Here is a 55,536-nt window from a genome sequence, read left to right as displayed (position 1 = left end):
CCAGGAGGACCTTGACGACCTCGTCCTCGCCCTTGAACACCGCGCCGGCGAGGGGGGTCTGCCCCCGGTCGTTGGGGCGGTCGGCGTCGCCGCCGCGCTGCAACAGGGCCTCCACCGTCGCGGGGTGGCCGTAGTAGGCGGCCAGCATCACGAGGGAGTCGCCCTTGTCGTTCGTCAGGTTGGCGGGCACGCCCGCGTCCACGTAGGCGGCGACGGTGTCGGTGTCACCGTGCCGCGCCAGGTCGAACACCTTGGCCGCAAGGTGGAGCACCTCGGGGTCGTGCGCGTGCTCGACCGCCTCGGGTCCCTGCGGCTCGGAATTCACGTCGCTCATGGTCGCCGGCCTCCTGCTGTGGTGGGTGGGTACGCACGTGGTGCGGCTGCACCGCCACTCTAGAATTCCCCGGCCCGTCGCGTGGCGGACGCGGGGGCCCGGATTCGGCCGGGCCCACCGCGGGACCGGCCGCACCGCGCCCCCGCGGGCGGGCGGTCAGAACGCCGCGCGGATCTCCCCCACGCGGTCGGCGCCCCCGTGCAGCGGCACGTCCGCGATGCGCGCGAGGACCGGGTCGTCGACGCCCAGGTCGCGCAGGACACGGGCCAGGATGGGCCCGAGCGTGCGGGTCGCACCATCGTCGATCTTGAAGGCCAGGGCCCGGCCGTCGGGCAGGGCCAGCGCCTGCACCGCCTCGGCACCCATCTTGCAGAGGGTGCCGGGCAGGGCCTGCATCAGCCAGGTGTCGGGGCGGCGGGTGCCGGCGACGTACTCCGGGTGGGCCCGCATCGCGTCGGCCACCCGCCGCTCCGGCGTGCCCGGCTGTGCGAGGACGAAGTGGCGGAAGGCCCGCGCCAGCCCCGTCAGCGAGAGCGACATCAGCGGGGCGCCGCAGCCGTCGGTGCCGATGTGCGCCACCTCCTCGCCGCCCGCGGTGCGGACCGCGTCGAGGATCAGCTGCTGGAGCGGGTGGTCCTGCTCCAGGTACGTCTCCATCGGCCAGTCGTTGAGCGCGCACGCGGCGAGCATCGCGGTGTGCTTGCCGGAGCAGTTCATGGTGAGCCGGTCGCGGCGGTGCCCGGAGGCGAGGTAGTGCTCGGCCTCCTGCGGGTCCAGCGGCAGGTCCGGCGGCGTCTGGAGCTGGTCGGCGGTCAGGCCGTGCTCGGCGAGCATGGTCCGGATCAGGTCGAGGTGGAAGCGCTCACCGGAGTGGCTGGCGGCGGCCAGCGCCAGCCGCTCACCGGAGAGGTCCAGGCCGGCCCGCAGGATCGCGGCCGCCTGCATCGGCTTGTTGGTGGAGCGGGGGAAGACCGGGGCGGTGATGTCGCCGAGGGCCTGCTCGACGCTCCCGTCGGCGCCCAGCACCACCAGCGAGCCCCGGTGCCGCCCCTCGACGAAGCCGGACCGGACGACCTCGGCGAGCACCGGCGACGGCACCGAGGGCGCCGACGGCGCGGCCGCCGCGGACGGCGACTGCCCGGGTATGGGGGTGGGCGAGGACGGGTTCTTCGACGCGGTCACGGCCGGCCTTCCGGGGGACGGGACCCGTGCCCCGGAGGTGGCTCGTGGCCGCTTCAGGACAGCAGGTCGTCTACTTGCGCTTCGCCTTCACGGTACCTGCGGGCCATTTCCGCACTGCAATCGTCGGTGGTGCGCTGCAAGGACTGCCGGCGCTGCGAGATCTGCCGCTCGTAGCGGATCAGCCGCCCCATCGCGTCGTGCAGCTCCTCGTCCGTACGGGCCGTGAGGTCCGAGAGCTCCACCTCGCCCAGCATCTCGTCGGCCAGCCGGCGGTACTCCTCGCTGTGCGGGGGGCCGAGCGTCACGTGCCGGGCCGAGGAGCGATGGCGCGACGGCAGGTCGGCGAGGATCTCGGGCAGGCGGTCCAGCAGCGGCGAGTGCGGTCCGTTGCGGCGGGCGATCTCGGCTCGGAGGATGTCGATCCGCCCCTGGAGGAGGCGCCGCAGATAGCTGAGGTCGGCCTCCTCCTGCTGGCAGTCGCGGCGCACCACCCGCAGCTCGGGCAGGGTCAGACCGGACAGTTCGGGGGCGCCGCCGGGGCGGAAGCGGTCGCGCTGCTGCGGGGGGCGGGCGGTCGATGCCTGGCCTGCCTGGAGCATGGGGTCGTCCTTGGTACGGGCGGGCTCGGGGGGAGCCGGTGCCGGGGTGGTGGTCAGGGCGTGCGGGGCCTCCGGGGCGGCGGGTCTCGTCAGGCCGGACGGCGGGGTGGGGCGGGCCGGCGGCGGGCTGCCTGCCGGAGCCGTCCGGGCGGGTGGCACGGGGCCGGGTGTCTGTCCGGCGCCGAGTGTCGTCATGAATCGTTCCGTCCCCTCGTCCGGTGCCGCATCCAGGGCATGTTGTCCGTGAAACGCACCGCGTGCACGCATCGTGCCACTCTGTGCGGTCCGTGTGCAGGGCCATGGCACTCGAACGGCCCTTGTGGGGGTACCGGCTCCGGGGCGGCGCGGCGGCCCGGCATGATGGCGGGTATGCGAGCTGTGGTGCAGAGGGTGAACGGCGCACGCGTCGACGTGGCGGGCGAGACGGTCGGGGAGATCGTCGGGGAGGGGCTGTGCGCGCTGGTGGGCGTCACGCACGAGGACACCCCGGAGAAGGCCGCCCAGCTCGCCAGGAAGCTGTGGTCGCTGCGGATCCTCCAGGGCGAGAAGTCCTGCTCGGACAACGGGGCCCCGCTCCTGGTGATCAGCCAGTTCACTCTCTACGGTGACGCGCGCAAGGGCCGCCGTCCCACCTGGAACGCCGCCGCACCGGGCCCGGTCGCCGAACCGCTGGTCGACGAGGTGGTCGCGCAGCTGCGGGCGCTGGGCGCACAGGTGGAGACCGGGCGGTTCGGCGCGGACATGAAGGTGTCACTGACCAACGACGGGCCGTTCACGGTGCTGGTCGAGGTCTGAGGGGTCGGCGCGGCGCTCTGACGGGCCGATGCGTATTACGGGCTGACGCGTCCCTAGGGGGGAGGGGAACACTTCCCCTAGGGGACGGGAGCGCCCCCTGCGGGGCCCCAACGCGGCGCGGCCGAGGGGTATTCCGGCGCGGGGCCCGGGCGGCGCTCCCGGGCGCCCCGCGACGTCGCGCCCCGCCAGGCACCCCTACGGCTCGACCACGACCTCCTGGGCCGCCGCCGTGCTGCCCGCGATCAGCGGGGCGTCGGTCGGGACGTTGCGCTTGACCAGGGCCAGGGCGATCGGGCCGAGTTCGTGGTGGCGGGCGGAGGTGGTGATGAAGCCCAGCTGGCGGCCCTCCTCGCCGTCGGCGGCCAGGCGGACCGGCGTGCCGTGCGGGGGGAGGTGCACATCGCTGCCGTCGAGGTGCAGGAAGACCAGGCGGCGCGGCGGTTTGCCGAGGTTCTGGACCCGGGCGACGGTCTCCTGGCCGCGGTAGCAGCCCTTCTGGAGGTGGACCGCGACGCCGATCCAGCCGACCTCGTGCGGGATGGTGCGGTGGTCGGTCTCCAGCCCCAGCCGCGGACGGTGGGCCTCCACGCGCAGCGCCTCCAGGGCGAGGATGCCGATCGCCGGCCCGTGCGCCGCGGCGAACGACTCCAGCTCGGCGCGGGGCAGGAAGAGGTCGCGGCCGTGCGGGGCCTCCCGGACGACGGTGCCCTCGGGGGCCTCCGCGATGGAGCCGGCCGGGAGATGGACGATCGCGAAGTCCGCGGTGCGGTCGGCGACCTCGACCCGGTAGAAGAACTTCATGCTCTCCAGGTAGGCGATCAGCGCCTCCTGCGTGCCGGGCTCGGTGTGCAGCCACGTCGTCACGCCGTCGTCGACGAGCTGGACCGCGTGCTCGACGTGGCCGTGCGCGGAGAGGATCAGCGCCTCGGTGGCCTGGCCGGGCGGGAGTTCGCTGACGTGCTGGGTCAGCAGCAGATGGAGCCAGCTCAGCCGCTCGGGGCCGCTGACGGTGACCACACCGCGGTGCGAGAGGTCCACGAAGCCGGAGCCGTCGGCGAGCGCGCGTTGCTCCCGGAAGAGGTCGCCGTAGTGCGCGGCGACGCCTTCGTCGGGGGCCTCGGCGGGGACGGCGCCGGGCAGCGACAGCAGGGGGCTGGCGGATGAATGTCGCAGCATGGGGCCAGCCTACGACCAGCGGGGGCGGTGCTACCCGTTCCCCTCGGAGTCCTCGCCGCCCTGCCCGGCCCGCGCGGTGCAGGACGTGCACCGGCCGAAGATCGCGAAGTGCTTCAGGTCGGTGTCAAAGCCGAACTGCTCGCGGAGGGCGGCCGTGAACGGCGCGGCGACCGACAGGTCCGCCTCGATGACGTCGGTGCAGTCCCGGCACACCAGGTGGAGGTGGTGGTGGCGGTCGGCGAGGTGGTAGGTCGGCGCGCCGTGGCCGAGGTGGGCGTGGCTGACCAGCTCCAGCTCTTCGAGCAGCTCAAGGGTGCGGTAGACGGTGGAGATGTTGACCCCGCCGGCGGTCTTGCGCACCTCGTTGAGGATGTCGTCCGGGGTGGCGTGCTCCAGCCTGTCGACCGCCTCCAGCACCAGTTGTCGCTGCGGGGTCAGGCGGTACCCGCGCCTGCGGAGGTCGCTCTGCCAGTCGGTGGTCACCACACGGCCAGTGTAGGAGGGCGGTCAGCCGGTGTGCACTCCTCGGAGGCTCAGCCGGTGTGCACGCCCCGGAGGTAGCGGGCGAGGTCGGCGATGGCGGTGGGGTTGCGGGGGCTCTCGACGAGTTCGGCGTAGTCCATGACGTAGATGCGGTGGTGCTTGACGGCGGAGACGCCGGCGAGCGGGGCGTAGGACTCCAGGAACGCCTTCTTCTGCGCGGCGGTGGTGTCGCCGTAGTCGTTGATGACGATGACGTCGGGGTCGCGGGCGACGACGGTCTCCCAGCCGACGGTGGTCCAGGAGTCCTTGAGGTCCTTGGTGACGTTGTCGCCGCCGGCCTTGGTGATGATGTCGTGCGGGGCGGCGTACCGGCCGGCGGTCAACGGCTTGTCGTTGCCGCTGTCGTAGAGGAAGACGGTGGGGCGGTGGGCCGGGACGCGGGCCGCGGCGTCGGCGACCTGCTTGCGGTACGTGCGGATGAGGGCCTGGGCGCGGTCCTCGACGTGGAAGAGCTTCCCGAGGTTGGTCAGGTCGGTGTAGAGCGCCTCCAGGGGCGGCATGACGCCGCGGGCGGTGGCGCCGGTGCCGTTGTGGCAGGACTCGGTCAGGACGTAGGAGTCGACGCCGAGCTTCTTGAGGGAGGCCGGGGTGAGGCCGTCGCCCTCGCCGAAGCCGTAGTTCCAGCCGGCGAAGACCAGGTCGGCCCTGGCGTCCAGGGCGATCTCCTTGGTGACGGCCTTCTTGGACAGCCAGCGGACCTTGCCGTAGGCGGCCTTCCAGGGGACCTTGGCCAGATCGCCCTTGTCGTCGGGCATGACGTAGCCGGCCATCCGGTCCTCAAGGCCCAGCGCGAACATGATCTCGGCCATGTTGACGTCATTGGTGACCACGCGGCGCGGGGTGTGCGCATAGGTGGTCTTGATGCCGCAGTTGGTGAGGGTGACGGGGCGGTCCTCCGCGGCGTCAGCAGGGGCCTGCGAAGCACTCGTTGAAGGGGCCACCTGGGCGCCGCAGCCGGTGAGCGCGAGGGCCAGGGCGGCGAGCGCGGCGGCGGGGCGGGTGCGGCGTCGGGCGGGGTGCGGGGCGTGGGTCACGGTGGTTCCTCGGGCTCCTTCAGGAGGCGGGCAGGCGGTCGAACAGCAGCTGGACGGCGCCGGTTTCGGGATGGCGCACGCGGTGCGCGCGGACGCCGAAGACCTCGGCCAGCAGCTCGGGGGTGAGGACGTCGTGCGGCGGCCCGGAGGCGACGATCCGACCGGCGGACAGGACGTGGAGTTCGTCGCAGTGCACCGCGGCCAGGTTGAGGTCGTGCAGCGCGGCCAGGACGGTCAGGCGGCTGTCCCGGACCAGCGCCAGGACCTCCAACTGCTGGGCGATGTCGAGGTGGTTGGTGGGTTCGTCGAGGATCAGGACGCGGGGTTCCTGGGCGAGCGCGCGGGCGATCAGGACGCGTTGCCGCTCGCCGCCGGAGAGGCTGAGGAAACCGCGTTCGGCGAGGTGGGCGGCGCCGACCCGGGCCAGTGCGCGGGCGCAGACCGCGCGGTCCGCGGCGTCGGCCCGGCCCGAGCCGCGCTGGTGCGGCAGCCGCCCCATGGCGACGACCTCGGCGGCGGTGAAGTCGAAGTCGGTGCCGGCCTGTTGGGGGAGCGCGGCCAGCAGCCGGGCGCTCTCGCGGGCGGTCAGCGCGTGCAGATCGGTGTCGTCCAGGCGGACGGTGCCGGCGGCCGGGCGCAGCGCGCGGTAGACGCAGCGCAACAGGGTTGATTTACCACTGCCGTTGGGGCCGACGAGTCCGACGAGGCGGCCGCTGCCCGCGCTGAGGGTGACGTCGTGGACCAGGCGCTTCCCGGCGACCGCCACGGACAGTCCGGTGATGTCCAGGCGCATCAGGCACCGCCCCCGAAGGTGTAGCGGCTGCGCCGCATCAGCAGGACGAAGCAGGGGACGCCGAGGACGGCGGTGACCACGCCGACGGGCAGTTCGACGGGCGCCAGCAGCACCCGGGAGAGCAGGTCGACCCAGACCAGCAGGACCGCGCCGAGCAGCGGGGCGAGCGCCAGCACCCGGCGGTGGTCGGCGCCGACCAGCATCCGGGTGGCGTGCGGCACCATCAGTCCGACGAAGCCGATCGCGCCGCTGACCGCGACCACCGCGCCGGTGGCCCCGGCGGCCACCACGAACAGTTCGCGGCGCAGCCGCTCGGGGTCCACGCCCAGCGCGGCGGCGGTCTCGTCCCCCATGGCCAGCGCGTTGAGCCGGCCGGCGGAGAGCCGGAGGTGGACGAGGGCGGCGGCAACGGCCGCCGCGGCGATCGGGACCGAGGCCCAGCCGGCGCCGCTGAGGCTGCCGAGCAGCCACATCATCGCCGAGCGGGCCGCCTCGCCGCGGTCGGCGGTGAACACCATCAGGGTGGTGACCGCGGAGAAGCCGTAGTACATGGCCGTCCCGGTCAGCACCAGCCGCATCGGGGTCAGGCCGTGGGCGGTCCGGGCGGCCGCGTAGACCAGCACCATGGCCAGCAGCGCGGAGACGAACGCCGCGGCGGACAGCGCCCAGACGCCGAGCGCGGCGAGCGCGCCGAAGAGCAGCACGGCGTTGGCGCCGACCGCCGCGCCGGAGGAGATGCCGAGCACGAAGGGGTCGGCGAGGGCGTTGCGGACCAGGGCCTGGACGGCGACGCCGATGGCGGAGAGCCCGGCGCCGACGACGGCGGCGAGCACCGCGCGGGGGAACCGCAGCTCCCAGACGATGGTGTAGGCGGCGACCTCGTCGGGCCGGATGGTGCCGCCGGTCAGGCCGGCGCCGAGGTAGCGCAGCACCTGCGGCCAGCCGATCCCGGCGGCGCCCAGGCCGGTCCCGCACAGCAGCGAGACGAGCAGGGCGGCGCCGAGGGCGGCGGCCAGAGGGAGGGTGCGGGCGGGGCGTGCCAAGGGGGCTTTCGCCTTCGGCTCGGGCCGCGTGCGAAGGAGAAGGCGCGGCGGCCCGGTGCCCCGGCCGGCGCCGGGAGGCCACGAGGGCGATGGCGGCATCCCCTCGCAGACCACGGCGAGTTGGTGAGGATCCGGCGCCACCGCGGGTGATCGGGCTTGCGGAACGGGCCCCTCGGGCGGGGCGTCCGCTTAACCGTTGCGGGTCAGCGCCGGACTCTCACCGGACTTCCCCCGCGGGGCGCGACGTGTGTACTTGTGGGGCGGGCCGGGCGGCCCTGGGGCGGCTCAGCCCTCGTACGGGGTGCCGTCCGGGCGGAAGAAGGAGACGCCGTCGGGCATGTCGTCGGGCAGGCTCTCGGCCCACTCCTTGAGGTCGGCGACCTTCTTCAGCTGCGCGGACATGTAGGGGCGCAGCGGGACCTCGGGGGTGGCCTTCTCGCCGACCCACATCAGGTCGCCCTTGACGTAGCCGTAGAGCCGCTTGCCGCCGCTGTACGGGCCGGAGGCGGCGGTCCGCGCGATGGCGTCGGTGGCCAGGTCGATCTGCGGCTTCTGGTCGGCCAGTTCGCCGTACCAGATCTCCACCACGCCCTGGTCGCGGGTCATCACGATCTCGACCTTGCGGTCCGCGTCGATCCGCCAGAAGCCGGTCTCCGTCTCCAGCGGGCGGACCTGCTTGCCCTCGCTGTCGAGCACCCAGGTGTGCGAGGTGTACTCAAGGAAGTCGCGGCCGTCGTGGCTGAAGACGACTTCCTGGCCGAAGTTGCACTTCTCGGCGCCGGGGAAGTCGAAGACGCCCGCGCCCTCCCAGCGGCCGAGGAGGAAGGCGAGCGGCACCAGCGACGGGTTCAGGTCGGACGGGATCTCGATCATGAGCTCAGGCGATCTGTAGTGGGTCGGCAGGGCACGGAGCGCGCCTACCAGGGGCGGTGGTGGACCGGGGGCGTCAGCGCTGGCCCTGGTACAGCTTCTTCCAGGTCAGCCCGGCGAAGGCGATCACGCCGACGGCGACCAGAACCAGCAAGGTGGTGAAGAATGCCTCAAGCACGAGCGCGCTCCTTGGGCGGAGTGAGGTGTTACGGACCGCCTGCGAGTCTAGTCGGCGCCGTCGGCGGCGGCGCTGTGAGGTCCGCCGCGGCCGGTGCGGGCTCCCGGCCGGACTCCCGCCGGGCGTGCACGGCCGGCCGCCCCGGCCCCGCCTAGGCTGGGGCCATGGCGAAGAAGCTGGTGATCAAGGTGACGGCGGGCGCTGACGCGCCCGAGCGGTGCTCGCAGGCGTTCACGGTGGCGGCGGTGGCGGTGGCCAGCGGCGTCGAGGTGTCGCTGTGGCTGACCGGTGAGTCGGTGTGGTTCGCGCTGCCGGGGCGGGCCGCGGAGTTCGAGCTGCCGCACGCGGCGCCGCTGCCGGAGCTGATCGAGGGGATCCGCGCGGGCGGCGGGGCGATCACGGTGTGCACGCAGTGCGCGGCCCGGCGCGGCATCGAGCAGAAGGACCTCATCGAGGGCGCGGGCATCGCCGGCTCCCAGCTCTTCGTGAGCGAGATCATGCCGGACGGCGTGCAGGCGCTCGTCTACTGAGCCCGCGCGGCCAGAGGCGAACGAGCGGGCGGCCGGGCCCGGGGCGCTTCTGACGGATCTACGTTGCGACGCCGCGGAGATCCGTCAGAGGCGCCCTAACTCCGGCGGCGGTCGTCGTCGTCCCGGTCGTCCAGCTCGCGCCACCAGCGGTCGGACTCCGGGTCGCCGGACTCGTCCCACCAGCGCTCGCCCGGCTCCCGGCGGTTGCCGACGACGGCCGCGACGGGCGGGATGACCATGGCGACGACGCACATCGCCACCGCGGCCGGCACCGACCACAGCCGCACCACGCTCCACGCCAGCACGAACAGCACCAGACACACGCCCATGAGGACGAAGTAGCGGCGGTGACGGCGCTGCGGCGGGGTGAGCCGGTGGTGCGCATGCGCGTACATACGTCCACGGTAAGTCCGCCGGAGGCCGGAAAGAAGCCCGGAGGGCCGCACCCCCAGCCAAGGCGTCCAAACCCCTGGGGTGCGGCCCTCCGGGCCGAACGGGCCCGTGGCGCGGGCCCGTCCCGCGCGTACCGTCAGACGGCGATGGCGACCTCCGCCAGCCCGCCCTGCTGGGCGACGACGGTGCGGTCCGCGGTGCCGCCGGGGACGAGGGCGCGCACGGTCCAGGTGCCCTCGGCCGCGTAGAAGCGGAACTGTCCGGTCGCGGAGGTGGGGACCTCGGCGGTGAACTCGCCGGTGCTGTCCAGCAGGCGGACGTAGCCGGTGACGGGCTGGCCGTCGCGGGTCACGCTGCCCTGGATCGTGGTCTCACCGGGCTTGATGGTCGAGGCGTCCGGGCCGCCGGCCTGTGCTCCACACATAGGGGTACTTCCTTGGGGTAGGGAGGGGGCTCTGGGGATTACTTGGCGGCGCCGAGCTCGATCGGCACGCCGACCAGCGAGCCGTACTCGGTCCAGGAGCCGTCGTAGTTCCTCACGGTGGACTGGCCGAGCAGCTCGTGCAGGACGAACCAGGTCAGCGCGGAGCGCTCGCCGATGCGGCAGTAGGCGATGGTGTCCTTCGCCAGGTCCACGGACTCCTGCTCGTAGAGGGCCTTGAGCTCCTCGTCCGACTTGAAGGTGCCGTCGTCGTTGGCGTTCTTCGACCACGGGATGTTGCGGGCGGTGGGCACGTGGCCGGGGCGCTGGGACTGCTCCTGCGGGAGGTGCGCCGGGGCCAGCAGCTTGCCGCTGAACTCGTCGGGGGAGCGGACGTCGACCAGGTTCTTGGTGCCGATCGCGGCGACGACGTCGTCACGGAAGGCGCGGATCGAGACGTCCTGGGCCTGGGCCCGGTACGCGGTGGCCGGGCGGGCGGGGACCTCGGAGCCGTCGACCAGGTCGCGGGAGTCCAGCTCCCACTTCTTGCGGCCGCCGTCGAGCAGCTTGACGCTGTCGTGCCCGTAGAGCTTGAAGTACCAGTAGGCGTAGGACGCGAACCAGTTGTTGTTGCCGCCGTAGAGGACGACGGTGTCGTCGTTGCCGATGCCCTTCGCCGAGAGCAGCTTCTCGAAGCCCTCCTGGTCGACGAAGTCACGGCGGACCGGGTCCTGGAGGTCCTGCTTCCAGTCGATCCGGACGGCGTTCTTGATGTGGTTCTTGTCGTAGGCCGAGGTGTCCTCGTCGACCTCGACGAGCACGACCTTCGGGTCGTCCAGGTGGGCCTCGACCCAGTCGGCGTCTACCAGAACGTCGCTACGGCTCATGTTCTTCTCTCCTCCGGGGCAGTTGCGGGGGCGGGGTTGAGGGATGCACGGGTACCCCGGATGGCGCGGCGCGGTCAGGGCGTGCGGCGCGGTGCGGGGAAAACGTGAGGGAACGGCCTTCAGGGGCGGCCGCGGGCCGGGAGGACGGGAGCGAACGGCCCGTCAGGCAGGGCGACAGAGCATGGCGGCGACACGGCACAGGTCGACTGCCCGCCGCTTCGTCAGTACCGCCTGTCCCCGTGGACGGAGACCGCTCCATGCGCTCTGCATGGCTCCGATCGTAGGGACGCGGAGTGCGGCATGTCACCGGTGTGTCGAATGGCGAGACGTGATTGTCCGCAATACGGGACGGAGGGCCCCGTCGCACGGGCGTGCGGGGCCCTCCGGAGCGTCGTCGCAGGTGGGGGGTCTGGCGTACGGACTGGGATGTCTCAGGGTGTGGACGGTGGCGGTCCGGTGGGGCGGCCGGCCATCCGCCGGCGGTCAGCCGGTGATCTTGACGTCGGTGCCGGAGGCGGTGACCGAGATGCCCTGCGCGTTCGCGGTGACCTTGCCCAGCTTCAGGTTGCCCGGCAGCTGGTCCAGCTTCCATCCGTGGTCGGTCTGCGCTCGCACCTTGCTCTCGCAGCCGGGGAGCGCCCGGCACATCTCGGGAATGCCGTCGGCCCGCACCTGGACGGTGTCGCCGTGGACGATCTCGATGGTGCCGGTGACGTCGAACGAGCTGAGCAGCGGGACGTTGGGGGAGATCTTGACCTGGGCGCGGCCGTCCTTCTCGCCGCCGTAGGAGATCTTGACGCCGCCGCCGGCCGCGTTGGTCAGGTCCGCATAGGAGATCTCGGCCGTGGCGGTGGCCGAGCCGGCGCGTTCGATGGAGCTGTAGTCGCTGGTCAGCGCCACGTCGCGGAACTGCATCGACATGTGCTTCAGGGTCAGCGTGCGGCCCTCGGAACGGGCCGCCAGGTGGTCGAGTTCGGCGTCGACCTCTTCGAGGTTCCGCCCGGCGACCTGGGTCAGGAACGGGAAGCCCTTGATGGAGACCTCGGGCGTCGAGGTGATCCCGTTCATGCTGCGGAGCTTCTCCGCGGCCTTGCTCTCAGCCAGATTGACCGCGAGGCGGTCGGCTGCCACGAACAGCCCGCCGAATATGACGACGAGAACCAACAGCACCTTCAGTGCGCGCATCGAACCACTACCCCCACGTGTGACGGCCGGGCCGGGTCCGCCCCGGCAGATTCGTTCTGTCCGGTATGCGGGCCCCCAGCCCGCGCTCCGGGAACCCTAGACGACCCGGTCACCGGAACGGGAACGGCGGCCGTACGGAGCACACAACCGTGCGCTCCGTACGGCCGCCGCGGCGCTGCGTGGCGGGGCCCCGTGGGGCGGCCCGGGGCTACCCCAGGGCCCGGCCCAGGACGTAGACCGCGGGGGCCGCCATCGCCAGCGGCAGGGCGACGCCCGCGGTCATGTGGACGAACTTCGACGGGTAGTCGTAGCTGGCCACCCGCAGGCCGATCAGGGCGCAGCCGCCGGCGGCCAGGCCCAGCAGGGCGCCGGCGGTCCCCATACCGGTCAGCTGGGCGGCGGCCAGGCCGCCGCCGGCGCCCGCGAGCAGGCCCAGCACCAGCGTGACCGGGCCGGGCAGCGGCAGCGCCCGGACGAGCGTCGCCAGGGCGACCGCGGCGGTGCCGACCACCACGGCGTCGGAGTCCGCGGCCAGGTGGCCGGCGGCGAGCACCGCCAGCGCGGACGAGGTCAGGCCCGCGGTCAGCGCGTACATCCGCTCGTCCGCGCTGCCGCGGTTGCGCAGCTGGAGGACGATCACCAGCAGGCACCAGACGCCGAGCGTGCCGATGGCGACCAGCGGTGCGTCCTCGCGCGCGGTGGTCAGCAGGCCGACGTCGGTGGCCACGCCGCCCAGGAAGGCCAGCGCGATGCCCTGGCGGGCCGGCCACATGCCGTTCAGCCGGAACCAGCCGGCGGCGGTGACCGCCTGGAGCAGCACCACGGGGACGGCGAGGACCGGGCGGGCGACCGGCGCGGCCAGCGCCAGCAGCAGCGCGAGCAGCGCGGTCAGCGCGGCCGGCTGGATCCCGGGCGGGATGATCGGCGAGCGGCCCTGCGCGCGGGCGATCTGGTTGGGCTTCAGCGGCGCGGCAGGCGCGGCCGGTGCGGCGGACGGGGCGGGCGCGGCCGGCGGGATGTCGGCCGGTGCCGGCCCGGCGGTGGCGGCGGTCCCGTGCGCCGGCCCGTGGTCGCCCTGGTGCTGCTGCGCACCGGGGTGGGCCCCGTAGGGGGCGTCCTGGTGCGGTGCGGGGGCCGGGGCGGCGTAGACGTCCTGCCCGTAGGGGGCGGACGGGGGCTGCGGCTGACCGTAGGCCGCGTGGTCGCCGTAGCCGCCGTGGCTGCCGTAGCCGTCGTAGCCGTAGGGCTGCTGCGGGGGCTGCTGCTGGTACGGCTGCTCCTGCGGCTGCGCGTAGGGGTCGGGTGACGGCTGGGCGTACGGGTCGTACGGCTGGTGGTACGGCTGTTGCTGGTTGTCGCTCATGACCCTCTGCTCATCCTCCGGCGAACGGCGGCAGGACCTCGACGGTGCCGCCCTGTGTCAGCGGCACCTCCGCATGATCGCGGGAACCGACCTGGACGCCGTCCACCAGGAAGGAGCAGCGCAGCAGGACGCGGGCGAACTCCGGGGTCGCGGCGTGCGCGGTGCGCGCCGCGTCCAGCGCCTCGGCGAGCGTCGCCGCCGTATACGGCTCCTCCGCCGCGCCGGCGGCTGCCTTGGCCGCGGCCCAGTAGCGCACGGTGCCAGTTGTTGTCACGGCGGCCTCTTCATGTCGGGGGCTCTTGCCGCCCCCATCATGGCGTACCCGACGGCCCGGCCAGATCCGGGAAAGTCCGGGCAAAGGCTTGCGGCGGCCCGGAACGCTCCCGCACGGTTCGGAGAAATTCGATTGCCGGAGGCAAGTGTTCGCATAGGCTCCGGGCTGTGTTGCTCCGACTCGCGCGGGCGCATCTGCGGCCCCACAGGCGCTCCATATCGCTGATCGTCCTGCTCCAGCTGATCCAGACGCTGGCGACGCTCTATCTGCCGACCCTCAACGCCGACATCATCGACAACGGTGTCGTGAAGGGGGACACGGACTACATCGTCCGGATCGGCGGCTTCATGATCCTGGTGACGCTGCTCCAGATCGCCTGCGCGATCGGCGCGGTCTACTTCGGCGCCCGTACGGCCATGGCGCTGGGCCGGGACATCCGGGCCGCGGTCTTCGACCAGGTGCAGTCCTTCTCGGCCAGGGAGGTCGGCCGCTTCGGCGCGCCCTCGTTGATCACCCGCACCACCAACGACGTCCAGCAGGTCCAGATGCTGGTGCTGCTGACGTTCACGATGATGGTCTCGGCGCCGATCATGTGCGTCGGCGGCGTCGTCATGGCGCTCAACCAGGACGTGCCGCTGTCGGCGCTCCTCCTGGTCATCGTCCCGGTCCTCGGGATCCTCGTCTCGCTCATCGTGCGCCGGATGCGTCCGCTGTTCCGCGGGGTGCAGGAGCGCATCGACACCGTCAACCGCGTGCTGCGCGAGCAGATCGCCGGTATCCGCGTCATCCGCGCCTTCGTCCGGGACCGCTACGAACACCAGCGGTTCGGCCGGGCCAACACCGATCTGTACGACGTCTCGCTCCGCGCCGGCCGGCTGATGTCGATGATGAGCCCGCTGGTCATGCTCACCGTGAACCTCTCCAGCGTGGCCGTGGTCTGGTTCGGCGGGCTGCGCATCGACGACGGGCGGATGCAGATCGGGGCGCTGGCGGCCTTCCTCAGCTACCTCATGTACATCCTGATGTCGATCATGATGGCGACGTTCATGGTGATCATGCTGCCGCGCGCCGAGGTCTGCGCCGAGCGCATCCAGGAGGTGCTGGCGACCGAGTCCAGCGTCGTCCCGCCCGCCGAGCCGGTCACCGCGCTGCGCCGCCACGGCGAACTGGAGCTGCGCGACGTGGAGTTCCGGTTCCCCGGCGCCGAGCAGCCGGTCCTCAGGGACGTCTCGCTGATCGCCCGTCCCGGTGAGACCACCGCGGTCATCGGCTCCACCGGCTCGGGCAAGTCCACCCTGCTGGGGCTGGTGCCCCGGCTCTTCGATGCCACCGGCGGCACCGTCCTGGTCGACGGCGAGGACGTGCGCACCCTCGCCCCGGAGACCCTGGCCTCCGTCATCGGCCTGGTGCCGCAGAAGCCGTACCTCTTCTCCGGGACGGTCGCCAGCAACCTGCGGTACGGCAATCCGGACGCCACCGACGAGGAGCTGTGGCAGGCGCTCCGGATCGCGCAGGCGCAGGACTTCGTCGAGCGGATGGAGGGCGGCCTCCAGGCGCCGGTCGCGCAGGGCGGCTCCAACGTCTCCGGCGGCCAGCGGCAGCGGCTGGCGATCGCCCGCGCCCTGGTCCGCAAGCCGGAGATCTACCTCTTCGACGACTCCTTCTCCGCCCTGGACTACGCCACCGACGCGGCCCTGCGCGCCGCACTGGCCCGGGAGACCGGCGGGGCCACCGTGGTGATCGTCGCCCAGCGGGTCGCCACGATCCGCGGCGCCGACCGGATCGTGGTCCTGGACGCGGGGCGGATCGTGGGCACCGGGACCCACGCCGAGCTGATGGCCGGCAACGAGACCTATCGGGAGATCGTGCTCTCCCAGCTCACCGAGCAGGAGGCGGCGTGACCACCGCGGACAAGCAGGAGCCGGTCACGGACCGGGACCCCGAGGAGGCGTCCGGCGGCACGTCCGGCGGGGCCGCCACGTCGGCCCCGCGCCGCGGACCGGCCCCCACCAGCGGCCCGTTGGCCCGCATGATGGGCGGCCCGATCGACAAGTCCCTGAACTTCAAGGGCTCCGGCAAGCGGCTGCTGGCCCAGATGCGGCCGGAGCGCGGCATCGTCGCGGTCGCGCTGCTGCTGGGCGCGCTGAGCGTGGCGCTGACCGTCGTCGGCCCGAAGGTCCTGGGCCGCGCCACCGACCTGATCATGGCCGGTGTGATCGGCCGCCGGCTGCCCGAGGGCCTCACCAAGGCGCAGGCGGCCGCGCAGCTGCGGGCGCACGGCCAGGGCGGGTTCGCCGACATGCTCGGCGCCATGCCGGTGGTCCCCGGCCGCGGCGTCGACTTCGGGGCGGTCGGCACGATCCTGCTCTGGGCCACTCTGATCTACGCCGGTGCCGCCGTTTTCGGCTTCGTCCAGGCCCGGATCGCCACCCGGGTCGTCCAGCGGACCGTCTTCCGGATGCGCGAGCAGGTCGAGGAGAAGCTGGCCCGGCTGCCGCTGAGCTACTTCGACCGGCAGCAGCGCGGCGAGGTGCTCTCCCGCGCGACCAACGACATCGACAACATCCAGCAGACGCTCCAGCAGACCCTCAGCCAGATCATGGCCTCGCTGCTGACCATCGTCGGCGTGCTGGCCATGATGTTCTGGATCTCGCCGCTGCTGGCGCTGGTCGCGCTGGTCACCGTGCCGGTCTCGGTGCTGGTCGCCACCAGGGTCGGCAAGCGCGCCCAGCCGCAGTTCGTCCAGCAGTGGAAGACCACCGGCAAGCTCAACGCGCACATCGAGGAGATGTACACCGGGCACTCCCTGGTCAAGGTCTTCGGCCGCCAGAAGGAGTCCGCGGCGCTGTTCCGGGAGCAGAACGAGGCGCTCTACGCGGCGGGCTTCAAGGCCCAGTTCATCTCCGGCGTCATCCAGCCCGCGATGATGTTCATCGGCAACCTCAACTACGTCCTGGTGGCCGTGGTCGGCGGGCTGCGGGTCGCCTCCGGGGCGCTGTCCATCGGCGATGTGCAGGCGTTCATCCAGTACAGCCGCCAGTTCAGCCAGCCGCTGACCCAGGTCGCCGCGATGGCCAACCTCGTCCAGTCCGGCGTCGCCTCCGCCGAGCGGGTCTTCGAACTCCTCGACGCCGCCGAACAGGACCCGGACGCCGAGCACCCCGCCCGCCCGGAGACGGTCACCGGCGAGGTCGCCTTCGAGGACGTCTCCTTCCGCTACGACGAGAACAAGCCGCTCATCGACGGCCTCTCGCTCGCCGTCCGCCCCGGCCAGACCGTCGCCATCGTCGGCCCGACCGGCGCCGGCAAGACCACCCTGGTCAACCTCCTGATGCGGTTCTACGAGGTCCGCGGCGGCCGGATCACCCTGGACGGCGTGGACATCGCGGCGATGTCCCGCGAGGAGCTGCGCGGCACCATCGGCATGGTCCTCCAGGACACCTGGCTCTTCGGCGGCACCATCGCCGAGAACATCGCCTACGGCGCCCCCGAGGGCACTTCCCGGGACAAGGTCGTCGAGGCCGCCCGGGCCACCCACGTCGACCGCTTCGTGCGCACCCTCCCGGACGGCTACGACACCGTCATAGACGAGGAGGGCGGCAACGTCTCGGTCGGCGAGAAGCAGCTGATCACCATCGCCCGCGCCTTCCTCGCGGAGCCGGCGATCCTCGTCCTGGACGAGGCCACCAGCTCGGTCGACACCCGCACCGAGGTCCTCATCCAGCACGCCATGGCCCGGCTCCGCACCGGCCGCACCAGCTTCGTCATCGCCCACCGCCTGTCCACCATCCGCGACGCCGACGTCATCCTGGTCATGGAGAACGGCGCGATCGTCGAGCAGGGCACCCACGACAGCCTGCTGGCCGCCGAGGGGGCCTACGCCCGCCTGTACGCGGCCCAGTTCGCGGAGGCGGTGACGGAGGCGGGGTAGCGGGAGGCGCCGGGACCGGGCCGGCCGCCGGCGGCCCCCGGGGCGCGGGCGGCACGGCCGCGACGGTGCCTGGAGCGGCCCGGCGAGGGAGGCGGTTCCGGCCCCGGAAACGGGGCTGCGGGCGGCGGGGAAACCGGTGCCGCCGCCTGTCAACCGGGTCGCCGGGCGACCACTCGAAGTGATCGACGGAACACAAGAACGCGCAAAATCGACCTCGGGTCCGCGCGTCAGGTGAGCTATTCTGCTGGGCAAGAAGGATCCGGGCAGCGTCGCCCCCGGATCCTTTTGTGCTTTCGCACCCGCAAAGCGTGTGACCGGAAGCACTCCGTACGAAGCAGTGCCGCAGACACCTCCGGCCAGGCCGGGGGGTGCCCCCGTCGCAGGGACCGAGGAGGAACCAGACGTCATGGGCAAGCGAAGCGTGCAGGACAGCGAGCCGCACAGGATGGAGCTCGCCGGAAACCGGGTAGGTGGTCGGAAGTGAGTTCGCTTCTGCTCCTGACCAACGCCCTCCAGCCATCGACGGAGGTGCTCCCGGCGCTCGGCTTGCTGCTGCACAGCGTCCGGGTGGCCCCCGCCGAGGGACCGGCCCTGATCGACACCCCAGGGGCCGACGTCATACTGATCGACGGCCGCCGCGACCTTCCCCATGTGCGGTCCCTCTGCCAGCTGCTGCGGTCCACCGGACCGGGCTGCCCGCTGCTGCTGGTGGTCACCGAGGGCGGACTGGCCGCCGTCACCGCCGACTGGGGCGTCGACGACGTGGTGCTGGACACCGCGGGCCCGGCCGAGGTGGAGGCGCGGCTGCGGCTGGCGATGGGCCGCCAGCAGAGCACCGCCGACAACGGCCCCACGGAGATCCGCACCGGGGACCTCTCGGTGGACGAGGCCACCTACAGCGCCAAGCTCAAGGGCCGGGTGCTGGACCTGACCTTCAAGGAGTTCGAGCTGCTGAAGTACCTGGCGCAGCACCCGGGCCGGGTCTTCACCCGCGCCCAGCTGCTCCAGGAGGTCTGGGGCTACGACTACTTCGGCGGTACGCGGACCGTGGACGTGCACGTCCGGCGGCTGCGCGCCAAGCTCGGCCCCGAGCACGAGTCGCTGATCGGCACCGTCCGGAACGTCGGCTACCGCTTCGTCGTGCCGGAGAAGGTGGAGCGGGCCGCGACGGAGGCCCAGGCGCGCGAGGACGCCGGGCAGAAGGCGAAGGGCGGCGCCGGCGGGCGGGGGGCCGCGCGTTCTTCCTCGTCGGGCGCCGGATCCGGGGCCGCACAGCCTGCCCGACGGTAGGACCGCCCGCGTAGACTGCCGCGCGTGGCCAAGGTGACGCGGGATGACGTAGCAAAACTGGCGGGGACTTCCACCGCCGTTGTCAGTTACGTCATCAACAACGGACCAAGGCCGGTCGCCCCGGCCACGCGCGAGCGGGTGCTCGCCGCCATCAAGGAGCTCGGCTACCGGCCGGACCGGGTGGCGCAGGCGATGGCGTCCCGCCGCACCGACCTCATAGGCCTGATCGTTCCGGACACCCGCCAGCCGTTCTTCGCGGAGATGGCGCACGCCGTCGAACAGGCCGCCTCCGAGCGCGGCAAGATGGTGCTGGTCGGCAACGCCAACTACGTCGACGAGCGCGAGGTGCACTACCTGCGCGCGTTCCTCGGGATGCGGGTGTCCGGGCTGATCCTGATCAGCCAGGGCCCCAGCGAGCACGCCGCCGCGGAGATCGACGCGTGGGACGCCCGGGTGGTGCTGCTGCACCGCCGGCCGGACGCCATCGACGACGTCGCGGTGATGACCGACGACATCTGGGGCGCGCAGCTGGCGACCCGTCACCTCCTGGAGCACGGCCACCCCTACGTCGCGTTCCTCGGTGGCACGGAGGAGACCCCGAAGTCCGGCGACCCGGTCACCGACCACGTCGAGGGCTGGCGGCGGGCCATGCTGGAGTCCGGCCGGTCGCCCGAGGGGCGCTACTACCAGGCCCCGTACAACCGCTACGACGCCTACGAGATCGCGCTGCGGCTGCTGTCCGAGCCGGACCGCCCGCCGGCCATCATGTGCGCCACCGACGACCAGGCGATCGGCGTGCTGCGGGCCGCCCGCGAGCTGCGGATCGACGTCCCGGGCGAGCTGGCGGTGGCCGGCTTCGACGACGTCAAGGAGGCCGCGCTCACCGATCCGCCGCTGACGACGGTGGCCTCGGACCGGCAGGCGATGGCGCGGGCCGCGGTCGACCTGGTGCTGGACGACGGGCTGCGGGTGGTGGGGTCGCGCCGCGAGCGGCTGCGGCAGTTCCCGTCGCGGCTGGTGGTCCGGCGGTCGTGCGGGTGCGGCGCCTGACGACGGGGCCCGGCCCCTCCCCGGACGTCCTTATACCGGGCATACCGACTTCTGTCGGGTCTCTCAGGGCTCTCTCAGACGGTTCTCATGCGGCGGCAGCAGAGTCGTGGGCATGACCGAGAGCTACCGCCGCAGCGGCGATGAGATGCCCCAGGACCGGCCGTACGCCTACGGCTCCCCCTACGGCACCGGCCACGGCAGCGCCCCCGGCGCGTACGGGGGTGGCGACGTACCGCCGCCCCCGTACGTGCCGGGCATGGCGGAGGCGGGCGCTCCGGCGGCGCCGGAGCCGCGGCGCCGGGCCCGGCGGCCGGTCGCGCTGATCGCGGCGGTGGCACTGGCCTCCGGTCTGATAGGCGGCGGCAGCGCGGCGCTGATCGCCGGCGCCACGCAGCAGAGCAGCACCTCGGGCGGCGTCGCCACCCCGCTCGTCAACGCCGGGCAGAGCACCGGCAGCGGCACCGGTGTCGCGGGGGTGGCCAAGGCGGTCAGCCCGGCCATCGTGGAGATCAAGGCGCAGACGGCGGACGGCGAGTCCACCGGCTCGGGCGTGGTGATCACCAGCAACGGCGAGATCGTCACCAACAACCACGTGGTGTCCGGTTCGCGCACCGTCAGCGTCACGTTCAGCGACGGCAGCAAGAAGACCGCGACGGTCGTCGGCACCGACCCCGACAAGGACCTCGCGCTGATCAAGGTGACCGGCGGCAAGGGGCTCACGCACGCGGTGCTCGGCGACTCCAGCAAGCTCGTGGTCGGCGACCCGGTCGTCGCGATCGGCTCGCCGGAGGGCCTCACCGGCTCGGTGACCAGCGGTATCGTCTCCGCGCTCAACCGCGATGTGACGGTCCCCAAGGAGGGCGGCCAGAGCCAGGACCAGGGGCAGGGGCAGGGCCGGGGCCGCGGTTCCTTCGGCGGTGGCGGCTGGCCGTTCGAGTTCGGCGGCAACCAGTACAACGGCGACACCGGCTCGTCCAAGACCACCTACAAGGCGATACAGACCGATGCCGCGCTCAACCCGGGCAACTCCGGCGGCGCCCTGATCAACATGCAGGGGCAGATCGTCGGCATCAACGCGGCCATGTACTCCCCGAGTTCGTCGGACAGCAGCCAGGCAGGCAGCGTCGGCCTCGGCTTCGCGATCCCGATCAACACCGTCAAGGCCGATCTCGACGCGCTGCGCGGCGGCGGCAGCGGCGGGGGGAACAGCGGGGTCTGAGCCGGGCCCTGGCCGGGACCGGCACCGGCCGGCGGCTGTCCACAGGCGGTTGTCCACAGGGCGTCCGCCGGCGCGGCATCCGTGTCAGGCTGAAGCCAGAAAGGTCCCGCCGGCCGTCCGCACACGCACCCCGAGGTAGTCACGCACATGAGCCCCGCCGAGCACGGTGATCACCCCGCCCGCATCCTGATCGTCGACGACGAGCCCGCGGTCCGCGAGGCACTGCAGCGTTCGCTCGCCTTCGAGGGGTACGGCACCGACCAGGCCGTCGACGGTCTGGACGCGGTGGAGAAGGTCGCCGCCTACGACCCCGAACTGATCGTGCTGGACGTGCTGATGCCGCGGATGGACGGGCTGACCGCCGCCCGCCGGCTGCGGGCGGGCGGGGTGACCGTGCCGATCCTGATGCTGACCGCCCGGGACACCGTCGGCGACCGCGTCACCGGCCTGGACGCCGGCGCCGACGACTACCTCGTCAAGCCCTTCGAGCTGGACGAACTGCTGGCCCGGATCCGCGCCCTGCTGCGCCGCAGCTCCTACGGGGCGGCCGCCGGCGCCGCCCGCCCCGACGAGGGCGAGATCCTCGGCTTCGCCGACCTGCGGATGAATCTGGCCACCCGCGAGGTCACCCGCGGCCACCGGCCCGTCGAGCTGACCCGCACGGAGTTCACGCTCCTGGAGATGTTCCTGGCCCATCCCCGGCAGGTGCTCACCCGCGAGCAGATCCTCAAGGCCGTCTGGGGCTTCGACTTCGAGCCGACCTCCAACTCCCTGGACGTGTACGTGATGTACCTGCGCCGCAAGACGGAGGCCGGCGGCGAGCCGCGGCTGGTCCACACCGTGCGCGGGGTGGGTTACGTGCTGCGGCTGGAGGGCGGCGCGGAATGAGCGGTACCGACGACGCCCACGCGGCATCCGGAGCGGGGGAGGCCCCCGGCGGCGCGCCCCACGGCGGGGGCGGCCCCGGCGACGGCCCCCGGGCCGACGCCCACCGCACCGCTTCCGGGCACGGCACGAGCGGTGCGGGCGGGGCGCGCCCACCGGGCGGCTCCTTCGGCCTGACGCGGTTCCACCAACTCCCTCTGCGCTCCCGGCTGGCGCTGCTCACCGCGGTCGCGGTCGCCTTCGCGGTGGCGCTGTCCGCCGCCGCCTGCTGGCTGATCACCCGCGACCGGCTCACCGAGCAGCTCGACACCACCCTGAGCACGGTCGAGGTGAACTCCGACTACGTCCAGGCGATCAGCGCCGACTGCGCCGGCACCCCGTTGAACGTCCGCTTCCAGCCCACCCCGTACACCATCCAGCTGGTCTCCCCGTCCGGCTATGCGTGCACCTCGCCCGGCAAGGTGCACATCGCCGCGCAGCGCGTGGACCAGGAGGTCGCCGCCGGGCGGCTGACCGGCGCCGTCCACACCGCCAAGGACGAGAACGGCACCGCGATGCGGGTCTCCACCGTCCCCTACCGCGGCCCGATCACCGACGCCCGGGGGAACCGCCTGGCGATCTCCGTGGCCGCGCCGATGGACCAGGTCACCGATCCGCTCAACCACCTCGCGCTGGTGCTGCTGGTGGTCGCCGGGGTCGGGGTGCTGGGCGCGGCGACCGCCGGCCTGTGGGTGGCCCGGGCGGCGCTCAAGCCCGTCGACCGGCTCACCGCCGCCGTCGAGCACGTCGCCCGCACCCAGGACCTCGCCATCCGCATCCCCACCGACGGCGAGGACGAAATCGCCCGCCTCTCCCGGTCGTTCAACGCCATGACCGCCGCGCTGGCCGCCTCCCGCGACCTCCAGCAGCAGCTGATCGCGGACGCCGGCCACGAGCTGCGCACGCCCCTGACGTCCCTGCGGACCAACATCGACCTCCTGGAGCGCAGCGAGCGCTCCGGCCGCCAGATCCCGCCCGCGGACAAGGAGGCCCTGCTGACGTCGGTGAAGGCCCAGATGGGCGAGTTGGCGGCGCTCATCGGCGATCTCCAGGTCCTCTCCCGCCCCCCGGAGACGGGCACCGGCGGCGGCACCGCATCCGTCCGCGTGGTCGCCCTCCACGACGTCGTCGGCTCCGCGCTGGAACGGGCCCGGCTGCGCGGCCCCTCCCTCACCCTCAGCGCCGACCTCGATCCGTGGTACGTCCGCGCCGAGCCGTCCGCGCTGGAGCGGGCGGTGGTCAACCTCCTCGACAACGCCGTGAAGTTCAGCCCGTCCGGTGGCACGATCGAGGTCCGCCTCGCGGGCGGCGCACTGACCGTCCGCGACCACGGCCCCGGCATCCCGCCCGACGAACTCCCGCACGTCTTCGAGCGGTTCTGGCGCTCTCCCTCCGCGCGGAGCCTGCCCGGCAGCGGCCTCGGCCTGTCCATCGTGGCCCGCACGGCAGAGCAGGCCGGCGGCGGCGTCCGCCTGCGCAACGCCCCCGGCGGCGGCACGGAGGCCCTCCTGACCCTCCCGGGCGCCCCCACCCCGCCCCCGGACATACCCGAGACGGCGGCCGCGGAGCCGACGGACGGCACCGACCCGGAGCGCTGAGCGGGGCGGGAGGAGGGGCTGAGCGAGGCCCGCGGGTCCTGGCCGGGGCCGGAGCACCGGGCGGAGCCGGAGGGGGCGGAGGGGCCGAGCGAGGGGCCTGCCCCCGGGGCTACGGGGCTGGCCTCGGGCTTATGGGCCTGCCCCCGGGCTTACGGGCCTGCCCCCGGGCTCATGGGGCTGGCCGGAACCACCGATACCGCCGTCCCCCGCCCCGGAGCCCGGCGGTTCCTGCCGCCGGGCTCCGGAGGAGAAGACGCGTCTACTTCTTCTTCGCGGCGTCGCCGAACGGCAGGTCGGCGCCGGTCAGATCGGCGCGGATGCCGTCGCTCTCCACGGAGACGTTGCGCAGCCGCACGTCCCCCGGCGTCTTCGGGAGCTGGAAGGCGAGCGACAGCTGGTCGGCGAGCTGGGGCTTCGTCAGGCCGGTGAGGGCGCCGAGCATCTTCGGGTCGATGCCGACCTTCTGGAGCAGCCAGGGGTGGTCCATCACGACGTCGACGAGGTTGACCGTCATCAGCTGGTGGATGAAGCGCGGCGAGCCGATCAGGTCGTGCAGCTTGTCGTCGTCGCGCAGGGCTGCGTCGATGTACTCCTGCGGGATGCCGATCCGCTGGGCGATGGCCGGGATGCTGAGCATCGACTTGATCTTGGCGGCCTGCCGGCTGAGCTCGGTGGCGCCCTTCTGGGTCAGTTGCAGGCCCTCGCCCTCGCCGGTGCCCGGGCGGTAGACCGCGACGTCGCCGATGTCCAGCTGCATCTTCCCGATCTGGGTGGCGATCCCCCGGTCGCCGTTGCGCTGGATACGGGCTTCGGCGTGGACGCGCAGGGTGTGCCCGGCGAGCGGCAGTTCGCCGACCGCGCGCACCTGGTTGTGGCCCAGCGCGCTGAACTTCACCTGGGAGGCGCCCAGTTCGCGGTTCATGTCGTCGAAGGTGAGCAGCACGCTGCCGTGCATCTGGCCGATGGTGGCGCCCTTGATGGCGCTCGGCAGATCGCCGTCGAGCCGGATGTCCTGCGCCGTCGCCGACACCTTCGCCAGCGAGACGCGGTCGGCGGCGACGTCCGGGATCACCACGTCTACCTGGTCCAGCCGCTTGTCGAGGACCTGGGTGAGGAACGGGAAGCCGTGGATGTCCACCTCGGGGCGGGCGTGCAGCTTCAGCGCCTTCTGCACCTCCTGCTCGGCCTTGGTCTGCGCGTACAGCACGGCGAACCGGTCGCCGAGGGCGAGCATCCCCGCGCAGGCCGCCAGCGCGACCAGCGCCTTGACGGTGCGCGGGACGGCCGCGAAACGGCTGATGCCCCGCTTCAGCCTCCGGTGGTTCGGGGGCTGCCAGGCGTCGTCCTTGTCGTCCGCGCGCAGGCCCAGGCCCAGCGGATCATCGCTGTCGTCCCGCTCGTTCAGGTAGGTGCGCCGTAGGGGAGAAGGCTCGTACGCGTCTGCGTGGTCGGCCGCCGACTGCGATCCGTGCGGCGGGTCCGGATCGGCGAGTGCGGCCAGATCCGCGTACGGGTTGGGGTTGATCGGCGGGAGCTCTGCGGTGTCGCCCTGCGGGCCGTCCCGGCCCTCGGCTGTGTGGGGCGGTTCCCCGGCCTCGGAAGCGGAGGCGGAGGCGTGGGGGCCGTCCGGGGATGAGGGTGAAGATATGCGTATGGGGGATCGCATTCGCACATCCCACCACGGGCGGGACCGGGGAGCGCAAGTCCAGCTCACGGAATGTGAGATACGCGAAAGTTATCCTGCGCTCCTTGGGAAAAACTTGCCGCGCCCAAGGGGAACCCAGCCGCGCTGACGACCGTCTGAAGGCCTGTCATGTGGCCGGTGCGACGTCGCCGGCGGACCCCGTGAGGGGGCGACCGGAGCGCCCGGTCATCCCAACTCCCCGCTCCCGGTGAGAGTTCCCGCCGACGTTCCCCGTTCTGTCGCCCGCCCGCCCGTCGTCCGGACGCATGCGGTCCGCGCTTCCGGCCCGCAGCGGACCTTCCTCCGCTGCACCAACTCCACGCGCCGCGCCACCAGTTGGGCCCCGGCGTCCGCCTGAGGGGGCGGACGGCCGGGGCCGCGTGGTGCGATCAGCGCAGGGCCGTCGTCACTTCACCACCGTGATGCGGTCCGCCTTCGGCGGGGCCAGGGGGCTGGACGGCGTCGAGTGGGCCGTCAGGTAGGCGGTGAGGGCGTCGAGGTCGGAGGGGCCGACGTAGGGGTTGGTGCCCTGCTTGAGGGCGGGGAAGCCGTCGCCGCCGCCGGCCAGGAACTCGTTCATGGCGACCCGGTAGGTCTTGGCGGGGTCCAGGGGGGTGCCGTTGAGCTTGACGGTGTCGGTGACGACGCGGGCGGCGCCGGACTTGGACATGTCGAGCGTGTAGGTGAGGCCCCGGGAGATCTGGAGGATCTTCGGGGACGCCTCGTTGGGGCCGCTGACCTGCTGCTGGAGGGCGGCCAGGAGCTGCGCGCCGGTCAGGTCGACGGCATGCGTCATGTTGGTGAACGGCTGGACGGTGAACGCCTCGGCGTAGGTGACGACGCCGTCGCCCTCCTTGCCCGACGCCTTGTAGGCGAGGTCGGAGCGGATGCCGCCGGGGTTCATCAGCGCGAGTTGGGCGCCGCCCTTGCCGGGGTCCGCGGTGGCCTCCTGCTGGGCGTCGGCGATCAGGTCGCCAAGGGGTTCCTCGGGGGTGCCGGCGCCGCGGCCGCTGATGTCGGCGGAGATATAGCCGACCGGCTTGTCGGCGACGGGGGCGGCCAGCGTGTTCCAGCGGGCGATCAGGGACGTCATGTCCGGCGCCTTGGGCTGGGTGCGGTCCACGACGTGGTTGACCGCGTGCGCACCGCGGACCGCGGTGCGGACGATGTCGTGGGTGCGGCGGTCGTAGGTGAGGGTGGTGTCGGTGTAGAGGCGGCCGTAGGAGGCGGCCGAGGTGACCGTGCGGGGGTGGCCGGCCGGGTCCGGGACGGTGCAGGTGTAGGACTGGTGGGTGTGGCCGGTGACCAGCGCGTCCACCTTCGGGCTGATGCGCTTGGCGATGTCCACGATCGGGCCGGAGATCCCCGCGCCCGGACCGGGGCTGTCGCAGTCGTAGTTGTACGAGGTGGAGGCCGGCATGCCGCCCTCGTGGATGAGCGCGACGATCGCCTTGACGCCCTGGCGGTCCAGGACCTTGGCGTACTTGTCGATGGTGGCGACCTCGTCGTGGAAGGTCAGGCCCTTGACGCCCTCGGCGTTGACGATGTCCGGGGTGCCCTTGAGCGTCACGCCGATGAAGCCGATCTTGACGCCCTTGTGCTGCCAGACCGTGTACGGCTTGAGGATCGGCTTGCCGGTCTTGTCGTCGGTGACGTTGGCGGCAAGGTAGGGGAAGGCGGCGCCCTGGAAGGTCTTGCCCTTCTCGTAGCAGCCGTCCTTGGGGTGGCAGCCGCCGCGCTGCATGCGCGTCAGTTCCGTACGGCCCTCGTCGAATTCGTGGTTGCCGACGGAGGTGACGTCGAGGCCGAGCTTGTTCATCGCCTCGATGGTCGGCTCGTCGTGGAAGAGGCCGGAGAGCAGCGGGCTGGCGCCGATCATGTCGCCGGCCGCCGCGGTGACGGAGTACGGGTGGCCCTTGCGGGCGGTGCGCAGGGACTGCGCCAGGTACTCGACGCCGCCGGCCGGGACGGTCTTCTTGGTGCCGTCGGCCCCGAGCTCCTCGACGGTGCCGGAGGAGCCCTGCGGCGGTTCGAGGTTGCCGTGGAAGTCGTTGAAGGAGAGCAGCTGGACATCGACCGTGGAGGCCGGGCGGTGCCCGCTGTCGGCCCCGGCGGGCGCGGCGGTGGCGGTCAGGGTGACGCCCGCCGCGGTGGCGAGCACGGCGGCGCCGGCGGCCAATCTCCGTCCGAGACGGCTCCGTTGAGATGTCGGTGACATGGTTCCCCTCCGTGGCTGGTGCTGAGCGGAGGGCAGCTTATTGTCGACGCGCGTAGAGGGGTAGGGGGTGGAGGCTTACGACTCGGTGACCGTGCGGTGGCGGGGCCGGCCGGGGCCGCGTCCGCGGTACCCGCGCCGCACGGGGACGGCGTCGTACGCTTCACACATGACTGACGCTGCACAGGAGATGGGCCGGACGGGCCGCCGGATCCAGGTGGCCGACGCACTCGCGCCGGAAGGGGCCGCGGCCGTCCTTGAACTGATCGAACGGGCCGCGCGGGCGGACGGGCAGCCGGCCGTGTCCGAGCAGGGCCGCCTCCAACTGCGGGGCGGCCGGCGGGAGGGCGTACGGCATCTGCTGGTGTACGCGCCGGGGGAGGACGGTGAGCAACTGGTCGGGTACGGACAGCTGGAGGACACCGACCCGGTGGAGGCGCCGGCCGCCGAACTGGTCGTCCACCCGGGGTACCGCGGCCGCGGCCACGGCCGGGCGCTGGGCGGCGAACTGCTGGCCCAGTCCGGGCGCCGGCTGCGGGTGTGGGCGCACGGCGGGCATCCGGCCGCCCGGCATCTGGCGCAGACGCTGGGGCTGACGATGTTCCGGGAACTGCGGCAGATGCGGCGGCCGCTGGCCGACCTGGACCTGGCGGAGCCGGCGCTGCCGGAGGGGGTGACGGTCCGGACCTTCCAGCCGGACACCGACGACGCGGCCTGGCTGGAGATCAACGCGGCGGCCTTCGCGCACCACCCCGAGCAGGGCTCCCTGGCCCAGCGCGACCTGGACGACCGCAAGGCCGAGCCGTGGTTCGATCCCAAGGGCTTCTTCCTCGCCGAGAAGGACGGCCGGCTGATCGGCTTCCACTGGACGAAGGTGCACGCCGAGGAGGGCCTGGGCGAGGTGTACGTCCTCGGGGTGCGGCCGGGCGCGCAGGGCGGCGGCCTGGGCAAGGCGCTGACCGCGATCGGGCTGCGGCACCTGGCAGCGCAGGGGCTGGCGACGGTGATGCTCTACGTGGACGCGGACAACGTGCCCGCGGTGACGGTCTACGAGCGACTGGGCTTCGTCACGCACGAGACGGATCTGATGTACCGGTCGGAGACCTGAGGGGCGGCACCGGACGGTGTGTGGCGGGGCGGGCCGGGCGGTCCGCCCCGCCACGTTTTTCACGGTGCGGTGGGCTGCTCCTGCCGGGCGCGCCACTCGCGCGCCAGCATCGCGTAGATCACCTCGTCGCTCCATTCGCCGTCGAGGAACTCGTTCTCCCGCAGATGGCCCTCGCGGCGCATGCCCAGGCGCTCCAGCAGTCGGGCGGAGGCGGTGTTGCGGCCGTCCAACTCGGCCTGGATGCGGTGCAGTCCGAGCTCTTCGAAGCCCAGCCTGAGCAGGGCGCGGGCGGCCTCGGTGGCGTAGCCGCGGCCGGCGTGCTCGGGGTTGAAGACGTAGCCGATGTCGCCCTGGCGGTGCTCGTGGCGGGTGTAGAAGAAGGTGACGTCGCCGACCAGAGTGCCGGTGTCGCGGTGGACGACGGCGAGCTGGAGGAAGTCGCCGGACGCCGTCAGCGTCGTGCGGGTCGCCTTGTCGGCGACCGAGGCGCGGGAGCCGGCCTCGTCGTGCGGGCCCCAGTAGAGGTAACGGCAGACCTCGGGCCGACGCTGGTAGGCGTAGATGGCCGCGAAGTCGTCGTGGCGGACGGGGCGGAGGTCCAGGCGCTCGGTGCGCAGCGGATAGGCGGGGGCGAACGGGAGCGTGGGCAGCGGCGCCATGGCGGGCGTGGAAGGTCTGGGCACGGCTCCAGCGTAGGGAGCGGGGGCGGGCGGCGCAGCGGACTTTTGCGGAGCCGGGGGCGGCCTCCGCCCGGCTTTCGGTGCGGTGCCCCGATGAGCGGCCGCGAAGATCGCCGGGCGCCGGAGCGGACGGAAAATACCCGGCGGTAGCTCCCCGCTTGCCTGGCCGCCATGTCCGCTTCACCGGCGATTCAATATCGCTTGCAAGCATCACTGAATGCAGCCCGCTGTGCCGAACGTCCCGAACCCGCGGCTCGAAGTCGTGCCGCCGCTGTCTCCCGGCGCGCCTGGAACGGCCCGAGCGCGGAACAATAAGGACATGAACCAGCAGCGCAGCGCTCAGGCCCCGGCCCAGCCCGAGACGCCGCCCCAGGAAACGCCGAGGACGGCGGGTCCCTCGGTGCAGCCGTCGGTGGGCTCGATCGCTGCACACCGCCCCAACGCCGTCCGCCACACCCTCCCCGGGCTGGAGCCCGACCTGGACGCCGATCCGGACGCGTACGAGGACCACGGCGTCCCGGGCGCGAACGGCGAGGAGCTGCCCAGCGGGCGCTTCCTGGACCGGGAGCGCAGCTGGCTGGCGTTCAACGAGCGGGTGCTGGAGCTGGCCGAGGACCCGGCCACCCCGCTCCTGGAGCGGGCCAACTTCCTGGCGATCTTCGCCAGCAACCTGGACGAGTTCTTCATGGTCCGGGTCGCCGGCCTCAAGCGGCGGATCGCGACCGGGGTCGCCACCCGCTCCGCCTCCGGGCTCCAGCCCCGGGAGGTGCTGGACCTGATCTGGACCAGGTCCCGCGAGCTGATGGCCCGGCACGCCGCCTGCTACCAGCAGGACGTCGCCCCGGAACTCGCCGACCAGGGCATCCACCTCATCCGCTGGCCCGAACTGACCGAGAAGGAGCAGGCCCGGCTGTTCACGCTGTTCCGGCAGCAGATCTTCCCGGTGCTGACCCCGCTGGCGGTCGATCCCGCGCACCCCTTCCCCTACATCTCCGGGCTGTCGCTGAATCTGGCCGTGGTGGTCCGCAATCCGGTCAGCGGCCACGACCACTTCGCCCGGGTGAAGGTCCCGCCGCTGCTCTCCCGTTTCCTGGAGGCGTCCCCGCAGCGCTACGTGCCCATCGAGGACGTGATCGCAGCGCACCTGGAGGAGCTGTTCCCGGGGATGGAGGTGCGGGCGCACCACATGTTCCGGGTGACCCGCAACGAGGACCTGGAGGTGGAGGAGGACGACGCCGAGAACCTCCTCCAGGCCCTGGAGAAGGAGCTGATGCGGCGGCGCTTCGGGCCGCCCGTCCGGCTGGAGGTCGAGGAGACCATCGACCCGGCCGTGCTGGACCTGCTGGTGCAGGAGCTGAAGGTCTCCGAGGCCGAGGTCTACCCGCTGCCGGGACCGCTGGACCTGACCGGTCTGTTCGGCATAGGGGCGCTGGACCGGCCGGAGCTGAAGTACCCCAAGTTCGTGGCGGGCACCCACCGTGACCTGGCGGAGGTGGAGTCGGCCTCCGCGCCCGACGTCTTCGCCGCGCTGCGTGCCCGCGACGTCCTGCTGCACCACCCCTACGACTCGTTCTCCACCTCGGTGCAGGCGTTCCTGGAGCAGGCCGCGGCCGACCCGAACGTGCTCGCCATCAAGCAGACCCTCTACCGCACCTCCGACCACTCCCCGATCGTGGACGCCCTGATAGACGCCGCGGAGTCCGGCAAGCAGGTGCTCGTCCTGGTGGAGATCAAGGCGCGCTTCGACGAGCAGGCCAACATCAAGTGGGCCCGCAAGCTGGAGGAGGCGGGCTGCCACGTCGTCTACGGCCTGGTGGGGCTCAAGACGCACTGCAAGCTGTCCCTGGTGGTGCGCCAGGAGGGCGAGACGCTGCGCCGGTACTCCCATGTGGGCACCGGCAACTACCACCCCAAGACGGCCAGGCTGTACGAGGACCTGGGGCTGCTGACCGCGGACCCGCAGGTGGGAGCCGACCTCTCCGACCTCTTCAACCGGCTCAGCGGCTACTCCCGGCGGGAGACCTACCGCCGGCTGCTGGTGGCGCCCACCTCGCTGCGCGACGGGCTGGTCCAGCGGATCAACAAGGAGGCCGCGCACCACCGGGCGGGCCGCCCCGCCTACGTCCGCATCAAGGTCAACTCGATGGTCGACGAGGCGGTCATCGACGCGCTCTACCGGGCCTCGCAGGCCGGTGTGCCGGTCGACGTCTGGGTGCGCGGCATCTGCGCGCTGCGCCCCGGGGTCCCCGGGCTGAGCGAGAACATCCGGGTGCGCAGCGTCCTCGGCCGCTTCCTGGAGCACTCCCGGGTCTTCGCCTTCGGCAACGGCGGCGAACCCGAGGTGTGGCTGGGCAGCGCCGACATGATGCACCGCAACCTCGACCGGCGGATCGAGGCACTGGTGCGGGTCACCGACCCGGCCCACCGGGCGGCGCTGAACCGGCTGTTGGAGACCGGAACGTCGGACACCACCTCGTCCTGGCACCTGGGCCCGGACGGCGACTGGACCCGGCGGGCGGTGGACGCGGACGGCGCGCCGCTGCGGAACGTACAGGAAATGCTCATTGACGCCCGGAGGCGCCGGCGTGGCCCAGCGACATGACCAGCCGGCCGGGGGGCCGCGGCCCGGTCTTCTCGGAACCGGCGGGGGAAGCGGAAGCGGAATCGGATACGAACCCGGCCCGGCGCCGGGGGCCCGTGCGGCAGTAGTGGACGGGCCGGGGGACGGTGTGTACGGGGACGGGGTGTACAGGCAGGCGCTCTACGGGGCGGACGGCGGAGCGCACCGGGCGGGGCGCGCGGGATACGGGGACGAGGTGCCCTACGGGCCCGACGACGGCCCCGGTGCCGCCGGGCCCGCGCTCGCCGGGCGGTCGGCCGAGGAGGTGCTGGCCGGCTATCTGCACCGGCAGTCCGGGGAGTTCCTGCGCAGCCTGCGGCTCCACCGGGAGGCCGGCCCGGACGCGGCGGGCGCGGGCGAGGCGGCCTGGCTGCTGCGCCGCGCCGCCCGCCGGATCAGCGCCACGCTGCACACCTTCCGGCCGCTGACCGAGGAGGTCTGGGCCGATCAACTCAGCGCCGAACTGGGCTGGTTGAGCGGCACCCTGGCCCGTGAGCAGGCGTGCGGGGCGCGCCGGGACCGGCTGATGGGGGCGCTTGCGCGGCTGACCGGACGGGGCGAGCGGACCGAGCGTCCGGCGGAGCGCGGCGGCCGGGGGGCCCGGACCGGACGGGGCGGCCGGCCGGCCGCGTCCGACGCGGTGACCGCCATCGTCCCGGCCGCCGCCACCGATCCGGACGCCGAGAGCGCGCTCTCGGCCGGCGCGGCCCGAGCCGGGGCGCTGCTCGACCGGCAGCTGACCCTCGCCCGTGCGCGGGCGCACTCCGCGGCCCTCCAGGCGCTCGGCTCGTCCCGCTTCCACGCCGTCGCCGACGCGCTCGCGGTGCTCGCCTCCGAGGCGCCGCTGGCCCGCCGGGCCGCCGACGCGTCCGCCGCCGAGGCCCTGCCGCCGCTCGCCGAGCAGGCGCACCGGCGGCTCGCCGAGGCGGTCGCCACCCTGCCGCTGGCCCGCGCCGGCCACCCGTACAACGCCGGGGCGCTCGCCGCCGAGCACCGCCAGGACGCGCCCTGGCACCAGGTGCGGCTGCTGGTCCGGCTGAGCCACTACGCCCAGGAAGTCGTCGGCCCGGACGCGATCGACCCCCGGCTGATCGAGTCCGGCCGGGCCCTGACGCAGCACCGGGACGCCGCCGAGGCCGCGACCGCGGCCGCCACGGCGGCCCGTACGCCGCGGATCGCGCCGGCCACCGCGTACGCGCTGGGCGTGCTCCATGCCGACCAGCGGCACGAGGTCGAGGCGGCCCGGTACGCCTTCGGCCGGGTGTGGCTGCCGGGGCCGGCCGGCGAGCGCGGCGTCTGAACGGGACAGGAGGGGGCGCGATGGGCAGGACGGCGGGCCGCGAGGGCGGCGGGGCGAGCGGGGACCGGGCACCGGCGACCAGGCCGGTGCGGGCGGCGGGCTGCGTGCTGTGGCGCCGCGCGCCGGCGGGCGAGGGGATCGAACTGGCCCTGGTCCACCGGCCGAAGTGGGACGACTGGTCCCATCCCAAGGGCAAGGTGAAGCCGCGGGAGGACGCGCGGGCGGGCGCGCTGCGCGAGGTGCTGGAGGAGACCGGCATGACCTGCGCGCCGGGCCCGGAGCTGCCCACCGTCCGCTACCGGGTCGGCGCCCGCCCCAAGGAGGTCCGCTACTGGGCGGCCGAGGCCACCGGCGGCGGATTCGTCCCCAACAAGGAGGTGGACCGCCTCCTGTGGGTGTCACCGGACGTGGCCCGCGAGGTGCTCACCCAGGATCGCGACAAGGACCTGGTGGCGGCCCTGCTGGCCACGCTGCCCGAGAGGGCCGGGGACACGGGGGAGGGACCGGGCGGGAACGGCTGACCGGCCGGCGGAACCCTCCGTTCCGGAACGGGCCCGGGGCGTGCCAGGCGCCGCACGGCAGGTGCCGGTATGGCGACCCGCCCTACGCCGGCCCGCCCCCGCGCGGGGCCAGCGCCTCCCACCGCACCGTGACCTCGCCCTGGCGCCGCCGGCGCGGGTCCCCGGCCAGGGGCCAGTCCGCCGCCAGGGAGGCGACGGCGGCGCGCCACCGCTGCCGGGCGCCCAGCGCACCGAGCGGGGCGGCGCTCGCCCAGGCGCGGTCGAAGTCGCGCAGGAAGGCGTGCACCGGCTCGCCCGGCACATTGCGGTGGATCAGCGCCTTGGGAAGGCGTTCGGCCAGGTCGGAGGGGGTGTCGAGGGAGCCGAGCCGGGTCGCGAAGGTGACCGTGCGGGGGCCCTCGGGGCCCAGCGCGACCCAGACGTGCCGCCGCCCGATCTCGTCGCAGGTGCCCTCGACCAGCAGCCCGCCGGGCGCCAGGCGGGCGCACAGCCGCGCCCAGACGGCCGCGACCTCGTCCTCGTCGTACTGGCGCAGCACGTTGGCGGCCCGGATGAGGACCGGGGCGCGACCGGGCGGGCCGGGCAGCGGCACCTCGAAGCCGCCGTGGACGAAGTCCAGCCCGGCGCGGGCATAGGGGAGGGCGGCGGCGACCCGGGCCGGGTCGATCTCGATGCCGACGACGCGGGCGTCCGGCCGCGCGGTGCGCAGCCTGGTGAGCAGCTCCAGCGCCGTCCACGGGGCGGCGCCGTACCCGAGGTCGACGGCGACCGGGTCGGCGCTGCGGCGCAGTTCCGCGCCGTGCTCGGCGGCGATCCAGCGGTCCATGCGGCGCAGCCGGTTGGGGTTGGTGGTGCCGCGGGTGGCGTTTCCGACCGGCCGGGAGGGCGCGGGTGCCGGGACGGCGGCGGTGCGGGGGGCGGAAACGGAGGAGCGGCGGGCCATGCATCGAGGGTAGGGGGTCGCGGCGGGACGGCCGGCCGCGCGACCGGGGGGTCGGGTTCCGGTGCCCGCGTCACGCTTTGGCAAAGTACGAAGAAAGTTCGAAGGCGGCGGACCGTACGGAAATGCATCGGGGTCCGGCGTTGTTGCAGGGGGGCGGAGGCGAGCGCCCGCCTCGCCGAGGAGGTAGCTCGAGTTGAGCCACTACGTGTCCAGGCTCCGCAGCCGGCCCCATGGCCAGTTCGCGGGCCCGTCGCGCTTGCGGCTGCCCGGAGGGGCCCGGCGCCCCCGCCGGGTGGCGATGCTCAGTGTGCACACCTCACCGCTCCACCAGCCCGGCACCGGCGACGCCGGCGGGATGAACGTCTACATCGTCGAGCTGGCCAAGAAGCTCGCCGCGGCCGGTATCGAGGTGGAGATCTTCACCCGCGCCACCTCCGCCGCCCTCCCGCCCGCCGTCGAGCTGGCCCCCGGCGTCCTGGTGCGGCATGTGGCCGCCGGCCCGTACGAGGGGCTGGCCAAGCAGGAGCTGCCGGCCCAGCTGTGCGCCTTCACCCACGGCGTGATGCAGGCATGGGCGGGCCACCGCCCCGGCTACTACGACCTGGTCCACTCCCACTACTGGCTCTCCGGCCACGTCGGCTGGCTCGCCGCGGACCGCTGGCGGGTCCCCCTCGTGCACGCCATGCACACCATGGCCAAGGTCAAGAACGCCGCGCTGGCCGCCGGCGACGCCCCCGAGCCGGCCGCCCGGGTCATCGGCGAGACCCAGATCGTCGAGGCCGCCGACCGCCTGATAGCCAACACCGCCGACGAGGCGGAGGAGCTGGCCCGGCACTACGACGCCGATCCCGACAAGATCGCGGTGGTTCACCCCGGCGTCAACCTCGACCGGTTCCGGCCGCAGACCGACGAGGGCGCCGGTGACGTCGCCGCGAGCCGGGCCGCCGCCCGGGCCCGCCTCGGGCTGCCGCAGGACGCGGTCATCCCGCTCTTCGCCGGCCGCATCCAGCCGCTGAAGGCCCCGGACATCCTGCTGCGCGCCGCCGCCGCACTGGTCGAGACGGACCCCTCGCTCCGCTCCCGCCTGCTGGTCCCGGTGGTCGGCGGCCCCAGCGGCAGCGGCCTGGCCAGGCCCGAGGGCCTCCAGAAGCTCGCGGCCCGGCTGGGCATCGCCGATCTGGTGCGGTTCCGCCCGCCGGTCGGCCAGGAGCAGCTCGCCGACTGGTACCGCGCCGCGTCGGTGCTGGTCATGCCCTCGTACAGCGAGTCGTTCGGGCTGGTGGCGATCGAGGCCCAGGCGTGCGGCACCCCGGTCGTGGCCGCCGCCGTCGGCGGGCTGCCGGTGGCCGTGCGGGACGGCGTCAGCGGCTTCCTGGTCGCCGGCCACGACCCGGCCGACTACGCCCGTACGCTGCGCCGCTTCGTCGACGACGGGGCGCTGGCTGCCACCATGGGCACCGCCGCGGCCCGGCACGCCCAGTCCTTCGGCTGGGACACCGCCGCCGCCGCGACCGCCGACGTCTACACCGCCGCGATGCAGGAGCGCCGCCGTCACCTACGATCACTGCATGGGTGAGGAACGGCAGCCCTCCGGGGGCGAGCAGCAGGCGGCCGGCGCCGGTGCGGTGATCGAGCGCACCCTCAAGGACGCCGGCCTTGAGTGGGAGTCGCCGGCCGAGGGCAACTACGTCGTCACACTGCCCGGCACCCGCAAGCTCTCCACGACCTGCTCGCTGATCGTGGGCCGCCACTCGCTCTCCATCAACGCCTTCGTCGTCCGCCGGCCGGACGAGAACCACGAGGCGGTCCACCGCTGGCTCCTCGAACGCAACACCCGCCTCTACGGCGTCGGTTACGCCCTCGACGCCCTCGGCGACATCTACCTCGTCGGCAAGCTCCCGCTGGTCGCCGTCACCCCCGACGAGCTGGATCGGATCCTCGGCACCGTCCTGGAGAACGCCGACGGCAGCTTCAACACCCTGCTGGAGATGGGCTTCGCCTCGGCGATCCGCAAGGAGTACGCCTGGCGGACGGCGCGCGGGGAGTCCACCCGCAATCTGGCGGCGTTCGAGCGGCTGACGCGCGGCGACGCGGCGGAGCAGCCGGAGCCGCCGACCGGTCACGGCACGAAGCGCACCTGAGGGAAGCGCCCCGACGGACCGTCCAGCAGACGGCCGTCCCGGCCGCGCAGCCACCGGTCGAAGAAGGCGGTGACATAGGCCCGTTCGGCGGCCACCGCACGCCGGGGGGCCACGGTCCCGACCAGCTCCGCCAGGGCCGCCGGGGACAGCCCCGCCCGCCGGGCGGCCTGCGGGAGCAGCGCCTCCGCGTCGGTGTAGGTGGCGTGCCGGCCGCCGCGCAGCGTCAGGTCCCGCAGCCAGGTGCCGCGCGCCGCGCTGTGCCGCCAGGTCGCGTCCCAGGAGGCGACCGTGTGGTGGTCGTCCCCGGTCCCGCCCATCAGCATCAGCGGCCGGCCCACCCCGTCCCGCCCCACGGTGGACGGGTGGGACGGGTCGTCGTCGCGCTGGGTGTAGCCCAGCACCCCGTCCATGTCCACCGCCGCCCTGACCCGCGGGTCGTCGTGCAGTGCCTGCGCGGCGGTGAACCCGCCGGCGGACTGCCCGAACATCCCCACGGCGGCCAGGTCCAGCGCCCCGCGCAGGCCCACCGGCAGCGGCGACTGGGGCCCGCCGCGCGCCAGTTGACCGAGGACGAACCGGGCGTCGGCCACCCGCACCGCGCTGACCTTCTCCAGCAACGCGGTGATCCGGCCCGCCCGTTGGGCCTTCACCAACTCCTCCCGCAGCACGCTGCGCGCCACCCGGCCGTCCGGGAACTGCACGGCGGGGGCCTCGTAGGTGTGGTCCAGGGTCACCACCGCGTAGCCGCGGGAGGCGAGTTCGTCGCAGAGCGTGCTGCCGAACGCGCGAGGGTCGCCGGTACCGGGGGAGTAGAGGACCACCGGCAGCCGGCGTCCGTGCGGGCGGGCCACCGGGGCGCCCTGGTGCGCGTGGGTGAGGGTGGCGCCCCAGGCGACCCTGCCCGCGGGGACGCGGTCCGCGAGGCTGCCCAGCCGGTCGAACGCGGCGGCCTCGGCCGCGGTCAGCTGCGGCGCCCGCGGGAACCGCGCGGCGTCCCGGGTGGCGGGGTAGCGGACGCTCGCCATCAGCTCCCGGTGCGGCCGGCCGGCGACCCAGGGGTCGGGTCGCCGGTCGTCCGTCAGATGCAGCGAGACGGTGCCGACCGGATGCCGGCCGGTGGGTGCGGGGAGCACGAGCGCGGGCGCGGTGGCGAGCGCCATGGTCCGCGGCGCCGCGCCCCCGTTCGCGCCCCCGGCCGCCGTCCCGTTCGCCGCTCCCTCCGTCCCGTCCCCGATGCCCACCGCGACCCGCACCGCGAGCACCGCCACCGCCCCGATGCCCGCCACCCGCCACCACGCCCGAACGCCGCGGGGGGACCCCGCTCGTGCCGTGTTGCCCATCGCCTCTCCTCGTCCGCCGGTTCCCGAGGGCACGGCCCGCGCCTGACGCGCGTTCGCCGCCCGTACCGGCAACAGTCCCCGTTCCGACCGGCCCGATCGACCGTGCGCTCACCCGTCTTGGGGGTGTGGCCACCACGAAGACCCGGCGCGCCCCACGCCGACCCGCACGAAGGCCCCAGGACCTGCCGTCACGGGCCCGCCCTTCGGACAGACGACGGGGGAGTGAGGACAGGCCCTAGGACGAGGACGGGACTTCGCCCCGCCCGGTCTCGGCCCCGGCCCCGGCGCGTCCTTCGGCCGCCGGGGCACCGGATCGCTCCGGCCCGGTCTCCGCCCGCCCCGGCAGGTTGCGCAGCAGCAGCGCGTACCCGGCCGCGGCCACCGTCCCGACGACCGCGCAGCCGGCCCAGAGCACCCCGGGGCCGAAGTGGTCGATGACCGTGCCGCCCAGCAGCGGGGCGGTCAGCGAGGCGACGGACCAGGACAGCGAGTACATCCCCTGGTAGCGGCCGCGGCCGTGCCGCGGGGACAGGCGGACCACCAGGCCCATCTGCGTGGGCGAGTTGATGACCTCGCCGAGCGTCCAGACCGCGACCGTCACCGCGTACAGGGCGACCGACCCGGCCAGCGCCGTCAGCCCGAAGCCGTAGCCGGCGAGCAGCGCCGAGCCGATCAGCAGCAGGGCCGGGCTGCGGTGCTCGATGAAGCGGGTGACCGGGATCTGGAGCAGCACGATCAACGCCCCGTTGACGGCGATGACCAGCCCGAAGTCCGCGCTGGAGAAGCCCGCCAGCCCCATCGACACCGGCATCGACACATACGCCTGCTGGAAGATCAGCGCCAGCAGCAGGTTCAGCCCGACGACGGTCATGAAGCGCCCGTCGCGCAGCACCGTCAGCATCGAGATCCGCTCCGCGCCCGCCGCCTCGTCCGGTGCGTCCGCGGCCCCGCCGGCCGACGGGCGCGACTCGGGCAGGGTGAAGAACACCACCAGCGCACACGCCAGCACCAGCGTCGCCTCGCCCAGGAAGAGGGCCAGATAGCCGTGTTCGGCGATCAGCCCGGCGACGCTGGAGGAGATTGCGAAGCCGAGGTTGATCGCCCAGTAGTTCAGGGAGAAGGCGCGGATGCGGTCCTTGGGGGCGACGATGTCGGCCATCATCGCCTGCACCGCGGGCCGCGAGGCGCTGGAGGCCATCCCGACCAGGCAGGCCACCACGGCGATGGCCACCGGATCGGTCATGAACCCCAGCAGCGCCACGGACACCGCCGTGCACACCTGCGCCACCAGCATCGTCGGCCGCCGCCCGAGCCGGTCGGTGAGCACCCCCGCGCCCAGCGACGAGACCACCCCGCCGAGCCCGTACAGCGCGCCGACGAACCCGGCGTACGAGGCCGAGTAGCCGCGCTCGACGGTCAGATAGAGGGCCAGGAACGTGGCGACGAACGCCCCCAGCCGATTGATCAACGTGCTGGTCCACAGCCACCAGAACTGCCGGGGCAGACCGGAGACGCTCTCCACCGCGGCCCGCCGGAGCCGCGACCACCCCCGGCCCCCGAAGCCCTCTACGGACGCAGACATGACAAGGATCCCCCCTGGATACCGAACCGGACCGCACCGGACCGCGCCCCATGGACGCGCACCGACGACACCTGTAAGCGGTGAAGGCGACCTGCGCAAACTACAAACCGGAGGGTCGGACCGCCACCCGATTGACCGGAAGCGTCAAACGTCACCACCCCACCGCACCCCGGGTCTGTGCAGGTGACAGCCGCGCGACGGCCCGCGATCCGGCGTCGATTACGCTCGACGGCATGGCCACCGCACCGTACAAGCTGATCCTGCTCCGCCACGGCGAGAGCGAGTGGAACGCGAAGAACCTGTTCACCGGCTGGGTGGACGTCAACCTCAACGAGAAGGGCGAGAAGGAGGCGGTCCGCGGCGGAGAGCTGCTCAAGGAGGCCGGCCTGCTCCCCGACGTCCTGCACACCTCCCTCCAGAAGCGCGCCATCCGCACCGCGCAGCTGGCCCTGGAGGCCGCCGACCGCCACTGGATCCCGGTCCACCGCAGCTGGCGCCTGAACGAGCGTCACTACGGCGCGCTCCAGGGCAAGGACAAGGCGCAGACCCTGGCCGAGTTCGGCGAGGAGCAGTTCATGCTCTGGCGCCGCTCCTACGACACCCCGCCGCCCGCGCTGGAGGACGGCAGCGAGTTCTCCCAGAGCGGCGACCCGCGCTACGCGTCCATCCCGCCGGAGCTCCGCCCGAAGACCGAGTGCCTCAAGGACGTCGTCCTCCGGATGCTGCCGTACTGGTACGACGGCATCGTCCCGGACCTCATCGCCGGCCGCACCGTCCTGGTCGCCGCGCACGGCAACAGCCTCCGCGCCCTGGTCAAGCACCTGGACGGGATCTCGGACGCCGACATCGCCGGCCTGAACATCCCCACCGGCATCCCGCTCTCCTACGAGCTCGACGCCGACTTCCGCCCCCTCAACCCCGGTGGCACCTACCTCGACCCGGAGGCCGCCAAGGCCGCCATCGAGGCCGTCAAGAACCAGGGCAAGAAGAAGTAAGCCCGCATGCGCACGCCCCCTACCAGCGGTTTCTCCGCCGGTAGGGGGCGTGTTCGCGCTCCGGGGCCGTCGGCGGGCCGGGGCCGCGCGGTCACCGCGCCGTTGCCGTACCGCCGTGGGCGCGGGCCCTCAGCAGTTGCCGCCGCACTGGCACGGGCCGCCGGACTGGCAGCCGCAGCCGCACCCGGAGCCGCAGCCGCAGGCACCGAGGAGCGGGAGCAGCGGCCGGTCGACGGCCGTCGACTCGTCCTGGGACGCGGGGTTCGGGGAGTCCGCCATGAGTGCCATCCTTCGCCTCCTAGAGGTGACCTGGTGCTTATTGCATGCCCCGGTGCACAGGCGCGTCAACGGCGCGTGGGCGCACGTTACGCGCCCTCCACCGCCGTCGAGGGGGCGATCTCGTCGGCGTGCTCGCCGGTCACGAGGTAGACCACGCGCTTGGCCACGGAGACCGCGTGGTCCGCGAAGCGCTCGTAGTAGCGGCCCAGCAGGGTCACGTCCACGGCCGTCTCGATGCCGTGCTTCCAGCGGTCGTCCATCAGGTGCTGGAAGAGGGTGCGGTGGAGCAGGTCCATCGCGTCGTCGTCCTGCTCCAACTGGAGCGCGAGGTCGACGTCCTTGGTGATGATGACCTCGCCGGCCTTGGCCATCAGGCGCTGGGCCAGCTGCCCCATCTCCAGGATGGTGGCGTGCAGATCGCGCGGCACCGCCCGCTCCGGGAACCGCAGCCGGGCCAGCTTGGCGACGTGCTGCGCCAGGTCGCCGGAGCGCTCCAGGTCGGCGCTCATCCGCAGGGAGGTGACGACGATCCGCAGATCGGTGGCGACCGGCTGCTGGCGGGCCAGCAGGGCGATGGCCCGGGCCTCCAGATCACGCTGGAGGTCGTCGACCTTCTCGTCCGCGGCGATGACGTTCTCGGCCAGCTTCAGGTCCGCGTCGAGTATCGCCGTGGTGGCGCGCCCGATCGCGGAGCCGACGAGCCGGGCCATCTCGACCAGGCCCTCGCTGATCGAGTCCAGCTCCTCGTGGTACGCGTCCCGCATCAGTGACCTTCTCTCGCTTCGAGGATGTTGGGGGTCCGAAGTGCCCCCGGGGGATTCCCGGTGGCGTTGCGCGGTGATGCATGGGGGGTGGCCGTTGCGCCCACGCTCCCACGGACCGTCCGCCGGCAGGTGCCCGCACCGTCAATGTGCGGCCGGATCGCGACCTCCGGTCCCACCCGGGATGAACCACCACCGACGTGGAGGTGAACTCTGGGAGTCGCCGCCGGGGCCGCGAGCGTCCCGGCCCGGTCCCGCCGTCGCGGTGAGTGAACCGTCCGCGACGCCACGGTGAACTCTGGGCGAAGGGTGTCCGAGCAGCGGCTCCGGGCGCTGGGGGAGTGTCGGAGGCGGCACATACTCTGGATTCATGAACGTGGACGCGGCGGTCGCCGCGATGGCAGCGATCGCCGGGCTCTGCACCGGCGTCTTCGCCATGCTGGCGTTCCGCTGGAGCGAGCGGGATCAGGCCAAGCCCACCCGCACGTCCCTGCACACCGAGGCGGTCCTGCCGCCCGGTGTCGACACCGTCCTGTCGGTGCTGCGCTCCTCCGCCGTCGTCCTCGACGAGGCCGACACGGTGGTCAAGGCCAGCTCGGCGGCGTACGCCCTCGGGCTGGTGCGCGGCGGCCGGCTCGCGGTGGAGCCGATGCTCCAGATGGCGCGGGACACCCGCCGGGACGGGGAGATACGCCAGGTCGAGCTGGATCTGCCGCGCCGCGGCACCGGCCGCGGGGACGCCCTCGCGGTCTCCGCCCGGGTCGCCCCGCTCGGCTCCCGGCTGGTGCTGCTCCTGGTCGAGGACCTCACCGAGGCCCGCCGCATCGAGGCGGTCCGCCGCGACTTCGTGGCCAACGTCAGCCATGAGCTCAAGACGCCGGTCGGCGCCCTCTCGCTCCTCTCCGAGGCCGTGATGGACGCCAGCGACGACCCCGAGGCGGTCACCCGCTTCGCCGGCCGGATGCAGAACGAGGCCACCCGCCTGACCAACCTCGTCCAGGAGCTCATCGACCTCTCCCGGGTGCAGAACGACGACCCGCTGGAGGACTCCGAGCCCGTCCTGGTCGACGAGCTGGTCGCCGAGGCGGTCGACCGCTGCCGCCAGCAGGCCGGCACCAAGCAGATCACCATCGCCGCCGGAGGCACCGCCGACCTGCATGTCTGGGGCAGCCGCGGCCAGCTCGCCGCCGCCCTGGGCAACCTCGTCGAGAACGCCGTCAACTACTCCCCGGCGCGCACCCGCGTCGGGATCGCCGGCCGCCGGGTGTCCTCGCCCGGGGGCGATTCGATCGAGATCGCGGTGACCGACCAGGGCATCGGGATCTCCGAAAAGGACCGGGACCGCATCTTCGAACGGTTCTATCGCGTGGACCCGGCGCGCTCGCGCGCCACCGGCGGGACCGGTCTCGGCCTCGCCATCGTCAAACACGTGGCCGCCTCGCACGGCGGGGAGGTCACGGTGTGGAGCGCTGAGGGACAGGGCTCCACCTTCACCCTGCGTCTCCCGGAAGCGGGGGCCGTACGCGACCGCGAGCGGCCCTCGGACCTCACCGCGGAGGGCCTCGACGACGAGGACCGCCCGTACGAGACCTTCAACGATCCGCTCCCTGCTCACCCAGCCCCGGAGGTCCTTCCGTGACTCGAGTGCTCGTCGTCGAGGACGAGGAATCGTTCAGCGACGCACTGTCGTACATGCTTCGCAAGGAGGGCTTCGAGGTCGCCGTGGCGGCCACCGGCCCCGACGGCCTGGACGAGTTCGAGCGCAACGGCGCCGACCTCGTCCTGCTGGACCTGATGCTGCCGGGCCTGCCCGGCACCGAGGTCTGCCGCCAGCTGCGCGGCCGCTCCAACGTCCCGGTCATCATGGTGACCGCCAAGGACAGTGAGATCGACAAGGTCGTCGGTCTCGAAATAGGGGCCGACGACTACGTCACCAAGCCCTTCTCCTCCCGCGAACTGGTCGCCCGGATCCGCGCGGTGCTGCGGCGCCGCGGCGAGCCGGAGGAGGCCGCCCCGCAGGCCCTGGAGGCCGGCCCGGTCCGGATGGACGTGGACCGCCACGTCGTCACGGTCTCCGGCGGCAAGGTCGACCTGCCGCTCAAGGAGTTCGACCTGCTGGAGATGCTGCTGCGCAACGCCGGCCGGGTGCTGACCCGCATGCAGCTGATCGACCGCGTCTGGGGCGCCGACTACGTGGGCGACACCAAGACCCTCGACGTCCACGTCAAGCGGCTGCGCGCCAAGATCGAGCCCGACCCGGGCGCCCCGCGCTATCTGGTGACGGTCCGCGGCCTGGGCTACAAGTTCGAGCCGTAGGCCGGCGCCCGGCACCGGTGACCGGGTGCATGCAAGCCACAAGGGGCGCTCCTCCCGGCCGGGAGGAGCGCCCCTTGCGCAGTGTGCGGCTGATCAGTGGCCGGCGTGCGCCGTCTCCGAGGGCGAGCCGGAGCTGCCCGGGGTGGCCGACTCGCCCGGCTTGCCGGACGCGGAGGTGCTCGGCTGCGGCGCCACGGACGGGCCCCAGCTCTCGAAGATGTTCTTCGCCGGGACGACCAGGGCGCTCAGCGTCACCTTGCCGGCGGCGCTGAAGCTGAAGGTCAGCGGCTGGACGTTGCCGTCCTGGACGGACTCGCGGCCGCTCTCCAGGACAGCGCTGGGGTTGCCCTTGCCGCCGATCGTGACGTAGCCGCCGGCCGGCACGTTGACCTTGCCGGACAGCTTGGCCGACTGACCGGTCTTGTCGATCGTGATACCGGTCAGCTGCTGGTCCTTGGCACCGGAGTTGAACACCGTCGCGGTGATCGCCGCCGGGCCCTTGGCGCTCGCTTGCGGCTGGGTGACGATATTGGCGTTCTGCACCTTGATGTCACCGACGCTGGTCTCGGCGCTGTCCGGCTTGACCTGCAACGTCTGGGCGTCGTTCCCGGCGGCGCAAGCGGAGAGGGAAGCGATCGAGAGCGTGAGGACGGTGGCGGCGAGGACGCCGCGTCGAAGGCTGCGGCTCACGGCGGCGGCATCTCCTTGACGAACTACGGCGGCCGAACGTTCGTGCCCGGTCGCGGATGGACGGCTGGGAGCGGCACTGCGTGCGCGTCATGGCGACGAGCACGTAAAGCCGCCCTAAGGGTGGGTCAGCGCCGCTAGGTTACCGAGCCGCCCTCGCGCTCCCGCACCCGACCCGCCCCCTACGCGATCACGCCCCCGCCGCCCGCCCCGGTCCGCCCCCGCCGGCACCCCCGGGCGGCGGCCCCGAACGCCTCCCCCGAGAGGATTTCCGGAAGGCCATCTCGGCCCGATCTCGGTGTCGATCTCCGGAGAACTGCGCGCCATATTCGGCACCCGGCCGTTCGAGTGGGCGGCCGCGATGTTTCCCCGGTGAAAAGAGGTATTCACAAGGAATGCACATGCCGCCCGAAATTGATCACACGAGCCCGCGTGTGGTCGTTGATCAATTCAGGGAATCACGCCCGACTCGTCACCAAGCATCCGAACGGAGTAGCGGAACTCGCTCAGGTGGATCGGTGCAAAACATGACGTATCGCCCATTGATCTTTGACATTCCGGTGCGCCACGGGCGGCTTTCCTCGCGCCTTCGAAGCCCCTCCGACCTGCGAATACCTATGCCGCGAACCCCCTCGCAGCACGTCCCGGCCGCTGTTGTCAAGCCCCGAGATATGCCCTGACCTGCGAAAACGCCATTCAGAACGGCCCGCTCCCGTGTTAGCATGGATAGCCACGGAAGGGGTACCTGTCACATGACGTTCAAGGTTGGCGACACCGTGGTCTATCCCCATCACGGGGCCGCGCTGATCGAGGCCATCGAAACTCGCCAGATCAAAGGCGTGGACAAGACCTACTTGGTGCTGAAGGTCGCCCAGGGCGACTTGACTGTTCGTGTGCCAGCGGACAATGCGGAGTTCGTCGGCGTACGCGACGTGGTCGGCCAGGACGGGCTGGACCGGGTCTTCGAGGTGCTGCGCGCACCGTATGCCGAAGAGCCGACGAACTGGTCCCGTCGCTACAAGGCAAATCTTGAGAAGCTCGCTTCCGGCGATGTGATCAAGGTCGCCGAGGTCGTCCGTGACCTGTGGCGGCGCGAGCGCGAGCGCGGACTCTCCGCCGGTGAGAAGAGGATGCTCGCCAAGGCCCGCCAGATTCTGGTGAGCGAGCTGGCCCTCGCGGAGAACACCAACGAAGACAAGGCCGAGGCCCTGCTCGACGAGGTCCTCGCGTCCTGACGACGCGCACGTCGACTGCGACGACGCAGTGACGGTGCCCCAAGCGGTGTGCCGGCGCAGCAGCAACGACGCAGTAGCAACCGAGCAATGCCGCGGTGCCCGAGTGACGACCGCCTCCCGAAGCGGAGGGTCTGTTGCCGGGCGCTGCGGCATATCTGCGGGTAGTGCGTGGGAAGGCCGGACGCTGAGCCGGCGGCGGCTTCCTCGGTGAAGACCGCCGGGTCCTGCCTCCCACTGCGGTGAGCAGGGGCGCCCCCGTGGCGTGCCGGGTTCGGGATGCTGCCCCGACCGCTGTCACGGAAGGGTTCCGGTCAGGGCGTCACGCCCGGCACACCCCCGAGCTCCACGGGCAGGGGGTCCCTCCAGGCCATACCCACCCCGCCCGAGGAAACAAACCTGTCTGCCCCAATTCCGGGCCCGCCCGGACTTTCGGAGCCATCGATGTCAGATTCCTCCCGCCCGGTCCGTACCGCGGCGGTCATCCCCGCCGCCGGCCGCGGTGTCCGGCTCGGACCCGGTACCCCCAAGGCGCTGCGCACCCTCGGCGGCACCCCGATGCTGGTCCACGCGGTCCGCGCGATGGCCGCCTCGCGCGCCGTCACGCACATCGTCGTGGTCGCCCCGTCGGACGGCGCCGACGAGGTCCGCCACCTGCTCGACGCCCACCCGCTCGCCGACCGCACCGGGCTGACCGTCGTCCCCGGCGGCGCGACCCGCCAGGAGTCGGTCCGGCTCGGGCTGGCGGCGCTGCCCGACGGGATCGACGTGGTGCTGGTGCACGACGCGGCCCGCCCGCTGGTCCCGGTCGAGACCGTGGACGCGGTGATCGCCGCGGTCCGCGACGGCGCCCCGGCGGTGGTCCCCGCGCTGCCGGTGGCCGACACCGTCAAGCAGGTCGAGCCGCGCCCCCAGGGCACCCCGGAGCCGGTGGTCGGCACCCCGGAGCGGTCGCTGCTGCGCGCCGTGCAGACCCCGCAGGGCTTCGACCTGCCGACGCTGCTCAAGGCGCACGAGATCGTCGTGGCGGGCGAGGGCGCCACCGACGACGCCGGGCTGGTGGAACGGCTCGGGGAGCCGGTGGTGCTCGTCCCCGGCCACGAAGAAGCGTTCAAGGTGACCCGGCCGCTGGACCTCGTCCTGGCCGAGGCCGTACTCGCCCGTAGGAGGGCCACCGATGGCTATGTCTGAGACGACCGGGGCGGCCGCCGCGCTGCCCGGCATCCCGCTCGTCGGCGTCGGCACCGACGTGCACGCCTTCGAGAAGGGGCGCGAGCTGTGGTGCGCCGGGCTGCTCTGGGACGCCGCGGCGAGCGACGGCTACGGGCTGGCCGGGCACAGCGACGGTGACGTGGCCGCGCACGCCGCCTGCGACGCGCTGTTCTCCGCGGCCGGCATCGGCGACCTCGGCGCGCACTTCGGCACCTCGCGCCCGGAGTGGTCCGGCGCCTCCGGGGTGACGCTGCTGGCCGAGGCGGCGCGGATCGTCCGCGCCGAGGGCTTCGCCATCGGCAACGTCGCGGTGCAGGTCATCGGCGTCCGGCCGAAGGTCGGCAAGCGCCGGGACGAGGCGCAGCGGGCGCTGTCGGCGGCAGTCGGGGCACCGGTCTCGGTCTCCGGCACCACGACGGACGGGCTGGGGCTGACCGGCCGCGCCGAGGGGCTGGCGGCGATCGCCACCGCCCTGGTGGTGCGCACCGGCTGAGGCCGCCCGCGGGCCGGGTCGGGCGCCGCCCCGACCGGGCCCCGATCGGGCCCGCGTGCGGGAATGCCCGGCGCGGTAGGGGCGTTCGGCGGGAATCCGGGTACTGGTGTTTCTCGGAAGTGATCGGTTCGGCCCACGGGAAAGGAACCTCGTGTCTGCAACGCTCTCCGACGGACTCAAGAAGCTGCTCGACTCCCCGGTCTTCGTGATGGTGGGGACGATCCAGCCGGACGGCAGCCCCCAGCTGTCCCCGGTCTGGGTCAAGCGGGACGGCGACGACCTGCTGATCTCCACGACCGTCGGCCGCCGCAAGGAGAAGAACCTCCGCCGCGACCCGCGGGTCTCGGTCGTCCTCCAGCCCTTCGACGCGCCGTACACCTACGCCGAGATCCGCGGCGAGGCGACGCTGAGCACCGAGGGCGGGCAGCAGCTGATCGACGAGCTCTCGCGGAAGTACACCGGCAAGGCGTACGCGGAGTTCAACGCGGACGCGGCCAACGACGCCGAGCGGGTCGTGGTCCGGATCACCCCGCGGAAGGTGGTCGGCGGGGTCTGATCCACCGGGCTGAGGAGCGGCCGTCCGGAAGCCCTCCGTCCACAAAAAACCGGCGAATCGGACAGCTTCGGTGGATCTGTGGCCCCGTGCTCCCTAGGGCACGGGGCACTCCCGCATTCCGACTACCCTTGTCCCGTGACCATTCGCCTGTACGACACCAGCGCCCGGCAGATCCGTGACTTCACCCCGCTCACGCCGGGCTGTGTCTCGATCTACCTCTGTGGCGCGACCGTGCAGGCCGCACCGCACATCGGGCATATCCGGTCCGGCCTCAACTTCGACATCATGCGCCGCTGGTTCGCCTACCGCGGCTACGACGTGACGTTCGTCCGCAACGTCACGGACATCGACGACAAGATCATTCAGAAGTCGGCCGAGCAGGGCCGCCCGTGGTGGTCGATCGGCTACGAGAACGAGGTCGCCTTCAACGCGGCCTACGACGCCCTCGGCTGCCTGCGTCCCACCTACGAGCCGCGCGCCACCGGCCACATCCCCGAGATGATCGAGATGATGCGCGGCCTGATCGAGCGCGGCCACGCCTACGCCGCTGACGGCAACGTCTACTTCGACGTGCGCTCCTTCCCGGAGTACCTCCAGCTCTCCAACCAGGAGTTGGACCACCTCCGCCAGCCGTCCGGCGAGGGCGAGACCGGCAAGCGGGACGCGCGCGACTTCGCGATGTGGAAGGCGGCCAAGGAGGGCGAGCCCAGCTGGGAGACCCCCTGGGGCCGCGGCCGTCCGGGCTGGCACCTGGAGTGCTCGGCGATGGCCCACAAGTACCTGGGCGGCGCCTTCGACATCCACGGCGGCGGCGTCGACCTCGTCTTCCCGCACCACGAGAACGAGATCGCGCAGGCCAAGGCCTACGGCGACGACTTCGCCCGGTACTGGTCGCACAACGCCTGGGTGACCATGAGCGGCGAGAAGATGTCCAAGTCGCTGGGCAACTCCGTGCTGGTCTCGGAGATGGTCAAGCGCTGGCGGCCGATCGTGCTGCGCTACTACCTCGGCACTCCGCACTACCGCTCGATGATCGAGTACAGCGAGGAGGCGCTGCGCGAGGCCGAGTCGGCGTTCGCGCGGATCGAGGGGTTCGTCCAGCGCGTGGTGGAGAAGGCCGGGGTCGTCGAGCCCGCGGCCGAGGTGCCGCCGGCGTTCGCCGAGGCGATGGACGACGACCTGGGCGTCCCGCAGGCGCTGGCGATCGTGCACACCGCCGTCCGGCAGGGCAACTCCGCGCTGACCGCCGACGACAAGGAGACCGCGGTGGCCCGGCTCGCCGAGGTGCGGGCGATGCTCGGGGTGCTCGGTCTGGACCCGCTCGACGAGCGCTGGTCCGGCGGCGGCACGGACCGCGGCGAGGACCTGCACGGGGTCGTCGACTCCCTGGTCCGGCTCGTCCTGGAGCAGCGACAGGGCGCCCGCGCCCGCAAGGACTACGCCACCGCCGACGCCATCCGCGACCAGCTCCAGCAGTCCGGCCTCGCCATCGAGGACACCCCGTCGGGCCCGCGCTGGTCGCTGTCGTGAAGTCCGTCCCCGGGGCCCGCCCCGGGGACCGGTCACACCCCCGGCCACCAGCCGGATTCGCCCTTCCCGGTGGCCGCGGGCGACACTCAATCCATACGTACGTACCCACTCCACGTCGCGAGACGTCGAGAGCAGTGAAGAAACAGGTGACCCATGGCCGGCAACAGCCAGCGCAGGAACCGCCGCACGTCGAACAAGAAGGGCGCTCAGGTCGGCAGTGGCGGTAAGCGGCGCCGGTCTCTTGAGGGCAAGGGCCCGACCCCGCCGGCCTCCGCGCGCAAGGGGCACGTCAAGAACCGCATCGCCAACGCCAAGGCCAAGCAGAGCGCGACCCGCCGCCCGGCACCGCGCCGCGGTGGCGCCAAGGGCACGGCCGAGCTGGTCGTCGGCCGCAACCCGGTCGTCGAGGCGCTGCGCGAGGGCGTGCCGGCGACCACCCTGTACGTGCAGCAGTTCATCGACAACGACGAGCGGGTGCGCGAGGCGCTCCAGCTCGCCAACGAGCTGGGGCTGAACCTCCTGGAGGCGCCGCGGCCCGAGCTCGACCGGATGACGAACGGCCTCAACCACCAGGGCCTGGTCGCCCAGATCCCGCCGTACGAGTACGCGCACCCCGAGGACCTGTCGGCGGCCGCCCTCGACGACGGCGAGGACCCGCTGATCGTCGCGCTGGACGGTGTCACCGACCCGCGCAACCTCGGTGCCGTGGTCCGGTCCGTGTCGGCCTTCGGCGGCCACGGCGTGGTCGTCCCGGAGCGCCGGGCGGCCGGGATGACGGCCGGTGCCTGGAAGACCTCGGCGGGCACCGCGGCCCGTACGCCGGTGGCCCGCGCCACCAACCTGACCCGGGCCCTGGAGTCGTACCAGAAGGCCGGACTGACGGTGGTCGGACTGGCCGCGGACGGCGACGTGGAGCTCCAGGACCTGGAGGTCCTGGACGGTCCGGTCGTCATCGTCGTCGGCAGCGAGGGCAAGGGCCTGTCGCGGCTGGTCGGCGAGACCTGCGACGTGCGGGTGCGGATCCCGATGCCGGGCGGCGCGGAGTCGCTGAACGCCGGTGTCGCGGCCGGTGTGGTCCTGTGGGAGGCGGCGCGCCGCCGCGCCTGACCCGCGGCCGCCGTCGGGTGTTCTCCTCCCGCGTCCCGGGCCGGGCGAGCCGTGTGCCGCCCGGCCGGGGACGGGGGCAGCCCTGCTCGACCCGGCCGAGAGCCCGGGGGAGCCTGACGCTCCGTGTGCCCCCGCCGCAGCACGTGATCTTTTGACGGGTCTCGGACAGTTCGGGCCGGTCAAGGCAGTGTCTTAACCGCGGGTCACTCGGTTAGATGAGCGTGGACACCAGAACACCCCGCACACCTACGGGGGGACGCTCGTCGGGTTTCGACGACGAGCCGGTCCTGAGCTCGGTCAAGGTGCCGTGCGATCCCGCGCAGGTCATCGTCAACCACGCCAGCTTCCGCGTGCAGCTCGCCCCCGCGGCCGCCGGCGCGCTGGCCGGGACCGCGCGCGTACCCGCTCTGCGGGGATCGCCGCCCAGACGCCGCACGCCCGTGGTCTGGAGCGGTCGCACCGAACCGGGCGGCGCGGCCGGCGCCACCACCCAGCTCCTGCACGCGGTGCGCGAAGCGGGCATCGGCCTGGACTCCCACCCCGCCGAGGAGCTCGGTGCGACCCAGGTCCTGCCCCGCGTCCGGTTCGGCGACGCCCCCGCCTCCACCGTCGTCGGCCAGCGCGGTCCCGTCGACGGCGAGGACACCGTGCCGCGCGGCACCCGCGCGGTGCCCGGCCAGTTCGCCGGGCGCCGGTACGGCGACGGCGGGGACGGCCGCGACGAGGACCGGTTCGAGGCGCGCGACCTCTACGACTCCGGGGCCAGGCGGCGCGGTGGCGACGGCGTCCGGCACGCCTACTACCCCGGCCGCCGGATGAACCTCGGCGTCGTCCTGCTCCCGCTGCGGATCTTCCTCGGTCTGATCTCCGTCTACGCCGGCATGGGCAAGCTCTGCGACCCCCTGTACTTCGACGGCGGCAACCGGGGCTCGATGGTCGCCTGGCTGCACTCCCTGCACCCCTGGGAACTGGCCGTTCCGCTGCGCGACCTCGCGCTCGCGCACCCGATCGGCGCCGGCCTGACGGTGGCCTTCCTCCAGGTCGTGGTGGGCGTGCTGACCATCTGCGGACTGTGGCAGCGGCTCGCCGCCTCGTTCGGCGCGCTGCTCTCCGCGGCGCTGCTGATGACCGTCAGCTGGCGCTCCTTCCCCGCCTACGACGCCCCCGACATCATCTACCTCGCCGCCTGGAGCCCGCTGATCATCGCCGGCGCCCCCGTCTACTCCATGGACGCCCGGCTGGCCGGTGAGGCATGGCGGCGGCTGGGCCCGCGGGTCGAGGTCAGCGCGCTGCGCCGCCGGGTGCTGCGCCGCGGTGCCGTGCTGACCGCGGTGATCGCCGGACTGACCCTGCTCGTCGGCTCCCTGCTGGGCGGCGCCGTACGGACCGCGCGGGTGCCGACCGTGCCGCGGCCCGGCGAGCCCGCGATCAACAACCTCCCCGGCTCGCCGCTGCCCCGCCCCGAGCACAGCGCCCCCCGCCCCGACCGCCAGACCCCCAGCCACTCCGGTACGCCCTCCATCAGCGCCTCCCACCGGGCCCACACGCCGGGCACCCCCTCGGCCTCGGCCCCCGGCACGCCGTCGCCGTCGGGCCGCACCGGCTCCTCGACCCACCGCCCGGGCGCGACCACCAGCGCCCCGCAGCAGTCGGCCCCGGCCCATCACCGCGCTCCCGCCCGTACGTTGGCGCCGACCACCGCGGGCGGTGCCGGCGGCGGCTCGACCGGCAGCAGCTCCAGCAGCGGCGCCCCCGGCGGCGACTCCAGCCACGGCAACGCTCTGGGCGGACTCCTGGGGTGACCCACCGGGGCCCGGCACCCGGCCCGCACCCCGCGGCCCTGATGCCGCGCCCCGACCGTTCGTCCCCGACCACCCGTCCCCGACCGCTCCGCTTCCGTACGGCCTCGCCGGTGGGAGCGAGCGGTCGGGGACGCGTCGTTACGGGGGCGCTGGGGGGTGCGGCAGGGCTGCTGGGGGCCGGCGGGTGAGGGGCCGGGCTTTCGTCCGCCGGGGGCTCATCGCCGAGGGGGCGGGGGCGGAGGCCGGGAGCCGGGGCTCAGCTGCGGGACGTGTCCCCTGCCGGGCCTGTCGGACCCGTCAGACCAGTTGGATCCATCGGACCTGTTGGACCCGTCATGCCTGCCGGGCCTGCCGGGCCTGTCGGGCGCTCAACGGTCGTGGTCCGCCAGCTCGTTGGCGGCCTCGGCGAGGTCCTTGGCGGTGTCGATGGCGCGCCAGTAGGCCCCTTGAGGGAGCGGATAGCCGGCCAGTCGGCGTTCCCGGGCGAGGCGCGGGAAGGTGGTGCGCTCGTGGTCGCCGCGGGCGGGCAGCAGCGCGGTGAAGGCGGCGGAGAAGACGTAGACGCCCGCGTTGATCAGATAGGGGGAGGGCGGCGCCTCGATGAAGTCCAGGACGTGCCCGAAGGCGTCGGTCTCGACGACGCCCCAGGGGATGCGCGGGCGGGCCAGCGCCAGGGTGGCCGCGGCGTCGCGCTCGTGGTGGAAGGCGGCCATCTCGCGGAGCGGGAAACGGGTCCAGACGTCGCCGTTGGTGGCGTACCAGGGTGCGTCGGGGCGGGGCAGGGAGCCGGCGGCGTACTTCAGGCCGCCGCCGCGGCCCAGTGGCTCGGTCTCGACGACGGTCGTGACGCGCAAGGGGAGCCGGGCCCCGGCCAGCCACTCCTGGAGGACCTCGGCGAGGTGGCCGCAGGAGATGACGACGTCGGTGACGCCCTCTGCGGCGAGCCAGTTCAGCTGATGGCCGATGATCGGGGTTCCGGTACCGGGAATCTCGACCATCGGCTTGGGGCGGTCATCGGTGTACGGACGGAGGCGCGAGCCCTGGCCGCCGGCCAGGACCACGGCCTGTGTGGGATGCGGGGTGCTGGTCATGGTTCGCACGCCGGGCGGTGCGAGCAGGGGTCACTGAGCGGCGGCCACGCCGGAGGCGAAGGAGGTGTCGCAGACCGGGCGGGAGAACGCCTGGGCGCGGTGGGCGGCACCGTACTTGGCGACCGCTGCGCGGCCGAGGGCACGGGCGATGGAGGCGCAGTGCCTGGCCAGCGAGGGCCGGGCGGTGGTGGCCTCCTGGAGGTGCGTCAGGGCGACGCCGGGGTCCTCCTCCTGGAGTTCGACGAGGAGGCGGTCCCGGAGGACGTCCTGGGCGGCACGGGGGCCGACCTTGGCGGCGACCTTCCCGGAGGCCGCGGCGAGCACCTGCGGCTCGGTGGTCTTCGCGGCCCAGGGGACGCGGGTGACCGCGAGGGTCCCGGAGAGCACGAGGACGACGGGCAGGACGAGGGCGAGGGTTCGGCCGATACGGCGGGCTGCGGAGTTCACGGTGGTGATGGTAGCGAGGAGTGATGATTTGGCGACATTTAGTCACCTTATCGAGGGAAGGAAAGACTCCTCGCCGCGGTTGTTCGGTTGACGCGCGAATACGAAAAGCCGCCTCCCGGGCGGGACTTGACGGGCTCCAGAGGAGTCCGCGGGGCCCTTTCCGGGCCCCGCGGGCGCGGGCCCGCCGCGGGCCCCGGAAAGGGGCGGCGCCGGGGCGGCCGCGCGCCTTACCCCGCACGACCGCCGCAGCAAACCCACCCGGTCGGGTGGACGGGCCGATCGCCCCCGCCCACCCGGCACCCGAGGCCCCGCGGCCGGCCAACCGGCCAACCGGCCAACCGGGCCAACCGGCCAACCGGCCAACCGGTCAGTCCGTCAGCCGCTCGCCCGTCGAGGTGGAGAAGACATGGGTCTCGCCCGGCTGCGGGACGACGTGCAGCTGGGCGCCCTTGGCCGGCACCTGGCGGCCGTTGACCCGTACGACGAGGTCCTTGACCGCCCCGCCGACCTCGGCGGTCCCGTAGACGTAGCCGTCCGCGCCCAACTCCTCGACGACGTTGACCGTCACCGCCAGGCCGGCCGGGGCGTCCGAGGCCTCCTTGGAGAGCGCCGCGGCGGCCGCGCCGTTCTGCTCGACGATGTCGAAGTGCTCGGGCCGGATGCCGACCGTCACCGTCGAGTCGCCCTCGGCGCCGGCCAGTGCCTCCCGGCTGACCGGCACCACGCTGTTGCCGAACTTCACGCCGCCGTCGGTGATCGGCACCTCGACGAGGTTCATGGCCGGCGAGCCGATGAACCCCGCGACGAAGAGGTTCGCCGGCCGGTCGTACATCTTCCGCGGCGAGTCGACCTGCTGGAGCAGGCCGTCCTTCAGGACCGCGACCCGGTCGCCCATGGTCATCGCCTCGACCTGGTCGTGCGTGACGTAGACCGTCGTGATCCCGAGGCGGCGCTGGAGCCCCGCGATCTGGGTGCGGGTCTGCACCCGCAGCTTGGCGTCCAGGTTGGACAGCGGCTCGTCCATGAGGAACACCTGCGGCTCGCGGACGATGGCGCGGCCCATCGCGACCCGCTGCCGCTGGCCGCCGGAGAGCGCCTTCGGCTTGCGCCCCAGGTACTCCGTCAGGTCCAGGATCTTCGCCGCGTCCTCGACCTTCTGCCGGATCTCGGCCTTCGGCACGCCGGCGATCTTGAGCGCGAAGCCCATGTTGTCGGCGACCGTCATGTGCGGGTAGAGCGCGTAGTTCTGGAACACCATGGCGATGTCCCGGTCCTTGGGCGG

At 73.1% G+C, this 55,536-nt stretch carries 53 protein-coding genes and 1 riboswitch (2 of these 54 cut by a window edge); of the genes, 25 read left to right on the top strand and 28 right to left on the bottom strand.

The window, feature by feature from the left end:
* From ACIQE0_RS05235 to ACIQE0_RS05225, 3 genes are all read right to left on the bottom strand, one after another.
* A protein-coding gene (locus tag ACIQE0_RS05235; RefSeq protein WP_366332275.1) for an ankyrin repeat domain-containing protein crosses the window boundary here: on the bottom strand, window positions 1-334 show its 5' portion. 98 nt of this gene lie to the left of the window's left edge; the window shows 334 of its 432 coding nt (coding positions 1-334); it begins with the start codon at window positions 332-334; its stop codon lies beyond the left edge, outside the window.
* 156 nt (window positions 335-490) lie between these two features.
* On the bottom strand, window positions 491-1,480 hold the full coding sequence (locus ACIQE0_RS05230; protein ID WP_402329265.1) for an asparaginase: 990 nt from the start codon (window positions 1,478-1,480) through the stop codon (window positions 491-493).
* An 89-nt stretch (window positions 1,481-1,569) separates the two neighbouring features.
* Window positions 1,570-2,310 (bottom strand): ABC transporter substrate-binding protein, encoded by a 741-nt coding sequence (locus ACIQE0_RS05225; protein WP_402329171.1) that lies wholly within the window; start codon window positions 2,308-2,310, stop codon window positions 1,570-1,572.
* Window positions 2,311-2,484: 174 nt separating this feature from the next.
* On the opposite strand from ACIQE0_RS05225, the gene dtd reads away from it, so the two are divergent.
* Complete coding sequence (dtd, locus tag ACIQE0_RS05220) at window positions 2,485-2,910, top strand: D-aminoacyl-tRNA deacylase (RefSeq protein WP_366332277.1); 426 nt, start codon at window positions 2,485-2,487, stop codon at window positions 2,908-2,910.
* Window positions 2,911-3,105: 195 nt separating this feature from the next.
* Here dtd and ACIQE0_RS05215 read toward each other — a convergent pair whose 3' ends face one another.
* The 6 genes from ACIQE0_RS05215 to ACIQE0_RS05190 all read right to left on the bottom strand — a co-directional run bounded on the left by ACIQE0_RS05215 (window position 3,106) and on the right by ACIQE0_RS05190 (window position 8,372).
* Complete coding sequence (locus ACIQE0_RS05215; RefSeq protein ID WP_366332278.1) at window positions 3,106-4,086, bottom strand: folate-binding protein; 981 nt, start codon at window positions 4,084-4,086, stop codon at window positions 3,106-3,108.
* A gap of 30 nt (window positions 4,087-4,116) precedes the next feature.
* Entirely contained in the window at window positions 4,117-4,572 is a 456-nt protein-coding gene (locus ACIQE0_RS05210) for a transcriptional repressor (RefSeq protein WP_366332279.1), read from the bottom strand.
* Between the two features lie 47 nt (window positions 4,573-4,619).
* Window positions 4,620-5,663: an ABC transporter substrate-binding protein gene (locus ACIQE0_RS05205; protein WP_366332280.1), complete on the bottom strand. Its 1,044-nt coding sequence runs from the start codon at window positions 5,661-5,663 to the stop codon at window positions 4,620-4,622.
* 19 nt (window positions 5,664-5,682) lie between these two features.
* The gene (locus ACIQE0_RS05200; protein WP_402329167.1) at window positions 5,683-6,456 is read right to left on the bottom strand and encodes an ABC transporter ATP-binding protein; all 774 of its coding nucleotides are present in this window, start codon (window positions 6,454-6,456) and stop codon (window positions 5,683-5,685) included.
* Entirely contained in the window at window positions 6,456-7,598 is a 1,143-nt protein-coding gene (locus ACIQE0_RS05195) for a FecCD family ABC transporter permease (protein WP_402329263.1), read from the bottom strand. The genes ACIQE0_RS05200 and ACIQE0_RS05195 overlap by 1 nt, the downstream gene beginning before the upstream one ends.
* 45 nt (window positions 7,599-7,643) lie before the next feature.
* Window positions 7,644-7,731: riboswitch (cobalamin riboswitch) on the bottom strand.
* 53 nt (window positions 7,732-7,784) lie between these two features.
* The gene (locus tag ACIQE0_RS05190; protein ID WP_366332283.1) at window positions 7,785-8,372 is read right to left on the bottom strand and encodes an FABP family protein; all 588 of its coding nucleotides are present in this window, start codon (window positions 8,370-8,372) and stop codon (window positions 7,785-7,787) included.
* Between the two features lie 339 nt (window positions 8,373-8,711).
* Between ACIQE0_RS05190 and ACIQE0_RS05185 the strand changes: the two genes are divergently transcribed.
* Window positions 8,712-9,077 (top strand): DsrE family protein, encoded by a 366-nt coding sequence (locus tag ACIQE0_RS05185; RefSeq protein ID WP_366332284.1) that lies wholly within the window; start codon window positions 8,712-8,714, stop codon window positions 9,075-9,077.
* 95 nt (window positions 9,078-9,172) lie between these two features.
* On the opposite strand, the gene ACIQE0_RS05180 is transcribed toward ACIQE0_RS05185, so the two are convergent.
* From ACIQE0_RS05180 to ACIQE0_RS05150, 7 genes are all read right to left on the bottom strand, one after another.
* Window positions 9,173-9,472 carry a DUF3099 domain-containing protein gene (locus ACIQE0_RS05180; protein ID WP_366332285.1) on the bottom strand — a complete coding sequence of 100 codons (300 nt, stop codon included), beginning with the start codon at window positions 9,470-9,472 and terminating at the stop codon, window positions 9,173-9,175.
* Between the two features lie 134 nt (window positions 9,473-9,606).
* On the bottom strand, window positions 9,607-9,894 hold the full coding sequence (locus ACIQE0_RS05175) for a DUF1416 domain-containing protein (RefSeq protein ID WP_100606064.1): 288 nt from the start codon (window positions 9,892-9,894) through the stop codon (window positions 9,607-9,609).
* 38 nt (window positions 9,895-9,932) lie between these two features.
* Entirely contained in the window at window positions 9,933-10,778 is an 846-nt protein-coding gene (locus ACIQE0_RS05170) for a sulfurtransferase (protein ID WP_402329164.1), read from the bottom strand.
* A 162-nt stretch (window positions 10,779-10,940) separates the two neighbouring features.
* Window positions 10,941-11,048, bottom strand: coding sequence for an Ms5788A family Cys-rich leader peptide (locus ACIQE0_RS05165; RefSeq protein ID WP_366332287.1), 108 nt, complete (start codon window positions 11,046-11,048; stop codon window positions 10,941-10,943).
* 213 nt (window positions 11,049-11,261) lie between these two features.
* Window positions 11,262-11,963: a DUF2993 domain-containing protein gene (locus tag ACIQE0_RS05160; protein ID WP_366332289.1), complete on the bottom strand. Its 702-nt coding sequence runs from the start codon at window positions 11,961-11,963 to the stop codon at window positions 11,262-11,264.
* A 208-nt stretch (window positions 11,964-12,171) separates the two neighbouring features.
* Complete coding sequence (locus tag ACIQE0_RS05155) at window positions 12,172-13,326, bottom strand: hypothetical protein (protein ID WP_402329162.1); 1,155 nt, start codon at window positions 13,324-13,326, stop codon at window positions 12,172-12,174.
* A gap of 10 nt (window positions 13,327-13,336) precedes the next feature.
* Entirely contained in the window at window positions 13,337-13,582 is a 246-nt protein-coding gene (locus tag ACIQE0_RS05150) for a MoaD/ThiS family protein (protein WP_366332380.1), read from the bottom strand.
* A 185-nt stretch (window positions 13,583-13,767) separates the two neighbouring features.
* Here ACIQE0_RS05150 and ACIQE0_RS05145 point away from each other — a divergent pair, with 185 nt between their 5' ends.
* The 7 genes from ACIQE0_RS05145 to ACIQE0_RS05115 all read left to right on the top strand — a co-directional run bounded on the left by ACIQE0_RS05145 (window position 13,768) and on the right by ACIQE0_RS05115 (window position 23,612).
* A complete protein-coding gene (locus ACIQE0_RS05145) occupies window positions 13,768-15,501 on the top strand; it encodes an ABC transporter ATP-binding protein (protein WP_402329160.1) in 1,734 nt (577 codons plus the stop codon).
* Window positions 15,498-17,531, top strand: coding sequence for an ABC transporter ATP-binding protein (locus tag ACIQE0_RS05140; RefSeq protein WP_402329158.1), 2,034 nt, complete (start codon window positions 15,498-15,500; stop codon window positions 17,529-17,531). The genes ACIQE0_RS05145 and ACIQE0_RS05140 overlap by 4 nt, the downstream gene beginning before the upstream one ends.
* A gap of 480 nt (window positions 17,532-18,011) precedes the next feature.
* Window positions 18,012-18,821 (top strand): response regulator transcription factor, encoded by an 810-nt coding sequence (locus tag ACIQE0_RS05135; protein WP_366332292.1) that lies wholly within the window; start codon window positions 18,012-18,014, stop codon window positions 18,819-18,821.
* Window positions 18,822-18,845: 24 nt separating this feature from the next.
* A complete protein-coding gene (locus ACIQE0_RS05130) occupies window positions 18,846-19,871 on the top strand; it encodes a LacI family DNA-binding transcriptional regulator (protein ID WP_366332293.1) in 1,026 nt (341 codons plus the stop codon).
* A 112-nt stretch (window positions 19,872-19,983) separates the two neighbouring features.
* Window positions 19,984-21,090, top strand: a complete 1,107-nt coding sequence (locus ACIQE0_RS05125) for a S1C family serine protease (protein WP_402329155.1) — start codon at window positions 19,984-19,986, stop codon at window positions 21,088-21,090.
* Window positions 21,091-21,237: 147 nt separating this feature from the next.
* Window positions 21,238-21,978, top strand: a complete 741-nt coding sequence (locus ACIQE0_RS05120) for a response regulator transcription factor (protein ID WP_366332295.1) — start codon at window positions 21,238-21,240, stop codon at window positions 21,976-21,978.
* Window positions 21,975-23,612, top strand: a complete 1,638-nt coding sequence (locus ACIQE0_RS05115; RefSeq protein ID WP_402329153.1) for an ATP-binding protein — start codon at window positions 21,975-21,977, stop codon at window positions 23,610-23,612. The genes ACIQE0_RS05120 and ACIQE0_RS05115 overlap by 4 nt, the downstream gene beginning before the upstream one ends.
* 259 nt (window positions 23,613-23,871) lie before the next feature.
* On the opposite strand, the gene ACIQE0_RS05110 is transcribed toward ACIQE0_RS05115, so the two are convergent.
* On the bottom strand, window positions 23,872-25,278 hold the full coding sequence (locus ACIQE0_RS05110; protein ID WP_402329151.1) for a DUF2993 domain-containing protein: 1,407 nt from the start codon (window positions 25,276-25,278) through the stop codon (window positions 23,872-23,874).
* Window positions 25,279-25,702: 424 nt separating this feature from the next.
* The gene (locus ACIQE0_RS05105; RefSeq protein ID WP_402329149.1) at window positions 25,703-27,514 is read right to left on the bottom strand and encodes a bifunctional metallophosphatase/5'-nucleotidase; all 1,812 of its coding nucleotides are present in this window, start codon (window positions 27,512-27,514) and stop codon (window positions 25,703-25,705) included.
* A gap of 187 nt (window positions 27,515-27,701) precedes the next feature.
* On the opposite strand from ACIQE0_RS05105, the gene mshD reads away from it, so the two are divergent.
* A complete protein-coding gene (gene mshD, locus ACIQE0_RS05100; RefSeq protein WP_366332382.1) occupies window positions 27,702-28,619 on the top strand; it encodes a mycothiol synthase in 918 nt (305 codons plus the stop codon).
* Window positions 28,620-28,678: 59 nt separating this feature from the next.
* Here mshD and ACIQE0_RS05095 read toward each other — a convergent pair whose 3' ends face one another.
* Window positions 28,679-29,302 (bottom strand): GNAT family N-acetyltransferase, encoded by a 624-nt coding sequence (locus ACIQE0_RS05095; protein ID WP_402329147.1) that lies wholly within the window; start codon window positions 29,300-29,302, stop codon window positions 28,679-28,681.
* Between the two features lie 316 nt (window positions 29,303-29,618).
* On the opposite strand from ACIQE0_RS05095, the gene ACIQE0_RS05090 reads away from it, so the two are divergent.
* From ACIQE0_RS05090 to ACIQE0_RS05080, 3 genes are read left to right on the top strand one after another with little or no spacing between them, the layout of a single operon-like run.
* Window positions 29,619-31,901, top strand: coding sequence for an RNA degradosome polyphosphate kinase (locus ACIQE0_RS05090; RefSeq protein WP_402329145.1), 2,283 nt, complete (start codon window positions 29,619-29,621; stop codon window positions 31,899-31,901).
* The gene (locus tag ACIQE0_RS05085) at window positions 31,864-33,219 is read left to right on the top strand and encodes a CHAD domain-containing protein (protein ID WP_402329144.1); all 1,356 of its coding nucleotides are present in this window, start codon (window positions 31,864-31,866) and stop codon (window positions 33,217-33,219) included. The genes ACIQE0_RS05090 and ACIQE0_RS05085 overlap by 38 nt, the downstream gene beginning before the upstream one ends.
* Window positions 33,220-33,239: 20 nt before the next feature.
* A complete protein-coding gene (locus ACIQE0_RS05080; RefSeq protein ID WP_402329142.1) occupies window positions 33,240-33,740 on the top strand; it encodes an NUDIX hydrolase in 501 nt (166 codons plus the stop codon).
* 82 nt (window positions 33,741-33,822) lie between these two features.
* Here the strand turns inward: ACIQE0_RS05080 and ACIQE0_RS05075 are convergent, their stop codons facing one another.
* Window positions 33,823-34,683 (bottom strand): class I SAM-dependent methyltransferase, encoded by an 861-nt coding sequence (locus ACIQE0_RS05075; RefSeq protein WP_402329141.1) that lies wholly within the window; start codon window positions 34,681-34,683, stop codon window positions 33,823-33,825.
* Window positions 34,684-34,876: 193 nt separating this feature from the next.
* Between ACIQE0_RS05075 and mshA the strand changes: the two genes are divergently transcribed.
* Together mshA and ACIQE0_RS05065 are read left to right on the top strand one after the other, a co-directional pair.
* Window positions 34,877-36,259 (top strand): D-inositol-3-phosphate glycosyltransferase, encoded by a 1,383-nt coding sequence (gene mshA / locus ACIQE0_RS05070; protein ID WP_384100290.1) that lies wholly within the window; start codon window positions 34,877-34,879, stop codon window positions 36,257-36,259.
* Window positions 36,252-36,824 (top strand): YbjN domain-containing protein, encoded by a 573-nt coding sequence (locus ACIQE0_RS05065; RefSeq protein ID WP_366332305.1) that lies wholly within the window; start codon window positions 36,252-36,254, stop codon window positions 36,822-36,824. The genes mshA and ACIQE0_RS05065 overlap by 8 nt, the downstream gene beginning before the upstream one ends.
* Here ACIQE0_RS05065 and ACIQE0_RS05060 read toward each other — a convergent pair.
* The gene (locus tag ACIQE0_RS05060) at window positions 36,803-38,164 is read right to left on the bottom strand and encodes an alpha/beta hydrolase family protein (protein WP_402329138.1); all 1,362 of its coding nucleotides are present in this window, start codon (window positions 38,162-38,164) and stop codon (window positions 36,803-36,805) included. The two genes, ACIQE0_RS05065 and ACIQE0_RS05060, sit on opposite strands and share 22 nt — an antisense overlap.
* A gap of 235 nt (window positions 38,165-38,399) precedes the next feature.
* Window positions 38,400-39,746, bottom strand: coding sequence for an MDR family MFS transporter (locus ACIQE0_RS05055; protein WP_402329136.1), 1,347 nt, complete (start codon window positions 39,744-39,746; stop codon window positions 38,400-38,402).
* A 233-nt stretch (window positions 39,747-39,979) separates the two neighbouring features.
* Here ACIQE0_RS05055 and ACIQE0_RS05050 point away from each other — a divergent pair, with 233 nt between their 5' ends.
* Complete coding sequence (locus ACIQE0_RS05050; protein WP_366332308.1) at window positions 39,980-40,741, top strand: phosphoglyceromutase; 762 nt, start codon at window positions 39,980-39,982, stop codon at window positions 40,739-40,741.
* Window positions 40,742-40,870: 129 nt separating this feature from the next.
* On the opposite strand, the gene ACIQE0_RS05045 is transcribed toward ACIQE0_RS05050, so the two are convergent.
* Together ACIQE0_RS05045 and phoU are read right to left on the bottom strand one after the other, a co-directional pair.
* Entirely contained in the window at window positions 40,871-41,020 is a 150-nt protein-coding gene (locus tag ACIQE0_RS05045) for a hypothetical protein (protein WP_366332309.1), read from the bottom strand.
* 86 nt (window positions 41,021-41,106) lie between these two features.
* Window positions 41,107-41,784, bottom strand: coding sequence for a phosphate signaling complex protein PhoU (gene phoU, locus ACIQE0_RS05040; RefSeq protein WP_366332310.1), 678 nt, complete (start codon window positions 41,782-41,784; stop codon window positions 41,107-41,109).
* Window positions 41,785-42,151: 367 nt separating this feature from the next.
* Between phoU and ACIQE0_RS05035 the strand changes: the two genes are divergently transcribed.
* Both ACIQE0_RS05035 and ACIQE0_RS05030 read left to right on the top strand, forming a co-directional pair.
* Window positions 42,152-43,420, top strand: a complete 1,269-nt coding sequence (locus tag ACIQE0_RS05035) for an ATP-binding protein (protein ID WP_366332311.1) — start codon at window positions 42,152-42,154, stop codon at window positions 43,418-43,420.
* On the top strand, window positions 43,417-44,097 hold the full coding sequence (locus ACIQE0_RS05030) for a response regulator transcription factor (RefSeq protein WP_366332312.1): 681 nt from the start codon (window positions 43,417-43,419) through the stop codon (window positions 44,095-44,097). The genes ACIQE0_RS05035 and ACIQE0_RS05030 overlap by 4 nt, the downstream gene beginning before the upstream one ends.
* 93 nt (window positions 44,098-44,190) lie before the next feature.
* Here ACIQE0_RS05030 and ACIQE0_RS05025 read toward each other — a convergent pair whose 3' ends face one another.
* On the bottom strand, window positions 44,191-44,787 hold the full coding sequence (locus tag ACIQE0_RS05025; RefSeq protein WP_366332313.1) for a DUF461 domain-containing protein: 597 nt from the start codon (window positions 44,785-44,787) through the stop codon (window positions 44,191-44,193).
* A gap of 749 nt (window positions 44,788-45,536) precedes the next feature.
* Between ACIQE0_RS05025 and ACIQE0_RS05020 the strand changes: the two genes are divergently transcribed.
* From ACIQE0_RS05020 to ACIQE0_RS04990, 7 genes are all read left to right on the top strand, one after another.
* Entirely contained in the window at window positions 45,537-46,019 is a 483-nt protein-coding gene (locus ACIQE0_RS05020) for a CarD family transcriptional regulator (RefSeq protein ID WP_003953493.1), read from the top strand.
* Between the two features lie 441 nt (window positions 46,020-46,460).
* A complete protein-coding gene (gene ispD, locus ACIQE0_RS05015) occupies window positions 46,461-47,207 on the top strand; it encodes a 2-C-methyl-D-erythritol 4-phosphate cytidylyltransferase (RefSeq protein ID WP_366332314.1) in 747 nt (248 codons plus the stop codon).
* On the top strand, window positions 47,194-47,721 hold the full coding sequence (ispF, locus tag ACIQE0_RS05010; RefSeq protein WP_384100305.1) for a 2-C-methyl-D-erythritol 2,4-cyclodiphosphate synthase: 528 nt from the start codon (window positions 47,194-47,196) through the stop codon (window positions 47,719-47,721). The genes ispD and ispF overlap by 14 nt, the downstream gene beginning before the upstream one ends.
* 151 nt (window positions 47,722-47,872) lie before the next feature.
* Window positions 47,873-48,277 (top strand): PPOX class F420-dependent oxidoreductase, encoded by a 405-nt coding sequence (locus tag ACIQE0_RS05005; protein ID WP_366332316.1) that lies wholly within the window; start codon window positions 47,873-47,875, stop codon window positions 48,275-48,277.
* Window positions 48,278-48,412: 135 nt separating this feature from the next.
* Window positions 48,413-49,807 carry a cysteine--tRNA ligase gene (cysS, locus tag ACIQE0_RS05000; RefSeq protein WP_366332317.1) on the top strand — a complete coding sequence of 465 codons (1,395 nt, stop codon included), beginning with the start codon at window positions 48,413-48,415 and terminating at the stop codon, window positions 49,805-49,807.
* A gap of 153 nt (window positions 49,808-49,960) precedes the next feature.
* On the top strand, window positions 49,961-50,914 hold the full coding sequence (rlmB, locus tag ACIQE0_RS04995; RefSeq protein WP_366332318.1) for a 23S rRNA (guanosine(2251)-2'-O)-methyltransferase RlmB: 954 nt from the start codon (window positions 49,961-49,963) through the stop codon (window positions 50,912-50,914).
* 215 nt (window positions 50,915-51,129) lie between these two features.
* A complete protein-coding gene (locus tag ACIQE0_RS04990; protein ID WP_402329131.1) occupies window positions 51,130-52,716 on the top strand; it encodes a DoxX family membrane protein in 1,587 nt (528 codons plus the stop codon).
* Window positions 52,717-53,084: 368 nt separating this feature from the next.
* Here the strand turns inward: ACIQE0_RS04990 and ACIQE0_RS04985 are convergent, their stop codons facing one another.
* The 3 genes from ACIQE0_RS04985 to ACIQE0_RS04975 all read right to left on the bottom strand — a co-directional run.
* Window positions 53,085-53,807, bottom strand: coding sequence for a nucleotidyltransferase family protein (locus ACIQE0_RS04985; RefSeq protein ID WP_366332320.1), 723 nt, complete (start codon window positions 53,805-53,807; stop codon window positions 53,085-53,087).
* A gap of 30 nt (window positions 53,808-53,837) precedes the next feature.
* Window positions 53,838-54,254 carry a hypothetical protein gene (locus ACIQE0_RS04980; protein ID WP_384100313.1) on the bottom strand — a complete coding sequence of 139 codons (417 nt, stop codon included), beginning with the start codon at window positions 54,252-54,254 and terminating at the stop codon, window positions 53,838-53,840.
* A gap of 367 nt (window positions 54,255-54,621) precedes the next feature.
* Window positions 54,622-55,536: the 3' portion of an ABC transporter ATP-binding protein gene (locus ACIQE0_RS04975; RefSeq protein WP_402329128.1), read on the bottom strand. Its footprint extends 216 nt past the window's final position; the window shows 915 of its 1,131 coding nt (coding positions 217-1,131); its start codon lies beyond the right edge, outside the window — the gene reads right to left on this strand; its stop codon occupies window positions 54,622-54,624.

Source organism: Streptomyces sp. NPDC093097, assembly GCF_044754325.1.
Taxonomy (GTDB): Bacteria; Actinomycetota; Actinomycetes; order Streptomycetales; family Streptomycetaceae; genus Streptomyces.
The sequence above is the reverse complement of the archived record's forward strand: the minus strand, read 5'-3'. Positions and strand labels throughout refer to the sequence as shown.

Bases quoted from the DNA above. Each gene is read 5' to 3' on its own strand.
- ACIQE0_RS05225 (WP_402329171.1), bottom strand. From the start codon at position 2,310: ATGACGACACTCGGCGCCGGACAGACACCCGGCCCCGTGCCACCCGCC.
- dtd (WP_366332277.1), top strand. From the start codon at position 2,485: ATGCGAGCTGTGGTGCAGAGGGTGAACGGCGCACGCGTCGACGTGGCG.
- ACIQE0_RS05215 (WP_366332278.1), bottom strand. From the start codon at position 4,086: ATGCTGCGACATTCATCCGCCAGCCCCCTGCTGTCGCTGCCCGGCGCC.
- ACIQE0_RS05200 (WP_402329167.1), bottom strand. From the start codon at position 6,456: ATGCGCCTGGACATCACCGGACTGTCCGTGGCGGTCGCCGGGAAGCGC.
- ACIQE0_RS05195 (WP_402329263.1), bottom strand. From the start codon at position 7,598: ATGCCGCCATCGCCCTCGTGGCCTCCCGGCGCCGGCCGGGGCACCGGG.
- ACIQE0_RS05190 (WP_366332283.1), bottom strand. From the start codon at position 8,372: ATGATCGAGATCCCGTCCGACCTGAACCCGTCGCTGGTGCCGCTCGCC.
- ACIQE0_RS05185 (WP_366332284.1), top strand. From the start codon at position 8,712: ATGGCGAAGAAGCTGGTGATCAAGGTGACGGCGGGCGCTGACGCGCCC.
- ACIQE0_RS05180 (WP_366332285.1), bottom strand. From the start codon at position 9,472: ATGTACGCGCATGCGCACCACCGGCTCACCCCGCCGCAGCGCCGTCAC.
- ACIQE0_RS05175 (WP_100606064.1), bottom strand. From the start codon at position 9,894: ATGTGTGGAGCACAGGCCGGCGGCCCGGACGCCTCGACCATCAAGCCC.
- ACIQE0_RS05170 (WP_402329164.1), bottom strand. From the start codon at position 10,778: ATGAGCCGTAGCGACGTTCTGGTAGACGCCGACTGGGTCGAGGCCCAC.
- ACIQE0_RS05165 (WP_366332287.1), bottom strand. From the start codon at position 11,048: ATGCAGAGCGCATGGAGCGGTCTCCGTCCACGGGGACAGGCGGTACTG.
- ACIQE0_RS05160 (WP_366332289.1), bottom strand. From the start codon at position 11,963: ATGCGCGCACTGAAGGTGCTGTTGGTTCTCGTCGTCATATTCGGCGGG.
- ACIQE0_RS05155 (WP_402329162.1), bottom strand. From the start codon at position 13,326: ATGAGCGACAACCAGCAACAGCCGTACCACCAGCCGTACGACCCGTAC.
- ACIQE0_RS05125 (WP_402329155.1), top strand. From the start codon at position 19,984: ATGACCGAGAGCTACCGCCGCAGCGGCGATGAGATGCCCCAGGACCGG.
- ACIQE0_RS05120 (WP_366332295.1), top strand. From the start codon at position 21,238: ATGAGCCCCGCCGAGCACGGTGATCACCCCGCCCGCATCCTGATCGTC.
- ACIQE0_RS05115 (WP_402329153.1), top strand. From the start codon at position 21,975: ATGAGCGGTACCGACGACGCCCACGCGGCATCCGGAGCGGGGGAGGCC.
- ACIQE0_RS05110 (WP_402329151.1), bottom strand. From the start codon at position 25,278: ATGCGATCCCCCATACGCATATCTTCACCCTCATCCCCGGACGGCCCC.
- ACIQE0_RS05105 (WP_402329149.1), bottom strand. From the start codon at position 27,514: ATGTCACCGACATCTCAACGGAGCCGTCTCGGACGGAGATTGGCCGCC.
- mshD (WP_366332382.1), top strand. From the start codon at position 27,702: ATGGGCCGGACGGGCCGCCGGATCCAGGTGGCCGACGCACTCGCGCCG.
- ACIQE0_RS05090 (WP_402329145.1), top strand. From the start codon at position 29,619: ATGAACCAGCAGCGCAGCGCTCAGGCCCCGGCCCAGCCCGAGACGCCG.
- ACIQE0_RS05080 (WP_402329142.1), top strand. From the start codon at position 33,240: ATGGGCAGGACGGCGGGCCGCGAGGGCGGCGGGGCGAGCGGGGACCGG.
- ACIQE0_RS05075 (WP_402329141.1), bottom strand. From the start codon at position 34,683: ATGGCCCGCCGCTCCTCCGTTTCCGCCCCCCGCACCGCCGCCGTCCCG.
- ACIQE0_RS05065 (WP_366332305.1), top strand. From the start codon at position 36,252: ATGGGTGAGGAACGGCAGCCCTCCGGGGGCGAGCAGCAGGCGGCCGGC.
- ACIQE0_RS05060 (WP_402329138.1), bottom strand. From the start codon at position 38,164: ATGGGCAACACGGCACGAGCGGGGTCCCCCCGCGGCGTTCGGGCGTGG.
- ACIQE0_RS05055 (WP_402329136.1), bottom strand. From the start codon at position 39,746: ATGTCTGCGTCCGTAGAGGGCTTCGGGGGCCGGGGGTGGTCGCGGCTC.
- ACIQE0_RS05050 (WP_366332308.1), top strand. From the start codon at position 39,980: ATGGCCACCGCACCGTACAAGCTGATCCTGCTCCGCCACGGCGAGAGC.
- ACIQE0_RS05045 (WP_366332309.1), bottom strand. From the start codon at position 41,020: ATGGCGGACTCCCCGAACCCCGCGTCCCAGGACGAGTCGACGGCCGTC.
- phoU (WP_366332310.1), bottom strand. From the start codon at position 41,784: ATGCGGGACGCGTACCACGAGGAGCTGGACTCGATCAGCGAGGGCCTG.
- ACIQE0_RS05035 (WP_366332311.1), top strand. From the start codon at position 42,152: ATGAACGTGGACGCGGCGGTCGCCGCGATGGCAGCGATCGCCGGGCTC.
- ACIQE0_RS05020 (WP_003953493.1), top strand. From the start codon at position 45,537: ATGACGTTCAAGGTTGGCGACACCGTGGTCTATCCCCATCACGGGGCC.
- ispD (WP_366332314.1), top strand. From the start codon at position 46,461: ATGTCAGATTCCTCCCGCCCGGTCCGTACCGCGGCGGTCATCCCCGCC.
- ispF (WP_384100305.1), top strand. From the start codon at position 47,194: ATGGCTATGTCTGAGACGACCGGGGCGGCCGCCGCGCTGCCCGGCATC.
- rlmB (WP_366332318.1), top strand. From the start codon at position 49,961: ATGGCCGGCAACAGCCAGCGCAGGAACCGCCGCACGTCGAACAAGAAG.
- ACIQE0_RS04990 (WP_402329131.1), top strand. From the start codon at position 51,130: ATGAGCGTGGACACCAGAACACCCCGCACACCTACGGGGGGACGCTCG.
- ACIQE0_RS04985 (WP_366332320.1), bottom strand. From the start codon at position 53,807: ATGACCAGCACCCCGCATCCCACACAGGCCGTGGTCCTGGCCGGCGGC.